The organism is Lelliottia jeotgali, from assembly GCF_016771845.1.
GTDB lineage: Bacteria > Pseudomonadota > Gammaproteobacteria > Enterobacterales > Enterobacteriaceae > Enterobacter > Enterobacter jeotgali.
The window spans coordinates 1-57,671 of record NZ_JAENMQ010000007.1 but is presented as its reverse complement, the minus strand read 5'-3'; the positions used below and the strand labels follow the sequence as shown (position 1 = coordinate 57,671).

General features: G+C 44.7%; 43 protein-coding genes, 5 tRNA genes and 12 pseudogenes (1 of these 60 running past the window's edge). 48 read left to right on the top strand and 12 right to left on the bottom strand.

What is annotated here, in order from left to right; genetic code table 11:
- The 12 genes and pseudogenes from tnpC to JBO43_RS14220 all read left to right on the top strand — a co-directional run.
- Nucleotides 1-928, top strand: a pseudogene (gene tnpC / locus JBO43_RS14270) (IS66 family transposase) (it extends 192 nt beyond the left edge of the window).
- A gap of 807 nt (nt 929-1,735) precedes the next feature.
- Nucleotides 1,736-2,466, top strand: a pseudogene (locus tag JBO43_RS14265) (type VI secretion system contractile sheath domain-containing protein); the annotation flags it as partial.
- A 494-nt stretch (nt 2,467-2,960) separates the two neighbouring features.
- The gene (locus JBO43_RS23100) at nt 2,961-3,083 is read left to right on the top strand and encodes a hypothetical protein (protein ID WP_269154282.1); all 123 of its coding nucleotides are present in this window, start codon (nt 2,961-2,963) and stop codon (nt 3,081-3,083) included.
- A gap of 604 nt (nt 3,084-3,687) precedes the next feature.
- Nucleotides 3,688-4,551: a small-conductance mechanosensitive channel MscS gene (mscS, locus tag JBO43_RS14260; protein ID WP_202668794.1), complete on the top strand. Its 864-nt coding sequence runs from the start codon at nt 3,688-3,690 to the stop codon at nt 4,549-4,551.
- A gap of 94 nt (nt 4,552-4,645) precedes the next feature.
- Nucleotides 4,646-4,972 carry a glycine zipper family protein gene (locus JBO43_RS14255; RefSeq protein ID WP_202668806.1) on the top strand — a complete coding sequence of 109 codons (327 nt, stop codon included), beginning with the start codon at nt 4,646-4,648 and terminating at the stop codon, nt 4,970-4,972.
- A gap of 621 nt (nt 4,973-5,593) precedes the next feature.
- Entirely contained in the window at nt 5,594-5,998 is a 405-nt protein-coding gene (locus JBO43_RS14250) for an ion channel (RefSeq protein ID WP_202668793.1), read from the top strand.
- Nucleotides 5,999-6,259: 261 nt separating this feature from the next.
- Nucleotides 6,260-6,523, top strand: coding sequence for an MgtC/SapB family protein (locus JBO43_RS23205; protein ID WP_337926546.1), 264 nt, complete (start codon nt 6,260-6,262; stop codon nt 6,521-6,523).
- 30 nt (nt 6,524-6,553) lie between these two features.
- Nucleotides 6,554-7,642 carry an acyltransferase family protein gene (locus JBO43_RS14240; protein ID WP_202668791.1) on the top strand — a complete coding sequence of 363 codons (1,089 nt, stop codon included), beginning with the start codon at nt 6,554-6,556 and terminating at the stop codon, nt 7,640-7,642.
- A gap of 71 nt (nt 7,643-7,713) precedes the next feature.
- A complete protein-coding gene (locus JBO43_RS23200; RefSeq protein WP_407929814.1) occupies nt 7,714-8,142 on the top strand; it encodes a helix-turn-helix domain-containing protein in 429 nt (142 codons plus the stop codon).
- Between the two features lie 132 nt (nt 8,143-8,274).
- Nucleotides 8,275-9,072, top strand: a pseudogene (locus JBO43_RS14230) (IS5 family transposase).
- Between the two features lie 391 nt (nt 9,073-9,463).
- Complete coding sequence (locus tag JBO43_RS14225; RefSeq protein WP_202668789.1) at nt 9,464-10,414, top strand: fimbrial protein; 951 nt, start codon at nt 9,464-9,466, stop codon at nt 10,412-10,414.
- Between the two features lie 207 nt (nt 10,415-10,621).
- Nucleotides 10,622-10,759: pseudogene (locus tag JBO43_RS14220) on the top strand (helix-turn-helix domain-containing protein); the annotation flags it as partial.
- A 119-nt stretch (nt 10,760-10,878) separates the two neighbouring features.
- On the opposite strand, the pseudogene JBO43_RS14215 reads toward JBO43_RS14220, so the two are convergent.
- The 3 genes and pseudogenes from JBO43_RS14215 to JBO43_RS23000 all read right to left on the bottom strand — a co-directional run.
- Nucleotides 10,879-11,865: pseudogene (locus JBO43_RS14215) on the bottom strand (IS3 family transposase); the annotation flags it as partial.
- Complete coding sequence (locus JBO43_RS14210) at nt 11,834-12,010, bottom strand: transposase (RefSeq protein WP_237730061.1); 177 nt, start codon at nt 12,008-12,010, stop codon at nt 11,834-11,836. The gene JBO43_RS14210 and the pseudogene JBO43_RS14215, both read right to left, overlap by 32 nt.
- The gene (locus tag JBO43_RS23000; protein ID WP_237730060.1) at nt 11,997-12,203 is read right to left on the bottom strand and encodes a hypothetical protein; all 207 of its coding nucleotides are present in this window, start codon (nt 12,201-12,203) and stop codon (nt 11,997-11,999) included. Before JBO43_RS23000 ends, JBO43_RS14210 begins: the two co-directional genes overlap by 14 nt.
- A gap of 114 nt (nt 12,204-12,317) precedes the next feature.
- On the opposite strand from JBO43_RS23000, the pseudogene JBO43_RS14205 reads away from it, so the two are divergent.
- The 3 genes and pseudogenes from JBO43_RS14205 to JBO43_RS14195 all read left to right on the top strand — a co-directional run.
- A pseudogene (locus JBO43_RS14205) lies at nt 12,318-13,003 on the top strand (IS3 family transposase); the annotation flags it as partial.
- Between the two features lie 672 nt (nt 13,004-13,675).
- Nucleotides 13,676-15,184, top strand: a complete 1,509-nt coding sequence (gene ltrA, locus JBO43_RS14200) for a group II intron reverse transcriptase/maturase (RefSeq protein WP_050863398.1) — start codon at nt 13,676-13,678, stop codon at nt 15,182-15,184.
- Nucleotides 15,185-15,264: 80 nt separating this feature from the next.
- A pseudogene (locus tag JBO43_RS14195) lies at nt 15,265-15,723 on the top strand (IS3 family transposase); the annotation flags it as partial.
- Between the two features lie 2,073 nt (nt 15,724-17,796).
- On the opposite strand, the gene JBO43_RS14190 reads toward JBO43_RS14195, so the two are convergent.
- Together JBO43_RS14190 and JBO43_RS14185 are read right to left on the bottom strand one after the other, a co-directional pair.
- Nucleotides 17,797-17,872: transfer RNA gene (locus JBO43_RS14190), tRNA-Thr, on the bottom strand.
- 2 nt (nt 17,873-17,874) lie between these two features.
- Nucleotides 17,875-17,950 (bottom strand) — tRNA-Ile (locus tag JBO43_RS14185).
- A gap of 1,620 nt (nt 17,951-19,570) precedes the next feature.
- On the opposite strand from JBO43_RS14185, the gene JBO43_RS14180 reads away from it, so the two are divergent.
- The 8 genes from JBO43_RS14180 to JBO43_RS14145 all read left to right on the top strand — a co-directional run bounded on the left by JBO43_RS14180 (nt 19,571) and on the right by JBO43_RS14145 (nt 30,353).
- Nucleotides 19,571-19,942 (top strand): YuaE family lipoprotein, encoded by a 372-nt coding sequence (locus JBO43_RS14180; RefSeq protein ID WP_202668787.1) that lies wholly within the window; start codon nt 19,571-19,573, stop codon nt 19,940-19,942.
- 11 nt (nt 19,943-19,953) lie between these two features.
- Complete coding sequence (locus tag JBO43_RS14175; RefSeq protein WP_202668786.1) at nt 19,954-21,396, top strand: hypothetical protein; 1,443 nt, start codon at nt 19,954-19,956, stop codon at nt 21,394-21,396.
- A gap of 1,846 nt (nt 21,397-23,242) precedes the next feature.
- Nucleotides 23,243-23,383, top strand: coding sequence for a hypothetical protein (locus JBO43_RS14170; protein ID WP_202668785.1), 141 nt, complete (start codon nt 23,243-23,245; stop codon nt 23,381-23,383).
- A gap of 1,496 nt (nt 23,384-24,879) precedes the next feature.
- Nucleotides 24,880-26,067 (top strand): acetyl-CoA C-acetyltransferase, encoded by a 1,188-nt coding sequence (locus JBO43_RS14165; RefSeq protein ID WP_202668784.1) that lies wholly within the window; start codon nt 24,880-24,882, stop codon nt 26,065-26,067.
- 51 nt (nt 26,068-26,118) lie between these two features.
- Nucleotides 26,119-27,039, top strand: coding sequence for a phosphate acyltransferase (locus tag JBO43_RS14160; RefSeq protein ID WP_202668783.1), 921 nt, complete (start codon nt 26,119-26,121; stop codon nt 27,037-27,039).
- Nucleotides 27,036-28,106: a butyrate kinase gene (buk, locus tag JBO43_RS14155; RefSeq protein WP_202668782.1), complete on the top strand. Its 1,071-nt coding sequence runs from the start codon at nt 27,036-27,038 to the stop codon at nt 28,104-28,106. Before JBO43_RS14160 ends, buk begins: the two co-directional genes overlap by 4 nt.
- Before the next feature lie 63 nt (nt 28,107-28,169).
- Entirely contained in the window at nt 28,170-28,904 is a 735-nt protein-coding gene (locus JBO43_RS14150) for an acetoacetate decarboxylase (RefSeq protein WP_202668781.1), read from the top strand.
- A 291-nt stretch (nt 28,905-29,195) separates the two neighbouring features.
- Complete coding sequence (locus tag JBO43_RS14145) at nt 29,196-30,353, top strand: iron-containing alcohol dehydrogenase (RefSeq protein WP_202668780.1); 1,158 nt, start codon at nt 29,196-29,198, stop codon at nt 30,351-30,353.
- A 65-nt stretch (nt 30,354-30,418) separates the two neighbouring features.
- Here the strand turns inward: JBO43_RS14145 and JBO43_RS14140 are convergent, their stop codons facing one another.
- Nucleotides 30,419-32,143: a PglL family O-oligosaccharyltransferase gene (locus tag JBO43_RS14140; RefSeq protein ID WP_202668779.1), complete on the bottom strand. Its 1,725-nt coding sequence runs from the start codon at nt 32,141-32,143 to the stop codon at nt 30,419-30,421.
- 547 nt (nt 32,144-32,690) lie between these two features.
- On the opposite strand from JBO43_RS14140, the gene JBO43_RS14135 reads away from it, so the two are divergent.
- From JBO43_RS14135 to JBO43_RS14090, 10 genes are all read left to right on the top strand, one after another.
- Nucleotides 32,691-33,218 (top strand): fimbrial protein, encoded by a 528-nt coding sequence (locus tag JBO43_RS14135; protein ID WP_202668778.1) that lies wholly within the window; start codon nt 32,691-32,693, stop codon nt 33,216-33,218.
- Between the two features lie 106 nt (nt 33,219-33,324).
- The gene (locus tag JBO43_RS14130; RefSeq protein WP_202668777.1) at nt 33,325-33,813 is read left to right on the top strand and encodes a fimbrial protein; all 489 of its coding nucleotides are present in this window, start codon (nt 33,325-33,327) and stop codon (nt 33,811-33,813) included.
- The gene (locus JBO43_RS14125) at nt 33,814-36,354 is read left to right on the top strand and encodes an outer membrane usher protein (protein WP_202668776.1); all 2,541 of its coding nucleotides are present in this window, start codon (nt 33,814-33,816) and stop codon (nt 36,352-36,354) included.
- Nucleotides 36,355-36,433: 79 nt separating this feature from the next.
- Entirely contained in the window at nt 36,434-37,186 is a 753-nt protein-coding gene (locus JBO43_RS14120; protein WP_202668775.1) for a fimbria/pilus periplasmic chaperone, read from the top strand.
- 55 nt (nt 37,187-37,241) lie between these two features.
- Nucleotides 37,242-37,868 (top strand): fimbrial protein, encoded by a 627-nt coding sequence (locus tag JBO43_RS14115; protein ID WP_202668774.1) that lies wholly within the window; start codon nt 37,242-37,244, stop codon nt 37,866-37,868.
- On the top strand, nt 37,861-38,409 hold the full coding sequence (locus JBO43_RS14110; RefSeq protein ID WP_202668773.1) for a fimbrial protein: 549 nt from the start codon (nt 37,861-37,863) through the stop codon (nt 38,407-38,409). The genes JBO43_RS14115 and JBO43_RS14110 overlap by 8 nt, the downstream gene beginning before the upstream one ends.
- Nucleotides 38,410-38,422: 13 nt before the next feature.
- Nucleotides 38,423-38,971 (top strand): fimbrial protein, encoded by a 549-nt coding sequence (locus JBO43_RS14105; protein WP_202668772.1) that lies wholly within the window; start codon nt 38,423-38,425, stop codon nt 38,969-38,971.
- A gap of 11 nt (nt 38,972-38,982) precedes the next feature.
- The gene (locus tag JBO43_RS14100; protein ID WP_202668771.1) at nt 38,983-39,498 is read left to right on the top strand and encodes a fimbrial protein; all 516 of its coding nucleotides are present in this window, start codon (nt 38,983-38,985) and stop codon (nt 39,496-39,498) included.
- A 4-nt stretch (nt 39,499-39,502) separates the two neighbouring features.
- Nucleotides 39,503-40,051: a fimbrial protein gene (locus JBO43_RS14095; RefSeq protein WP_237730059.1), complete on the top strand. Its 549-nt coding sequence runs from the start codon at nt 39,503-39,505 to the stop codon at nt 40,049-40,051.
- Between the two features lie 284 nt (nt 40,052-40,335).
- Nucleotides 40,336-41,349 (top strand): hypothetical protein, encoded by a 1,014-nt coding sequence (locus JBO43_RS14090; protein WP_202668770.1) that lies wholly within the window; start codon nt 40,336-40,338, stop codon nt 41,347-41,349.
- Nucleotides 41,350-41,755: 406 nt separating this feature from the next.
- Here JBO43_RS14090 and JBO43_RS14085 read toward each other — a convergent pair whose 3' ends face one another.
- Complete coding sequence (locus tag JBO43_RS14085; RefSeq protein WP_202668769.1) at nt 41,756-42,379, bottom strand: helix-turn-helix domain-containing protein; 624 nt, start codon at nt 42,377-42,379, stop codon at nt 41,756-41,758.
- Between the two features lie 699 nt (nt 42,380-43,078).
- Here JBO43_RS14085 and JBO43_RS14080 point away from each other — a divergent pair.
- From JBO43_RS14080 to JBO43_RS23190, 6 genes and pseudogenes are all read left to right on the top strand, one after another.
- Nucleotides 43,079-46,336 (top strand): Ig-like domain-containing protein, encoded by a 3,258-nt coding sequence (locus JBO43_RS14080; RefSeq protein ID WP_202668768.1) that lies wholly within the window; start codon nt 43,079-43,081, stop codon nt 46,334-46,336.
- Between the two features lie 84 nt (nt 46,337-46,420).
- On the top strand, nt 46,421-47,155 hold the full coding sequence (locus tag JBO43_RS14075) for a transposase (protein WP_331251896.1): 735 nt from the start codon (nt 46,421-46,423) through the stop codon (nt 47,153-47,155).
- On the top strand, nt 47,049-47,288 hold the full coding sequence (gene tnpB / locus JBO43_RS23125; protein WP_202668803.1) for an IS66 family insertion sequence element accessory protein TnpB: 240 nt from the start codon (nt 47,049-47,051) through the stop codon (nt 47,286-47,288). The genes JBO43_RS14075 and tnpB overlap by 107 nt, the downstream gene beginning before the upstream one ends.
- Nucleotides 47,289-47,336: 48 nt before the next feature.
- A pseudogene (locus tag JBO43_RS22990) lies at nt 47,337-48,485 on the top strand (IS66 family transposase); the annotation flags it as partial.
- Nucleotides 48,459-48,723, top strand: a pseudogene (locus JBO43_RS23195) (VIT1/CCC1 transporter family protein); the annotation flags it as partial. The pseudogenes JBO43_RS22990 and JBO43_RS23195, both read left to right, overlap by 27 nt.
- A 288-nt stretch (nt 48,724-49,011) precedes the next feature.
- A pseudogene (locus tag JBO43_RS23190) lies at nt 49,012-49,188 on the top strand (transposase); the annotation flags it as partial.
- Nucleotides 49,189-50,174: 986 nt separating this feature from the next.
- On the opposite strand, the gene JBO43_RS14055 reads toward JBO43_RS23190, so the two are convergent.
- Nucleotides 50,175-50,675: a LuxR C-terminal-related transcriptional regulator gene (locus JBO43_RS14055; protein ID WP_202668766.1), complete on the bottom strand. Its 501-nt coding sequence runs from the start codon at nt 50,673-50,675 to the stop codon at nt 50,175-50,177.
- Nucleotides 50,676-51,404: 729 nt separating this feature from the next.
- Between JBO43_RS14055 and JBO43_RS14050 the strand changes: the two genes are divergently transcribed.
- The 5 genes and pseudogenes from JBO43_RS14050 (at nt 51,405) to JBO43_RS14030 (ending at nt 53,568) form a co-directional block, all read left to right on the top strand.
- Nucleotides 51,405-51,632, top strand: coding sequence for a hypothetical protein (locus JBO43_RS14050; protein ID WP_202668765.1), 228 nt, complete (start codon nt 51,405-51,407; stop codon nt 51,630-51,632).
- 326 nt (nt 51,633-51,958) lie between these two features.
- A pseudogene (locus tag JBO43_RS14045) lies at nt 51,959-52,984 on the top strand (IS3 family transposase); the annotation flags it as partial.
- A 352-nt stretch (nt 52,985-53,336) separates the two neighbouring features.
- Nucleotides 53,337-53,412, top strand: a tRNA-Ile gene (locus JBO43_RS14040).
- A 2-nt stretch (nt 53,413-53,414) separates the two neighbouring features.
- Nucleotides 53,415-53,490: transfer RNA gene (locus tag JBO43_RS14035), tRNA-Thr, on the top strand.
- 3 nt (nt 53,491-53,493) lie between these two features.
- Nucleotides 53,494-53,568, top strand: a tRNA-Gly gene (locus tag JBO43_RS14030).
- Nucleotides 53,569-54,156: 588 nt separating this feature from the next.
- Here JBO43_RS14030 and JBO43_RS14025 read toward each other — a convergent pair.
- Nucleotides 54,157-54,450, bottom strand: a complete 294-nt coding sequence (locus JBO43_RS14025) for a hypothetical protein (protein ID WP_202668764.1) — start codon at nt 54,448-54,450, stop codon at nt 54,157-54,159.
- Between the two features lie 202 nt (nt 54,451-54,652).
- Between JBO43_RS14025 and JBO43_RS14020 the strand changes: the two genes are divergently transcribed.
- The 4 genes from JBO43_RS14020 to JBO43_RS14005 all read left to right on the top strand — a co-directional run bounded on the left by JBO43_RS14020 (nt 54,653) and on the right by JBO43_RS14005 (nt 56,029).
- Nucleotides 54,653-54,823 carry a hypothetical protein gene (locus tag JBO43_RS14020; protein WP_202668763.1) on the top strand — a complete coding sequence of 57 codons (171 nt, stop codon included), beginning with the start codon at nt 54,653-54,655 and terminating at the stop codon, nt 54,821-54,823.
- 407 nt (nt 54,824-55,230) lie between these two features.
- Complete coding sequence (locus JBO43_RS14015) at nt 55,231-55,380, top strand: hypothetical protein (protein ID WP_202668762.1); 150 nt, start codon at nt 55,231-55,233, stop codon at nt 55,378-55,380.
- A gap of 150 nt (nt 55,381-55,530) precedes the next feature.
- Complete coding sequence (locus JBO43_RS23095) at nt 55,531-55,665, top strand: hypothetical protein (protein WP_269154285.1); 135 nt, start codon at nt 55,531-55,533, stop codon at nt 55,663-55,665.
- Between the two features lie 148 nt (nt 55,666-55,813).
- Nucleotides 55,814-56,029, top strand: a complete 216-nt coding sequence (locus JBO43_RS14005) for a hypothetical protein (protein WP_202668760.1) — start codon at nt 55,814-55,816, stop codon at nt 56,027-56,029.
- Between the two features lie 347 nt (nt 56,030-56,376).
- Here the strand turns inward: JBO43_RS14005 and JBO43_RS14000 are convergent, their stop codons facing one another.
- From JBO43_RS14000 to JBO43_RS13990, 3 genes and pseudogenes are all read right to left on the bottom strand, one after another.
- The gene (locus tag JBO43_RS14000) at nt 56,377-56,757 is read right to left on the bottom strand and encodes a hypothetical protein (RefSeq protein ID WP_202668759.1); all 381 of its coding nucleotides are present in this window, start codon (nt 56,755-56,757) and stop codon (nt 56,377-56,379) included.
- Nucleotides 56,758-57,102: 345 nt separating this feature from the next.
- A pseudogene (locus JBO43_RS13995) lies at nt 57,103-57,241 on the bottom strand (DinI family protein); the annotation flags it as partial.
- Nucleotides 57,242-57,262: 21 nt separating this feature from the next.
- Entirely contained in the window at nt 57,263-57,517 is a 255-nt protein-coding gene (locus JBO43_RS13990) for a hypothetical protein (RefSeq protein ID WP_202668758.1), read from the bottom strand.
- Between the last annotated feature and the right edge of the window lie 154 nt (nt 57,518-57,671).

The following is a 57,671-nucleotide window of genomic DNA, read 5'->3' as shown; positions in this document are numbered from 1 at the left end:
TTGTTCGGTTCCCGCTCTGAAAAACTGCGCCGGCAGGTTGAAGAAGCCGAAGCTCTGTTGAAACAGCAGGAGCAGCAAAGCGCTCGCAATAACGGACGGGAAGACGATCCTCAGGTCCATCGCCAGCTTCGCCAGTCCCGCCATCGTCGCCCTTCCACGTGAGATACACCGACTGGAGCCTGTGGAAACCAGCTGTCCGGAATGCGGCAACGGTATGGAGTACCTCAGCGAAGTCAGCGCGGAGCAGCTGGAACTGGTCTCCAGCGCCCTGAAAGTGATCCGCACGGTCAGAGTGAAAAAGGCCTGCGTCAGATGAGACTGTATCGTTGAAGCCCCTGCACAATCACGCCCCATCGATCGGGGGATCGCCGTGCCTGCTGGGCTCACGCGCGCAGAAAAATCCACGACGTCTATATAAGTACTCAAACGGCCACAGCGGAGGAGGCCCTGAAACGTATAGGTGAACTGTACGCAATCGAAGAAACCATACGCGGCCTCCCGGCAACAGAGCGGCTGGCAGCCAGGCAGACCCATAGCAAGCCGCTGCTGGCATCGCTGCATGAGTGGCTGACAGAAAAAAGCGCGACGCTGTCGAAAAAATCCCGGCTGGGCGAGGTGTTCGCTTATGCCACTGAACCAGTGGGATGCCCTGTGCTACTACTGCGATGACGGTCTTGCGGAAGCTGATAACAATGCCGCAGAACGCGCGCTACGAGCGGTCTGTCTTGGGAAAAAGAATTTTATCTTCTTCGGCAGCGATCACGGAGGCGAGCGAGGAGCACTCCTGTATGGTCTTATCGGGACATCCAGGCTCAATGGCGTCGATCCGGAAGCCTGCCTCAGATATATCCTGAGCGTGCAGCCGGAGTGGCCTTCGAACAAAGTGGCTGAACTTCTGCCATGGAACGTGGATCTCACCACTAAATAGCCGTCAATACGGCGCTTACTGCTCGCTTACGGCTTTGACCGTTGCACCACATCTCATCTTAGCTGATGTGATTCTCAAGCCGGAGAGCAGGAAGCCGAGACGCTTTGCAATCCCAACAGGCTCGGATCGTGCAGCAGTACTTAACCGCGTTGGGCTTTTCAGCCAGCATCTGTCGCTGACAGCGGGTTCGTTCCTTCTTGTGCTGAGCTCTATTTTAAAGACTGCCCTGAATCGAATAAATCGAAGGAGATATATACAACTTAAAAAATAATACCTTTTCGCAAAAAACAACAGTCACTTTTATAAGAACTCATGCGTAATAAGGGGAGGGGGTAAGAGTAGTGCCCTGAACTGCACGCGGATATACTGTGAAAATATTGCTTGCGAATCTGATATATCACGTTCTCCTGTATCACTTCAGTCTGCATTCGACGGTTACAGATTATTTTTATTGCTGAAAGACAAGAGCGACTCTTTTTCAGAGCGAAAGACCTGTAAACCATATGTAAATCTGAAGTTTAATTTGCAACAGGCGGAACGTCTAAAAATACTGAACTGTGCTTAAAACGTCTCGTTGGAGACAGCAGTGAAGAAAATATTCACTGCTCGCCATCCGCAATATGAAGGTTTTTTGATCAGAGTGGGGAGCCCGTCAAATTTCTCAACTGAAAGCACTGACTGCTATGCACAACTTGAAGATTGGTTTGGTGGACAACGCCGTGTGCCGCCTCTTGCGTGGTTACCACTACCTCGTGGCACTGAAACAGTCATCAAGCCTGCAACACATAACAGACTAAAAAAGGGAGCATGCTTATGTCTGTACTGAATGAAACAATTCCCGGTGGCGAATTCGTTGTCTGGCAAACCATTCCGGTGACGGGACGTGCTTCCTTGTTTGAAAAAGTCAGCCTTAGCCCGCTGGATATCAGGCAGGATAACCAGAGGATGTCGGATGTGACCACCGCAGAATGTTTAACTGCCGGGGAGCAGCTCTCTCTGGAACGCCTGACCAAATCAGGCTCAAAAGTTGAGAAACTGGACCGTAACCTTATCAACCATCATAGCGTGGCGCTGGACTTCCTGACGGTGGAAGGTCTGTGGCGTGCCCTGCAATCACGGGTCGACAAAACCTATGCTCGCCAGAACGTCAAGGTTGAATTGCAGGACATATCCAAACACGGTCTACACCTGGAGAATGCGCTGGATATTATTCGAAGCGGATTATACCAGCACGCATCTACAACAGAATACCCTTCTCCAGGCGGAGAACCGATTGCAGCGCTGATTTTTCCACTTGCGAGTTTGATGCATCCGCGCAGGATGTCTCGCTGCTGCACAGCATATCTAAAGTCTCTGCAGTAGCTCATATGATGTTTATTGTTTCCGCAGGCATGAAGCGTTACCTCAAGGATTCGATGAAAGATGAGACTGCTATTAAAGATACAGGAGGCTGCATTGACGACGCCGATAATATCAAGTGCGAACCTTTCCGGGAGACGGACAATTCACGCTGTATCGGTCTGGTGATGACGCGTGTATGGAACGGTTACAAGGACGGCCACACCCCTCACTCTGATTTCTGGAACAAACCCACCACAGCGTAAGTTACAAGTGGGCAGGATTTTTCCGCCCGCTATTCTTTTTTGCTGAACGTCTGCGATGGCAGGCGTTCAGCAAAAAACACACAAACGCTCAGCCTGACCGTGTGCGCTCTGGTCTCCTTAAGGAAAAACAGCGAGGGGCGGTAGCGTGCCCAAAAGTCATAAAGAAAATGCAAATTGCAGCCCCGTTAAGTCGTTTTAATCCTTGCTGTACCATGCTCTTATTAGCCCTGGCAGCTGAATCGACTGGATTTGGGGGCGTTGCATACAGATTACTACAGGATGACTGCAGCACTTCCATAAAGGACGCCGGGAGAAATAGTCGGACTTACCCAAACACTCTGCCTGGTGCAGCTCATCAGCCTGATTAAGAGGGTACATACTGGGGGCTGAACCGGATAAAGCTCAGTCTGTGTATGGCGTGTTTTGTCATGATAAAGATGTTTGAGCACGAGCAAGATGAGGAAGAGGGAATGACAGCGACCTTTGCCCTGGTGCCTGACGTCGTTCACCTGTATCGCACGGCACTACATTCTGCAGATAACAGCCGCTGACACTGGGGCATTTTCAGCTTTTCTCTCCCGGCTTAATCGCAGGCCGACAGTCTCTGCAGTTTCACCACCAACATGGTACTGGAGGAAATAAAAAATACTACCCGGCGGTCACTAAATTTTGAAGCGTGCAACTCAGCGCTAAAAATTAGTCTGGCGAGTCGCTAGTTTCATTACCTATATCTCCTAAATATAGTGATGTATTTTCCTGTACTCGACCGCTTGTTTAAAGCAGCTTGTAATCATCGTGGTGCCAAATTAAATCAGAAATGTAAATTTAATAAGTCGCAGCCAATTATTATCGCTTTTTAATATGGAGCTTTTGATGTATCCAGAGAACATCAGGTCGTGCACGCATTGCGGAGGAATTATTGCACCTGATGGGATGCGGTGTTCGCGTTGTCATGTCAAAAAATCATTTCCCGGATGGAGGAAAAGAGATGTGTTTGCGTGGGTATTGAGTGCCTTACTGCTTCCTTGCTTTGTTTTTTTTACCTTTTTTTATGGGTGACGGGTGTCGTTTTAAGTTTCGGAGAGCACGAAGATAATTATCTTAGATTGTTTGCAACTCATTCATAAGATGGGTGAACTTTAAATGGAGAAATAAATGAAAAAACTGAATGTTACGGATGAAGTGAGTAAAACAGGTGACTGGCTGATGAATAATCAGGGGTTACTGACAGAGTACGTGGTTAATATTATTGCAGTTGCAGTACTGTTAATTACCGGAATGATGCTGGCGCGTATTATCAGTTCTGCGCTGGAGAGGGTCCTCTCCGTGCGCGGGATTGACGTGACTGTGTCGGGTTTTCTGGCTGTAATTGTCCGCTATGCTATCGTGGCTTTTACGATCATTGCAGTACTCAGTCGTCTGGGCGTGCAGACAACATCAGTGATTGCCGTTATGGGGGCTGCCGGTCTGGCGGTTGGACTCGCCCTGCAGGGTTCGCTGTCAAACTTCGCGGCTGGGGTGCTTCTGGTGACGCTGCGTCCGTTGCGTGCAGGTGAGTTTGTGGATGTAGGCGGCGTGGCCGGAACCGTTGACCGGGTGAGTATTTTTTCAACCACTCTGCGCGCACCTGACAACAAAATTATTATCGTGCCAAACGGCAAAATCATTGCCGGTGACATCATCAACTTTTCACGCGAACCGCAGCGCAGGGTGGATATCACGGTATCTGTTGCCTGGTCTGCCGATATTGAAAAGGTGAAGCGCGTGGTGAGTGATGTGGTTACCGCCGATACACGGATTATCCAGGAAAACGGCGTGACTGTGCGGCTCAATGAGATGGCTCCGCCGGCCCTGAACTTCGTGGTGCGATGCTGGACGGATACCACACTTTACTGGGATGTCTATTTTGACCTGATGGAAACAATCAAATGCCGACTCGACGAAAACGGTATTTCAGCGCCACGTCCGCAGATGATCGATGTCAGCATCAATAACGGCGAACGGATAAATGAACACTGATCCATGCCTATCACTTGTAACCAGATGGTTATCAGGTCATTAAAAAGTCCACCAGACTCGATTAATTAAAGGAAATGAAGCAGTGAACCAAAAAATACTGAGCACGTTTGTGTTATTGAGTGCGCTGTTGCCTGCAGTATCTGCAGTGGCAATGGATAAAACAGCGACAGGCGCAGTTGTCGGTGCAACCGTCGGTGCGGTTGCCGGGAAGGATGTGAAATCAGCCGTAGGGGGCGCGGTTGCCGGTGCAGGCGTCGGAGCAATGACCAAAGGTGGTGACTCAGGCAAGGCAGCCCGACAGGGCGGTGCTGCTGGCGCAGCCACAGGGGCAGTCGTGGCAGCCGCGACGGGTAAAAGCGTTGTGAAAGGTGCTGTCACGGGTGCTGGCGCAGGCGGACTTGCCGGTGAGGCCCTGCACTGATAAACCTGACAGGGCAGCAATTATACTGCCCTGTATGCAGAACGCGTGGACTGGCAGCTTAAGGCTGTAAGGATAGCGCTCAGGACTTATGCGCCATCATATCCACTCGCACAGGGAAATTTATGCTCCCTTAATTAATCCTGGTGCTCTGAGCGGAAATAACGCCGGTGCCGTGATTCAGGGCGCCAATAAACACAAGAGACCAGACACCGCTTTCCGCCTCACTCGCGGAGGTTATCAATGTCATTCGCAGTGGCTGCGACGGTGCCCCGGGTTTAATTACGAAAGAAACCCGGATTGTATCAGGGATGTTATTCTGCAGTAATGATATTGAGGTGCTGCTTCACAAAGCGGAATGGTGTTTTGGCGTCAGACTTCCTGCTGATGAAAATGCTTTACGGTATCTCTTTTCCCTCCCGCCAAATGATTATCTTTTGATTCCGCAGTTGAGCCTGCCGCTCTTACTAGCATGGTTCGGGTGTGCTTTTGCGAACGCAGACGTGGGGGATTTTGACCCTAGACTTACAGCACTGTGTCTGAATGGCGGCAAATCGCTAACAGAGATGGATTCCAGACAGTGATCGCCCTGGACGCCATACGTAGTCGTTTTATGGGGAATATATGTTTTTACAGCTCTTATGGCTGGCTGCGCTGATGTCACTCATGGTGGTCACTCACACTCTCTGGAGCCTGCATATTCTCAGGCTTATACCCGGGAGGATAACCGATACTGTCAGGCTTGTTATGATGCTGGTACGCATCTGTGTTTCCATGCTGATGATTCATTTTATTGAGGCAACGTTTTTTGCTCTCTTCTATTACTGGCGTTCTGGCTTCAGTGATGTGACAACAGCCGTATATTTTTCGCTGGCAAGCTATGCCACTGTGGGCTATGGCGATGTAGTGCTGCCAACGCATCTGCGCATAATCGGTGCTGCAGAAGGTCTTGTCGGTTCATTGCTGGCTGGCTGGACGGTGGCACTCCTGTCCCGTGTACTGGGTACGCTCCGTCCCGGATCAAAATAGCATTTTCATGCCCCCTTACTGAATGAGTAACGTATGCGTCTGACTTTTACGACAGCAGAGAACCTGCGGTTTCCTTTTACGTTTGAAAAGTTAATAACCTGCCTGCTGTGTGGATTTGCCGTGGGGCTTGAGCAGCCTGCGCGGAAAACTGATGGGCATCAGAACCTCCAGGTGAGTTGTGCTCGGGAGATACTGCTTTCTCGCAATGCAGGGGACCGTAACAGTGGATGCCGCAGACAGGGCCCGCGTGTTTAGCCGTTAATTACCGGCCTGTGCTTTTTAGGGGTAGTAGTCATGATGACGCGAAATGGTGTCGTGACTGGCGCTACATCTTCCGCAACGGTCTGGATGATTGCGGCTACGGGGGAAATAACTGGTCTGGGCCTTTCTCACCAGGCCATCATTATGACCGTAATGGTTGTCGTTATTCTGGCTGGTGTCGACTACATGGAGCGTAAAGTCCTGAGTCTCCAGAAGGAGCGAAGGCAACATGAGAAAACATCGCGGCCCCGTCAGTACAGTTAAATTATCCTCTACCCAGTAAATAGCCTGAATATGCACTCAACACGAAATACCTTTTTTGACTTCCTGCGTCTGACCGCTGTTTTGCTTGTGATTACCTCGCACTACGCCTACATGTTTGATACCAGTCCCCTGATTACCTTCCCGCGCGAATATCTAACGGGCGGAATAGGCCGGCTTGGCGTCTCACTTTTTTTTATGATATCTGGCGCACTTGCATATGTTTCTCTTACACGTTACACAGCGAGAGAATATTACGTTAAGCGTGCCTGTTCTGTCCTGATACCTTACAACATCGTGTATTTTACCGCAGGCCTCACGCTCCTGGCCCTGGGGCTTTACTTCGGGTACCCGAAGAACCCGCTGGAGCAGCTGATTAAGGGAGAGAGAAGCGTTATCTCGTTCCTTCCCTCGGTCACAGGTGTTGACCATTACCTGCATGGCGTGTGGGGTGTGGAGACTGCATATCTTACCGGCGAATGGTTTATCGGGTGTATTATTTTGCTCTATATAATCGCACCACTGATTTTCCGGATACTGCAGGGGGCACCGGTAATGACCATGGCAGCAACGGTTGTTATCAGCGTACTTTGCTACAATGATACCCAGGTTAATCCATACTGGTCAGCTCATGTACGGATGAGTGATTTCACGTTTGGTATGTTTTTCATGCACTTTCTGCACTGGTTCCGTAAATGGCGAATTTTGCTTGCTGCTGCAGGCTGTGCAGTTATTCTGGCCGGAGGCATAACGGCCGCTGTGTCGCAGAAAACCATCAGGGAGATTCTCTTTCCACTTGCACCACAAAGCCTGATTTTTCTGGTGGCGTTTGTTTTTGTTTTCCATGCAGGTTATCCAGTCATTAACCAGGTTTTTGGCCGGCTCAGGCTGCAGAACGCAATATACAGGCTGGCCTCCAGAGCGTATATTATTATGCTCCTTCAGCATGTCGTGATTATTTTTATCAGCGCCAATATTAATATGGAAAAGTTGAATGTGGGGCAGGCTATATTGTTCTATGGACTGATACTGATAACAACTGAAAGAGTTTCGGTAGCACTGAAGATAGCTGTCATGCCAGCAGAAAGAATTATCGTGAGATACATGCTAAATAAATTTTAATATGACACTCGCGCGGAGCTCAAATTATTGTATGGATTGTACAGGGGGATATGTAAAATGAATGAGAAATTATGGTAGCCGAAAATCCAGGACTACATTCCTGTCGAACTTGCAATATTAGCAGAACCATTCATGACCTGCTTAACTGGATTGAGGCGAACATTCATCAGGTGCTGTCAGTGAATGATATTGTCATGAGGTCTGGCTACTCAAGATTCTATCTGCAGCATACATTCACATCTGTAATCGGTGAGCCGATAGCACGTTATATTCGTAGACGAAAAATGGCCGCTGCAGTGTGCTTACTTCGTAAAAGTGATGCCAGGATAGCAGACATCGCTTTCGGGCTTGGTTTCGATGATGTCTCAACCTTTTATCGCTCTTTCAGAAGGGAGTACGGTATTTCGCCAGGAGAGTGCCGCAAGCGTGCCATAGATCCTTCGGCACTTACTCTTTCCCATAATGCTGGCACCATAGTGGAGTCTGGTTACATAGTATAAATATGAACTCATCATTTTTGAAATTGATAAAGATCATCCCGGTGCGCATGAAACAAGGGATGAGTGAGACTAAGAGCCTATCCCAAAGGGAATTGTCGTATAATGGGTTACGATAATTTCTGAGAGCGAAGTATGGCTGACAACAAGTGGCAGATTAGCGATGACAACTGGGAAAAGATGGCTCCACTGCTCCCTGTGTACACAACCCGGCATCCGCTGGGGACGCATCGCAAGCGTGTGGATAATCGTGCCGCAATGAACGCCATTTTCTTCGTGCTCAGAACAGGTTGTCAGTGGAATACGCTGAATGCTACTGGCATTTGCTCACCAAGCTCAGCCCATCGTCGCCTTCAGGAATGGTGCGATACTGGAGTCTTCGAGCGCCTCTGGCAGAACGGTTTGCTGGCCTGTGAAAACCTGGACGGCATTGACTGGTCCTGACTGTCAATGGACGGCTGTATGACCAAATCGCCGCTGTCAGGAAAAAAACAGGCCGCAACCCCACGGACAGAGGGAAACAAGGCTTAAAGCGCAGCCTGCTGACGGACGCCAACGGGCTTCCTCTGTATCTGGTTGTCGCAGTAGCGAACGTGCACGACATCAAACTGGTTGCGGATACGCTCGATGCCCTTCAGACGGGACGTTCGGGGCAAAAATCAGACTCTGCCTGGACAAAGGTTACGATGCTGGCTGACAAAAAATTTTACAGATAAGCCGCTACGAGCCGCATATCCAGTCCCGTAAAGAAGAGTCAGATGCAATTAAAAACAAGGACTTCAAAGCCCATCGCTGGGTTGTAGAGAGAACTCATAGCTGCATGAATCGCTTACGCACTCTCCTGACCCGATGGGAAAGAAGACAGAAAATTACGAGGCCATGTTGCATTTTGCCTGTGGTCTTATCGTCTGGAATAAAGTCCTATTGATATAGGTTCTAAATAAATGAATCCTCATCTCTGTCTCCATCTGTTGAAGTTGTACCTTTGAGGAATACATCGTCCCTCCATATGTTCAAGGGGGAGAGATGATGATTTTATATGTATTTCGGTGTGTTGAGGTGCCTTTTTTTACCCTCCAGCAACTGATGTATAATGTTGCGCCTTTTGATAGACTATTTTTTGATTTACGCTCGATGCTTTTAATAACTCGATATAAGGTTCTGTTTATCCTAACAAAACAGAATTTTTATTGCGGTTAATGTATAGCAGGTGTTGTAGCGTGCGTTTAAAATGGCAAGCTCGTGTAAAACGTACTACGTTGCCAGTGAACGCACGCAATACCCAGTCATCGGTTATAGCCATTTCTGATGTGAGAACATTCTTATGAAAAACACAACATGTAAATATAAAAATACCCTTTTAATTTTTTTTGCATTTTTTTTCTTTACTTTCTTTCATTCATCCTATTCTGAAGCGGGGGCGATCAAATTAACACCCTCGACTAACTGCACACCTAAAGCGGGTTATACATGTTATGGGTATCAAACAGACCAGGTAGTTGATCCCTGGAATGATTCTTTCTGCAGAGGAACAAATTGCACAGTAATATTTATTTTAGCGATGGTACCATATCCTTCTTATTATATGAGTAATACTGCGGGCTTATATGGTTGCAACTACAACTACGGGAATATCAAAAATCTTGACACACTAAAAAATTGCACTTCAAATGTAAACTCATACATTCCCAATACGTTAACTAAAACATCTGGAAACATTTTGATAAAAGATACGGATGTGGGAAGTTATCCATACATATGTATAATGATATACACAAAAACTTGGGGTGGTTCTAGTTCTGTGAATGCCCTGGACAGAGGGCAATGTTCTTCTACATCTGTAACTCCTGCTCCAGCACCTGTCAGTTGCGTTGTAAATGCAGGCCAGACCTTGGACGTCCATCTCGGGGACAGTATTGACCGGATGCAGCTTGGGACCGTAGCGGGCGTTTATGGTGTCACCTCTAAAGACTTCAGCATTGTCTGCGCCAGTACCGCTACTTCGCAGGTTGCTGCAGACGCGGTTCTCAAGTTTACGTCGCTAACCGGGTCCGGGGGTGCCGCTATAGCCACATCAAATACAGGTCTGGGTGTCATGGCGACACTTGACCAGAAGCCCATTCTTAATAATACCGCCACAACAATGAACCTGACTATGGGTTCAAACCCTGTGCATATGGAGTTCACCCCTGTGCACCTGAGTAGCACCCCTGTCGAATCCATCGCCACGGGACCGTTTACTGCCTCAGCCACACTGGTGCTCACCTGGCAATAACTGATGGTCCAGCCCGGCATAAGCTAACTGACGTTTATGTCAGTCAGGCATTATTTTATGTCACGCGACTGACCAGGATTAGCACGTACATATAAATATACCAGCGCGCGAATTCAGATAATAAGTGTAACGCTCGGTCATGAGGGTGAGGAGGTGGTTAGCTGCTGATAAGCTATCCCTCTTTCTACCAAAGATGAGCGAGTAACCATGAACTACCAGCAGCTAACTGAGGGGCAACGATACCAGATTGCCCTGCTTTATAAAGAACATTGTAGTTATCGTGAGATTGGTCAGCGGGTAGATGTCAGCAAGCCTACTGTCTCCCGTGACCTCAGGCGTAATGGGATGCGTATTACCATGAAGGAGATCGATGAGTAACCGGCGTTTTTCAAGGTAGTTGTCGCTTTTTGTAATAAAGTTACGTTATGCCGCTACATTTTCGGGGTTAAGGTATACCTCATACCCCAGCGTTCCGGATGTTGTTGGCGGGCTAGTTGGTAGACCACTTTCCTTGCCGAAAGTATTCCGGTATCGGCACCTCGGTGACGTTCATCCGGTGTGACATATTTAATTCCGCTGTGCTTGTGTTCCTGGTTATACCAACCTACAAAGCGGGTGACCCATGCACGGGCATCATCGATATCCTGAAAGCCATTTTCAGGCCACCATGGGCAATATTTCAGCGTGCGGAATAGCGATTCAGAGTAAGGGTTATCATTGCTGACCCGGGGGCGAGAATATGAACTGATTACACCGAGTGCATACATTTTTGCGAGCATCATATAACTTCTCATCGGACCTCCGTTATCGGAATGAAGCACGAGATTTTGGGATGAACATTTTTCACGCCATATCGCTCTTTGCAGCAATTCTGCCGCATGCTTGCCGGATTCGCTGGCAACGACTTCCGCAGCGATAATTTTACGGCTGTAAATATCGACGATTATATAGAGATAAAAATGTTGTCCCCTGACCCTGGAGGCCAGATAACTAATGTCCCAACTCCAGACCTGATTGGGTCCTGTTGCTTTCAGTGCGTCAGGCCACGTATACCGGCTTTCGCGTGATCTTCTGGTCAACCGGTTAGCGTCTCTTAACACACGATAGAAGGTTGATTCAGAAGCAATATAAATACCTTTATCAGCCAGCGTCAGAACAATGACATTTGGCGGCAAAGATGAAAATTCTGGGGAATTGCATAATTCAAGAATTTGTTGTCTCTCTGCTTCCGACAGCTTATTCCGAGGGATCCCGTTACTTTTATCAGGCCTTCTGTCGGCCTTAATATGCTCACTGTCACCCCAGCGCTTAAGTGTCCGAATAGAAATGCCAATGCACTGGCAGGCGCGCGTTTTGGATGCTCCCTGACTGACCGCATCACCTAAAGGGATATGATTTTCTGCCGCTCCGAAAGAGGCATCAGTCTTCCTCGCTGTTGTCCCAGAGGGCATTGAACTTTTCCCTTAGCATCAGAAGTGCAGCTGCTTCTGCCAGAGCTTTATCTTTACGCTGAAGCTCTTTCTCTAACTCTCGTAACTTATTTCTTGCGTCACGCAATGCCCTGTCTGTTCGAATATTTCCGTCAGTTTTTTTCATGTGCCTGAATTGAGATAGCCCGCCATTCTTTAACCTGTTCAACAAACAATCCCATACGACGGCAATAATCAGCAAGCTCCATTTCTGACAGCGTAGCCGTGTCAAGAACAACAGAGAATCGACGTTCCGGTGTCCAGACCTCACCGTCAACGGAGGTAATCTTTTCATTTTTAGGTAAAAGTCCTTGCCCCACTAACTCACATCTCCATTTTGATACAACTGAGGCGCTGATCTTCAGCTTACGGGCTTGGACTGGCCCCGCCACGGTAGACGATCCAGCCCTATAGTTTGAGCATAGGAGGAGCGTATGGGCACACCACGATTTACACCTGAATTTAAGGAAGAAGCCGTCCGTCAGATAACGGAACGCGGTTATTCCGTCGCCGAAGTTTCTGACCGGCTGGGCGTTTCAGCACACAGTCTCTATAAGTGGTTGCGGGCTATTAAACCCGATAACAGCGAGCAACATGCACGTGATTTACTTGAAGCGAAAAGCGAGATCCTGAAGCTCAGGGCCCAACTGAAGCTCACTGAGGAAGAACGGGACATTCTGAAAAAGGCCGCGCGGTAATTTGCAAGGGAGCCCGGCTGAAGTACCGCTTTATCAATGAGCACCGCACTGTATGGGGTGTCATGACGATGTGTCGGGTGTTGTGCATTGCCCGGGCCAGGTTTTATGCGTGGCTGCATAACCCGGTCTCCACGCGGGATAAAGATAACCAGCGTCTGCTGACGCTCATCCGTGACTCCTATTCACTGAGCGGAGGCGTATACGGTTACCGCCGGGTTCATGGCGACCTGAACGAAATCGGGGATACCTGCGGTAAAAACCGGGTGGGCCGTATTATGCAACTGAACCGGATTAAAGCCGTGCGCGGCTATAAAGCTCAGCGTCGTATCGCTGGCAGACCTTCAGTGGTTGCGCCTAATCGTGTGCAGCGGCAGTTTACCGTTGTCCGGGCCAATCAGGTCTGGGTCACCGATATTACTTATAGTGTGCCCGGAGTTCAGGGCGAGCATGGACGCTCAAATGAACCACGAGTCTGTCTGGAATATTGAACCGGTAACTCACGATGAGAAACCCAACAATCCCACCGGGTGTGACGGTGGAGAACCTGAGCGGCAGTGACCTGCGGCATGCCCGCAGGGTGATGTAACCCGCTGACAACGGGGATTGAGGCGAGATCACTAAGCCGAGATGATCCTCAAGGTTAAGTACTGAAAGGCTGAAGAACATGAACCCGTTAATCCGCCTCTGTGGGTTGAAAACGTCACCACGGCCTACGTGATTTGACAGGCCGTGCAGGAGGAACTGGCAGTGCTACGTAAGCACTGCCGGTCGAAGGTGTTTTGACATGTATGCGAAACTCCGGGGCAGCAGCGTCTATCACGCCCGCGTTGCTGACTTCTGCCAACTTGCGGCAAGCAAGGATAAAGAGTGCGACGGGCAGCCTCCTCAGTATGTCTGAGTCCAGGCAGGTAAACCGGGGAAGGTCAGCGACGGATGTTAAGGGGGCATGGCTCCGATGACGCGCTGGCTGGCGGAGCTTCCGTAGTAGTCCGCGATGGGGAAAGCCCATTACATGGCGAAGGGAAGCAGTTTGAATGTGTTTGCGACGTGAATTAACTGACCTAACGAGGTGAAGACCTTTGATAATCAGCGAAATGCAACGCAAGCTTGCCACATGGGCAGCCACCGATCCGTCCCGACGGATTCAACGGCTGCTGCGTCTGATAACACAACCAGAATGGCTGGCTGAAGCGGCGCGGATCACGCTTTCATCAAAGGGGGCGCATACCCCCGGTATTGATGGCGTGAACAAAACAATGCTACAGGCCAGACTGGCTGTTGAGCTACAAATCCTCAGGGATGAATTACTCTCAGGCCACTACCAGCCCTTGCCCGCCAGACGGGTTTACATCCCTAAAAGCAACGGCAAACTGCGACCACTGGGTATCCCCGCGCTGCGGGATCGTATTGTTCAGCGGGCCATGCTGATGGCGATGGAGCCGATATGGGAGAGTGATTTTCATACGCTCTCATATGGCTTCCGGCCTGAGCGCAGTGTCCACCACGCGATCCGCACGGTGAAATTACAGCTCACAGACTGCGGTGAAACCCGGGGACGCTGGGTGATTGAAGGCGACCTGTCCAGTTACTTCGACACCGTACATCATCGACTGCTGATGAAGGCTGTACGCCGCAGGATCAGTGACGCACGTTTCATGACTCTGCTGTGGAAAACCATCAAGGCGGGACATATCGATGTCGGTCTCTTTCGGGCGGCCAGTGAAGGTGTGCCACAGGGCGGTGTTATATCGCCGCTATTGTCGAACATCATGCTGAATGAGTTCGATCAATACCTGCATGAGCGCTACCTGAGCGGGAAAGCCAGAAAAGATCGGTGGTACTGGAATAACAGTATCCAGCGGGGCCGAAGTACGGCGGTCAGAGAAAACTGGCAGTGGAAACCCGCGGTGGCGTACTGCCGCTATGCCGATGATTTTGTCCTCATCGTCAAAGGCACCAAAGCACAGGCGGAAGCCATCAGGGAGGAGTGTCGGGGTGTGCTCGAAGGCAGTCTGAAACTCAGGCTGAACATGGATAAGACTAAAATCACCCATGTTAATGACGGCTTTATCTTTCTGGGGCACAGGATCATTCGCAAACGAAGTCGTTATGGCGAGATGCGAGTGGTCTCAACGATCCCGCTGGAGAAAGCCAGAAACTTCGCCGCATCGCTGACAGCACTGTTATCAGGCAACTACAGTGAAAGCAAAGTCGATATGGCTGAACAACTCAACCGAAAACTGAAAGGCTGGGCCATGTTCTATCAGTTCGTTGATTTTAAGGCCAAAGTCTTCAGTTATATCGACCGTGTCGTGTTCTGGAAGCTGGCTCACTGGCTGGCCCGCAAATACCGTACAGGTATCGCTTCCCTGATGAGGTGGTGGTGTAAATCACCGAAACCGGGTCAGGGCAAAACGTGGGTTTTATTTGGTAAAACCAATCACGGCAAGCTCAGCGGCGAAATACTGTACCGGTTGGTGGGGCAAGGCAAGAAGCTGTTCCGCTGGAGGCTACCCGAAGGTAATCCCTATCTGAGGACGGAAACCAGAAACACGTATACATCGCGCTTTACAGAAGTGGCAATGGCGTTCGCCAGCATTTAAATGGAGAGCCGGATGCGCTGAAAGGTGCACGTCCGGTTCGGGGAGGAGAGGCAGGGAAATAGTCCGACTACGCCCTGCCTCTTACTCTACTCCGCACCTGGCAGGGCTGGCTGTATCTGGCGGTGGTTATCGATCTCTTCGCCCGTAACGTGGTTGGCTGGTCGATGAAGCCCACTCTCTCTCGCGAACTCGCGCTGGACGCGCTGATGATGGCCGTGTGGCGTCGAAAACCGGACGGCGAGGTTATCGTACATAGCGATCAGGGCAGCCAGTACGGCAGTGATGACTGGCAGCGCTTCTGCCGGGCCAATAACCTGGCGCCGAGCATGAGCAGGCGTTGCAACTGCTGGGATAATGCGGTGGCCGGATCGTTCTTCAGTTCACTGAAAAAAGAACGCATCAGGAAGAGAATAAACAAAACCAGGGATCTAGCCCAGGCGGATATCTTCGATTACATTGAAATGATCTACAACCGGGGCCGGCGCCACAGTCATCTCGGCGGCGTCAGTCCGGAGGCCTTCGAACAGGCCCCGTCGTGAGGACAGAATTAGTCTACGGGCGTGGGGTCAGTCCAGACATCTGACAGAAGCAATGAAGGACTGTGCTCATCGCGTGATGATTTTAGGGTAATGAGGCAGTTCACGAACACCAGTCCAATGACTCATAAACTTCTGATTTTTCATCGTTTATCAGGTTTTTTCTCGAAATTTCCATTGTTCTGCCTTACCGCGTCTCAGATGCTCAAAAAGCTGCGAAATAGGTTAACAAAAAGCCCCGGCGCCTGCCTGGTGAGGATGTGTAGTGACCGGTACTGGTAATACAGGCAAAAAGGATTTAGTCTGGGCCGCGATACCAGAACCTCCGCTCCTTAAACAACAGCGCGTTCAGCCTGCAAATTCTGGCTCCTGTGATGTATTTTTGGGCGAAATTAAAAAACTTACTTAGATACACGAAATTATTTTTTTACGCTTAAAAATACACAGAAAAAGACGTTAAATAACAAGGGCCGTGTGGAATAATAAAAAAAGCATATCCCTCCACAGGATGCGCATTACAACAATCTTTAAACAAACCATCGTTTGCCGCACTCCGTGCGGCTTTTTTTATGGTGTGCCGGGCATGTTCAGCAGCTCGGGGGAAAGTATCCTGTCCAGCCTGATAGTGGCGAAGGACTAGCGAAGCGCGAGGACGTCGTCGTGAGGCGGGGTCTGAAGGAAGCATAGAGCATAACCATGACCTGACACACAGGAATACCCGGCTAATGGCACAAGCCATTGACTGAGAGCGCCATAACCAACAAGGGTCGTTCGAGTAAGGCAGGTGTGTGGTGAAGGTGGTACGGATTACCCCGGGAAGGTTTGCATAGCGTTCTGCATTCAGGACTGAGTGCATCGTGAGGTGTGTTGATCATTATGCATAAGTCAGCAGAGGGCATAGTCAGGGAAACCCGAAGGCACGAACAGTAATGAGCGGTGAATACTACCATAGGTTCTGAGCGGTCATGCAGGAGAAAAAGCAATGCACCAGAGGTGAGCAGAAGAAGTGAGGCAGCAAAACTTGCGCAGTCAGGGGGCAGAAACCGTCCAGCGACTGTTAAAGTTACTCAGGGTCTTCCTCAATGCGGAGGGGGGCTGGTCAGTTCGCAGACAGAAGGGACACCGCAGGGGGCCCCGCTGTCGAATGTGTTGCTGGATGAACTGGATCGCTAGCTTGAAAAGCGAGGTCTGAATCATGTCCGCTACGCAGACGACAGCAATATCTACGCCAGAAGTGAAATAGCCGGTAAACGGGAGAAGGAAACAGTCACTCACTGGATCTGGATGGAGAAAAAGCTGAAACTGAAGGTTAACGAGCGGAAGAGCGCGGTGTCCCCACTGGGCTGACATAAGTCCTTGGTTAAAGCATCAGCGCAGGCAAAGGGAGAACGTGGGTTTTCATCGCTCCGGAAATAAAGCCGGGGGCGTAGTCTGGAACAGGTCACAGGCGAACTCAGGTTGTATCTGACGGGATGGAGGAACTTACTCTAGCCTGAATGAACTGCCGTCGCTGATGCACAACCTTATGAGTTTGGTAAGAAAGAGACTGCGCAGTCTGCTGTGAGAATAATGGAAGGAAAGACGAATGTGCTACAACGAGCTCAGAATAAGGGGTTTCAGTAAGGATCTCATCGCGCAGACCGTAGGTAGCAGCAACAATCAATGGCAGGTCAGTCAGTCAGTCGCCAGAGCTGTACAGAGCCCTGTCAAATAAGCTATTCAGATAAGTGGGCCGGCCAGATATATAATACAGGCGACAATAAACATATCTAAACCGACGTATACTGATCCGTACTGTGGTGTGTAAGGAGCCTGCTCGTGAGATCAGCTTCTATCACTATTTCGATTAAAAACTCCGCTCACGACGGATTTGAAAGTAAACTTTTAGCAAGGTTTCTTTTAATAAAGAATAAATCGCAAATTCAAAGAATTCCAGATTGACGAAAAAATTTGGGGTCTGCGGTGCCGGGTTCCTCCCTGTGGCAAGGCCAGTCCGACCTCTTCGCGCGAGCATAAAAAATGAGAACTATTTGACTGTGCGGCCCACAGCTTAGGAGAATTCACCACATATTGAATTGGTGCCGACTACCGGAATTGAACTGGTGACCTACTGATTACAAGTCAGTTGCTCTACCTACTGAGCTAAGTCGGCTCTGGTGGCCCTTGCTGGATTTGAACCAGCGACCTTGCGATTATGAGTCGCTCGCTCTTACCACTGAGCTAAAGGGCCGTAATAAATTGCAGTGCCGGGTGCCTCCCGGTGCACCAATCTTAGCCAGAATTGGCACGCATTCACGGATGCAAACGTTTAAAGCCAGCTAATAAGCCCCGCCGCATAGGGGGATTCACCGCAATTGAGATGGTGCTGCAGCACCATCTCAATTGCGAATAAAGAATATATACTCTTATTGTAAAAATAAAAGCAGAAAAATACCCACATTAATATGCAAAAATATATCAACATATAGTATCTATGGATCTTCCAATTTGCGTTGCGTACGAAGTGAAAAGCTATTGCTTCTGATAACTTGTAACAAATGTCAGGAGAACCATCAATGCTTTGAATCCTCACAATATGGGGGGAATAAGACCGCCTGGCGATAAAACAAACGAGGTAATATCGAATTGAGCGAAAAAGTAACGACTGGGAAGTAATCACTTCACGACCAAAATTTGTTGTCAGCATGGAAAAGGAACTCATCAGTTTGAGGAGATAATTAGTTACTGTTTATCTAAGGAAGAAAACATTGTGGTTTAACCGAGTGCAAAAAATCACATACAAATTTTCTTTCATTGCCAAAACTGCAAGCGGCACAGAAACCAATATCGGCAACGAATGCGGAAAAAAACGAATTTGTGGTTGAGTTTGATGAAGGTTTTTTAATTCCCATAAATTCATGCGACCAGGAACGAATAGATAGCTTATTATTACAATAAGCGATAAATATTATACATGGAAAAAATATTGAGGTGCTATGAAGCGTTAAACCTATTATTTATAACCTGTCTTTTGCTATCTAAAAAATAAAACATAAAATTCTCCTGACTGGCCAGTAGTTGCAGTAATCCGCCAGTTAGAAAAAAATCAGACTGCTTGTTGTCTTGTCGTCGAGTACCTCACCTTTACCACATCAACGACAACGACAACGACAACGAATGATGATAAAACTCGAAAAGAGAACCATCTGTTGATTGCGAAGAGTTGACAGCGGGCGTCGATTTTTTGTTGTTCTTGAAGCGGCAACACTGTCAGTAATGGAACTTATCGATTATTTCAGTCATATAAACGTATTTATCGAGCAGGTCAAAAAAATGGAATGTATTCTTTATTAAACACTATGAAATAAAAAATCCTGAACGCTGGGTTAAAATTTAAGTAATGTATAGTCACTTTATCTTGCGTCCGATAAAAACAGAGTGACGTTATTTTTTACAAAAAAACAACGACAACATTAATAAACGCTACTCAATGTTCCTCTTTATGGTAATACTTACAGGCATTGGTAACCCAACAAACAATATATATAATAATTAATAGTATAATATAGGCACCCATAAATATTATTACAGGCTGATGAGTGCTTTAGTATCAATGATTATTTATGCGTCTTTTAGCATCAAAGAGTAAATTAAGGAAATCTATCTGTGAATTATTTGTTGTGATCGCGTGTATATTATTGACTTGTAGTTTGTTTTTTTTTGTGCGTTTCCGGAGGGGGCTAGTGCGATAACATGCGCACCATATATAAAAGCACATCTAAAATTCAAAGCGCATATTAACATATTGAACGATTTGGTTTACGATGACTTTTTTCTGTAAAAAACAGTTGAATATTATCAGGAATAAAAAATGCCTAAGAAACCATTTATATTGTTTATGCTTATGTTTTGCGTCACGGGGTGTAGTCCTGTAACTGAAAAATCTAGAATTCGTGCAACCATTTACGGCGACAGAACATCATTTATTGACGTTCAGGCATGTATTAATGAAGCTGACGCACTATCAAAAATCAATAGCAAATATAACGAAGATATTAGTCACCTTCATAAATTGATAAAAGATATAAAATACTACGCATCAATTTCGAATACAATATCTTCTCACACTGAGGAAAGTGTGACTCGTTTTTATGAGCTCAATGTTTATAATGCATGTGATGCTATATCACAATCACTAATGTCTGAGCTAAAAGCTAAAACCATTTCAACTTCAAATAAATAAGCATAACTAAAATGAAATTGAAATTATCACTCATGTTTTTTATATTTTCCATACTAAGTGCAAAACCGGTATTTTCTAAAACTTCTGAAGATTTTTTAAAGAATATTGAGAAGGTGTCTATTCCTTCTGATAGTGAAGCTCGAGTGATGCAAAACACATCGGGAAATTCTTCTGAACCGCAAAATGTACAAAAAGTGCTACAGCCAACTCAATCTGCCCCATCTAAACCCAAAAAGCGCCTTCTTGGGCACAAATCTGCACGCACGAAATCAGGGGGAACTAAAAATAAGAACGTCAGTCATCTGACAGAAAAAATGCCGAAATCGCAAGATGGCATGAATGGAGCAGCTAGCAGTCAGAAAGAGTTTAAAGCACAGGTTAATAATGGTTCAGCCAAGAAGAACGCAACTGCCGTAGTCCCGGATAAGAACAGTTTTGAGGAAAAAAATGTTCTCTCAAAAAAGTTATACGCAATTGAAGAGCAGAAACTGAGGGCGGAGAGTACGATTCAAGACCTTAACATTCAGGTCGATATACTAACGAAGAATAACGCAACACTTACAGCCGATTTTAAAGAGAACGCTCTTCAGCTGGCAGAGGAGAGGAAAATTCTGCAGAAGAAACTGTCCATCCAAGAGAAGCAGAAACTTGAAGCAGAGAGTACACTGAAAGATCTTAGAGCCAAAGTTAACATTTTGACAGAGAAAAATGCAGCGCTTTCGGCAGGATCGAATAAAAACATCGTTCAATTAACGGCTCAGAATAAAGTCCTTGCGGCTAAGATAGCTGTTCTGGAAAACCAAAAAAACGAAATTAAACTTAATAGTCTAAATGAGGAAGGTTCATATTTTGAAAATGAACATCCACGGGCGACTAAACTTGTCACAGCTAGTGACAAATATTCATACTCGTTGGGTGTTGCTTTTTTTAAAAAAATAGAGAGCGAAGTATCACGCTTCTCCAGTGGAAATATTATCATTGGCGTAGATACTTTACTTCGTGGAATAAATGATGCTAATGAGGGTAAGCTATTACTAAGTGACACCATTGTCAAAAATACCATTCTCGATTATAACGATAAAATTAAAAAAGAAATCAGGATGTCAGTTTCTAAAATTAAAAAGGAAATAAAAGGTAAAAAATTTGTACAACTGAGTGAATCATCCTATTTAGTTGTCGTGAGGGAAGGTAAAAATAAATATATAAAAGATGAACTTATAGCTTTTGACGTCGAGGAAAGTTTTTTAACCGGGGGAGTAATAGTAAATAGTATGAATAATCATTCAAAGAATGATAAACAGGCTCCTCAATTTCTTAGTGAAGCTATCAGAAAAGGAGGTAAAGGCGGAATAGTGATGGTTTACGCTCTTGCTGCAGATTTTTATTCTCCTGAAGAGATCCCAAAAGGAGTTAATGCAACTAGTCCGATTAGGTTCACGCTGACACTTCGCTGAAAACTATTATTTTTTCAGAAATTTAAAAACCAGGGTTTATTTTAAATTACTAAACTGTAAGTCCCCTTCAGGGGACGATTTTCTGAATGTTTAGTAGTAGTTAATATTGTACGATTTGAAAGCGGTATAATGCAGTATTCGACCTTAATCCTTTACGCAGTAAAATCTCCTATGCTATTATATTGAGTCATTGGTACAACAAACGTCACACAAGCAGTCAGCGTTATTTCTGTAAAGTACTGTCTATTTTTCTGAATCGTGACGTCGACAGTTGTGATCTATATCGCGTCTGGCAAAGGCACTGGCATTGAGGTAGTTTCAATATAGTTGATTGTCTGCATTCTTTTCTTTCAACATTAAAAGTCACTATTAAATAGTTTTGATCGATACTATCCGGATTGATTGCCATATCCATTATCAACATCTTCGAGGCATTTTCGATATCGCTCATACCAGTTGACTAGTCAGGAACATGATTATCCAGAGCATCGGCGTTGATTGTTGTAAGGCAGTTTGCATTAATGATGCAATATGTTGATTTAAGCTTGACAGGCATCACTGACTTTTTTGTTCAGCGCGCTAAGCAGTTCTCTATATTTGACTCCTGTGTCCTATACTTGCAGACAGAGCTGTTATGCTGCAAGTCTGTAATTGTGTTGCTCTGAATTTCAGGCGTGATATAGGCGCTCATCACTCAATCAGTAGACTGTGTGTACTGTTTCCGAGATTCTCCTCACTGTCATTGCGGGCGCGTGTATGGTTGCTTATCCACTCATGATATTCACATTCTTCATCTATATATTTGGCAGTCACGTCTCTTACCGCTTTAAGCGACATATTGAGACGACTGACTGCCAGCGCACATTAAGGGGGAACATTGTGTGGCTGACGTGATGGTTCGCATGAGCCCAAAGTTATGTACATATCAAGTAATAATTCCCCATTACAACAGCATTTATCCCGAAAAAAAGAGCAACTGCTGGCGGTCTGATTTTGTAGGTCCCTATAAAATATATTATTGTATCTCTACACTGCAGTGATATTTTACAGCTGACAGAGATTGTCAGATGGTATTCCGGCGTGGATGAGTATTTTTGTTGAGCATGTCTTGATATGAAAACTCAGTAGTATACTTCTGTCGGAGAGGGCAGCTGTACTCATGCACACGAACAGATAACATCATCAACTGCTCAGGGGTCTGCTCCTGCTGACTATCAACGGTGTCACAGAGCGCAACGTCGTGTTTGAAGTCTTAACCAAATATGACAATCCGGACATCATACCCGTTCACCTGGCTTCAAGCGCAGGGCAACTGTAATGCAACTTATCAGGTTGAGATAAGTTCCTGTGAGCCATTAGCTGTCATGAAGACCGAAAGGCATCTAAAAATATGGGGGTGCCCATATTTTGTCCAGTTATTTTGGGACTTTTAAGTGACTCAGTTAACCGTGATGATTGTTCTTTTTTAAATGAAGGAAAGTCCATAATAACCCTTTTGACTTGCATGTTATAAGATATACTTCGAGAACAGTATGATTTGTGTAAAGTCTAAACCTGTATATCCTGTTGGTTTTCAAGCAAGGGTTTCGCCGCACTAATGTGCGGCATTTTTTTAAAAAATATCATGGTATGCTAACTGTATGTATGCTCTGAATGTCTTATTCTTTAACTGACATCCTGTTAACGTCGATGTGTCGAGCAGACCCGATCCTGACTAATTAAAATGAAGGACATTGCTTTACTTAAAACATTTCCTCAAAGAAAGGAATGCTATTCCTTTTCCCAACTAAGGCAATAAATTGTACCATGATTTAACTCGGGATTTTGACGATAAATGAATCTACTCATGTCAGTTTTACTTTTTTTCTGCGTTCTTGCAACTTTCGGTGGTGCCAGTAGTGAGATTAAGATGGAATTAAAAAACCGCCCTTTAAGAAAAAAAGAATGTAAAATAAAAAATTCAGCAGAAGTTAATTTAAGAAACTGAATGTAAGATAAACAATGCATTTATTCTCACCTAACAAACAAAAATTAGAATTTTTCTTATAACTTATGACTCACTCTTAATTCTAGCATGCGGCGAAAAAAATACAGAGATATGGATGTGCTTAACAAGCCCGAGCAATATAAAATTAGCACACCGATTACCACATGTATGGTTATATTAATAACAATCTAAGCATACATGATAAATTCATTTTCCAGTTCTAACGTATGATGACGGTTTTTTTATGCATCGAGCATGAGCAGAGAATTTTTTCGTATCCTAATGTGTTCGTACCAGACGAGCATCACAACGCTTTTCATACATGTGATGGAATTAAAACACATTGAAAATGTGTGATTATGATTTCTAATTTCAGTACGCCTCATTTTTTCTTACGGCCTTTTATAACGCGTCTGTCTCAAAATAATTATATTCAATAACACAGAACTCACCAATAATTAACAATGGTTTTATTAATTTTTCTTTTTAAGTCATGTCCGAAGCCAGCGAAAGCATTTCATGCTGCGATGTGTCCCTTTGACTCGCAAGCTACAGGATTTGAGTTCAGTACTTTCTCAGGTATCTTACTCCACTTTACGTGATTTGATATACAACTCCTGACAGGAATGAGCAGTGTTTTCAGCTAGTCACTACTGGTTAAGAACACCGAGGTTTTAGCATGCAAACATCCTGTTATTATGAAAAGATATGTGCCACAGCTCAGATTGAAGTGGCGGTGCACAGACCTTGATAAGCCAATCGCGGAATCAGAATCCGTTTTACTGGAATCTGATTCCGGACACAAAAAGGTTGTTCATAATCGCAAGGCTATCGATGCGTTATGGCGAGAGCCGGGAGTGTCGCTTACTTTGCGCTATGGCATAATTTGTTGCCCCCCCAGAGTTCATTCCTGATACACCGTTTACAGTATGTCATGTGTTACATTATGAAAAAATATGTTATTTTAGTTGAGTAATTTCATTTCTATTAAAATTAGAGTTTTTACGCTGAATGCCGTGCATTAAAGTTCAGTTTAATGATTGGATTAATAGTGCAGGATACAGCCCTCTGTAACAAAATAATTTTTATTGTATCGGAAGTATTCGGTTACCCATCTAAACAATAATGTTTTTTACAAGTCGCTCATCGAAATATAACCCTCCAAAAATGCATTATAATCTCATTGTGCCTGCGCATTAATAAATCATGGCAAATTCAAAATAAAGCATCGCCACTAATTCACTGCATTTCATTCCGGATTTGAGTCAGTTCATTCCATTTTGGTTGCGTTCTGGATTAAAAAAAGAATAATAAAACACGAAACCCACAAAGTATTATAAAAGTTAATAATTTGTTTTTTTCAACTTAGTCTTGTGAAGTGTGCATGGTGTGTGAGCTGTATCGCAATTATTAAATTAATATCCAGCGAGCATTGATTTTTAAAATACCACCTCACTCAAAATTATCCAGTGGCCATATATTTAGAGGGAATTTCTGTGAAAGACAATGACATTGTTGTCCTTGAACTGGGAAGAACTGCAACAGGTATTGCAGGCGGTGCTTTGTCAAATATCCCAGCGTCTCAACTTGGAGCAACAGTAATAAAAGAGATACTCAGGAGGCTTTCTCTTCCTGCCTCAAGTGTCGATGAGGTCATTATTGGGCAGGTGCTTACAGCAGGTTGTGGTCAGAACCCGGCCAGACAAACGGCGATATATGCAGGGCTTGAAGAAAGTGTAACAGCTGTCACGGTCAATCAGGTTTGCGGCTCTGGATTAAAGGCGATCCAGCTCGCAATGCAGTCAATACGTAATGGCGATGCGGCGCTCATTATAGCAGGCGGTCAGGAAAATATGAGCCTTTCTCCACACCTCATCCCACATTCCCGTAAGGGGGTCAAGATGGGGGAATGGAAATTACTCGACTCCATGATTAAGGACGGTCTCTGGGATGCCTTTAATGACTATCATATGGGTCATACAGCTGAAAACATTGCAGAGCGATGGGAAATAACAAGAGCAGAGCAAGATGAGTTCGCTCTTATGTCCCAGCAAAAAGCGCGATGTGCACTTGCCGGACATGCTTTTGCCGACGAAATCATTCCGATCACTGTTTCGCATCATAAGCATGAAGACTTTGTTTTTTGCCGGGATGAGGGACCAAGACCAGATACGACGTTATCAGCACTCGCAAAGCTTAAACCTGTTTTTAAAAAGGAAGGAACAGTAACAGCTGGTAATGCATCAGGAATCAATGATGGTGCGGCTATGGTTGTTCTTGCATCAGGGAAAAAAGCGAAAGAACTTGGCATTAAACCGATTGCGATTATACGCAGCGTTGCAACGGCTGGCGTGGAACCTGCTTATATGGGCACGGGTCCGGTTCCGGCATCCAGGATAGCGTTATCACGCGCCGGCTGGAGCGTACACGAACTGGAACTCATCGAATCAAATGAAGCGTTTGCGGCCCAGGCTATTTTGGTGAACCGTGAGATGGGGTGGAACAACGGGATCGTAAATGTGAATGGCGGTGCCATTGCGCTAGGTCATCCAATAGGCGCCTCTGGTACACGGATTTTTGTTTCACTTGTTTATGAAATGAAGCGGAGAAATGCCAGGAAAGGTCTGGCAACTCTCTGCATCGGCGGGGGGATGGGTATAGCAACGACAGTTGAGTTGATTTAACCCAATCCTGTTTGAATATATTTTCCTCCCATTTTAAATGAGAATATCCACATGCTGAAATCACTAGATTCATTTATAGATATAACCAAAAACATATCAAATGTAAAAATTGCCGTCGCCGCTGCTGAAGATTTGACAACACTCACTGCGCTCAGGGAGATTACCAAAAAAAACATTGCCGAACCTATTCTCGTCGGTGACAAAGACATGATTGAATCAATTTGTGCTATAATTGACTATGATGTCAGTAAATTTCAAATAATCAATATCAAAAACAAGATTGATGCATGCCGCACAGCGGTAGAACTGGTTAAATCAGGTTATGCACATGTATTGACCCGCGGAGCGATTGAAACACCAGATTATCTTCGCCCTATATTAAACAAAGAGCACGGACTGAAAATATCTCCTCTTGTTTCGCAAGCAGCATTTGTAGAAATACCTTCATACTCAAAAGTGTTTGCTTTCACTGATTCCGGAATCAATATATCACCTGATGTAAATGACAAAGCTCAGATGATCCGTCAATGTGTATCAGTATTTCATCGGCTGGGTGTTATGAATCCTAAAGTTGCCGTTATTGCTGCTACAGAAGGTGTTAAAACAGTTATGCCATCGACTGTCGATGCTGCATTATTGACACAAATGAATCGCAGGGGAAGTATTCCAGGTTGCATCGTCGATGGCCCTCTATCTATTGACCTGGCCTTCAGTAAGGAATCCGCGATACATAAAGGCATTATTTCTGAAGTAGCCGGAGATGTGGATTTAATTGTGCTCCCTGATATTAATGCAGCTAATATATTCTATAAAACCGCAACATTTCTTGGAAGGGCTCGTGCAGCCAGTTTTATAATAGGAACAAGTGCACCAGTCGATTTTCCGTCTCGCTCAGATTCTGTTGAAACTAAATTTTACGCAATGGTATGCGCTGTTGCACAATGTTCAAAGATTCAGGGGTTAGATAAATGAAGATCATTGTGATCAATCCAGGAGGTATGTCGACGAAGGTAGCGGTATACGAAAATAAAACGGCTGTTTTTACTCAAACGATTGAGCATACACAGCCAGAACTGGCTGCATATTCAGGCATTGCTGCTCAGAAAAGTTACAGGAAATCGCTTGTGAAGCAGGTGCTTAATGAAAATAATTTCAAATTAGAAGATATCGATGAATTTGTGGGCCGGGGGGGAATGGTACGAAATCTCGCCGGTGGAGTGTATCGTATTAATGAAGCTTATCTCAGAGATGCCAGCAAGGGTCTGAATGGACAACATGCATCGAATCTGGGTGGCATTCTGGCTCATGAACTCGCGCAAGAAACTTGTCCAGGTAAATGCGCATATACAGTTGATCCGGTAATGGTTGATGAATATGACGACATAGCCCGACTTTCAGGGTTATCCGACATATCCAGAGTCAGGAGCTTTCATGCACTAAATCATAAAGCAGTTGCTGCACGGTACGCACAGGAAAAGGATTCAAGTATCGATAAGCTAAGGTTGATAGTGGCACATCTCGGAAGCGGTATTAGTGTTGGTGCACATCGTTACGGTCGTATTGTCGATGTTAATTCTGCGCTTGGTGGTGATGGTCCCATGAGCCCAGAGCGGAGTGGAGGAATCCCTCCACTTGCATTGATAGATATGTGTTTTTCACAAAAATATAGCAGAAATGAAATCTATAAAAAGTTGATTGGACAGGGAGGGATGTATAGTTATCTGGGGACGAGTGATGCAAGAGATATCGAAAAGCGAGTCATAAGTGGAGACAAAAAAGCTGCACTTGTTTTTGAAAGTATGGCTTATCAGGTTTCCAAGGAAATTGGTGCATGCGCCACTGTTTTGGAAGGTCATGTAGACGCTATCATTTTGACCGGTAGCATTGCAAAAAGTGACATGTTTAATCAGTGGGTAATCAGACGGACCCAATTTATTTGCCAGGAATATGTTATTTATCCCGGTGAAAATGAAATGGATGCACTTGCATCCGGTGTTGTTGATGGCATCCATGGAATGCGCCCTGTCTATGATTATTAAAAATCAACGTTGTTGCTTTAGCAAAAAAACGGTAGATTTTAACATTAATATGTTGAGAACATTATGTCTATAAAGTCATTTGGAATGCCTGTTATACAAGGAAATCGTGCTTATACTGAACCCCCGCATCGTTTTTCGGCGAGGGAGTATTTTGTTATTGAATATGAAACGGATCCCGATGCCATCAAAAAAATATTACCACCTGGACTGACATTCACCGTTCCCGTCGTTAAATATGAGTTTATGAGCATGCCTGATGCCAGTGGATTCGGACGATTTAAAGAGTCGGGACAAATTATTTCCGTTGATTATAATGGTATTAAAGGCAGTTATATCCATTCAATGTATCTTGATCTGCACTCTCCTGTGGCTGGAGGACGTGAAATATGGGGGTTTCCTAAAACAATGGGAAATCCTACTCTTGATATTGATGGTGATTATCTTCTCGGAACCCTTGACTATGGAAGGGTTCGCGTTGCAACAGGGACAATGGAATACAAACGACATTCCGCCAACATTCAGCATACGGAAGCAGGCCTGAAATCCCCATCATTCCTTGTAAAGTCGATCCCACATGCCGACGGCAGGCCCGCCATTTGTCAACTAGTCAGGTATGTTCTGGATGATGTGCGAGTCCACTGGGCCTGGGCAGGGGAAGCCACCCTGGAGCTTCATCCTCATGTAATGGCCAGGGTTAATGACTTGCCAGTGATACAGGTTCTTTCCGGTCAGCATTTTTGCGCCGATGTCACATTACCGTTTGGAGAAATCATGATCGACTATCTGACATCGTTGTGAACGCTAAAATAGCAGCTCGTTCAAGTAGTCATTGACTGTTATACAAGGCGTCACTCTCTCGTTTTATCTGACACTATAATGGAGTAATATTTATGAGTTATTATATACTCGCACTGGATGTTCTTATTCATCACGTCCAAATGTCTTTGGATGATGCTATTGCTTTAATGAATTTGCCGAAAAACATGTCGGATGAGTTAAAGTCGCTGTATCTTCAAATGAAGAGCAGTACGACAGACTTCTAATAAAGTAGAGTAATTAGTAACTTTTCACAAAGGCATTAAAACAATTATGAGTGATAAATTTATTTCACCTCAAAAAATATATCATGGGGAAGGTTCTTTTTCCCGTATTGAAACGATAGTTGGAAAACGAGCGTATATTGTGACTGGTAAGGGATCAATGCAACGTTCGGGATATCTTGAGCGCGCAGTTAAAATGCTAAAAAATAGAGATTATGACGTGCGCGTTTTTGAAGGGGTTGAGGAAGACCCTTCTATTACAACTGTCTTGAGAGGTGCTGATGATATGCTGAAATTCCAACCAGACTGGGTCATTGGTCTCGGGGGATGTTCTGCAATTGATGCAGCAAAAGCTATGTGGGTCTTTTATGAATATCCCGATATGGATTTTGAGGATGTAATATCACCATTTTCCATCAAAACTCTTCGCAATAAAGCTCGTTTTCTTGCTATACCTTCTACGTCAGGCACGGGTACCGAATGTACATGTGTTGCAGTAATTACAGATCGGGAAAAAGGAACCAAATACCCTATTGTGTCTTACGAATTATGTCCTGATGTTGCAATTATTGATGCTGAGCTGTGTAAATCAATGCCTCCCCATGTTACGGCAAATACCGGGATGGATGCTCTGACACATGCCATTGAAGCTGCCGTAACACCTTTAGCTGATGCTTATACTGATTGCCTTGCAGAACGAGCCATTGTAGATATCTTTCACAATCTCCCTGTTGCTGTGAGAGATGGTAATGATATGCAAGCGCGACAGGCTATGCACAATGCATCAGCCCTTGCAGGGATGTCTTTCAGCAATGCATTACTCGGTATTGCTCATTCTCTTGCTCACCAGATTGGTGGTATGTTCAGCATCCCACACGGAAGAGCAAATGCAATTCTATTACCTGATGTTATTCGTTTTAATCAATCCTCTGCATCAGAACGTTATATAAGGCTTTCGATGTTAGTTGGTACAGATACTCCAGAAGGATTGGCACAATGTGTCGAAAAACTTCGTGCTAATGTTAATATTGAAAGTAATTTCAAGGATACAGGAATTAGCGAAAAAGCATGGCTGGATAACATACCAGTCATGGCGGAACGCGCCCTCAATGATGCATGTACGTTCAGCAATCCTCGTAAGCCATCTATGAGCCAGCTACAGATGTTATTGCACAATGCGTATTATGGATATCACTACAAGGAGTAATGCACTACTGACTGATGATGGAATGAGCAGCTCTGTTCTTTCTGGAACTGAGCTGCGCGAACTCCTTATTGATTACAGTTAAAGCGGAGATCTGACGGCCATCTTCCATGTGCTTCTAAGCATAGTCTGTATTTTTCTGGATTGTTTTTGGCACGCGCGATGCGTAAAAGAGAATCATAAACACTGGGATCGTTATGTGTCTTCAGATAATCTGTTCCCCATGCTGTAAAGCGGGTGAGTAGTTCAGCATCCTGCGTCATATTGTAGCGGAGCAGTAATGCAACATGGCGGTCAAAATCCATGCGTGTTTGCTGGCTCAAAGGATTAGGGAGCGTTTCTAATACCTTTTCTTCGTTAAAAGCGAAGGGTGTAAGGCCTTGGCGCTCAATTTTTGTAAGATTATGCTGAGTGATAACGCCTGTAATCATGAAGCCAAGAACAAACAGACCGGAAAGAAGTGCAGCAATTTTGCTACACGATCTGATTATTTTTGTGCTGAGTCCTTCATGATCGATTTTCAATGGTTTAAAGTTCTTGCTTAACGGCCCCGCAATACAGAGTAACGTGATCATAAGTAATCCATGAGAGGCGGACTGGTAAAGAGGGTACTCAAGGTTACTGTGTATCGCTACTGGCATCAAAAGAGCCACTCCGCTCAAAGCCATGCCTGTCGGGAGCCATATATAACGGATCGCACCTGCGATCATAATCAGCAGACCACAAACGCCAACGATTCCACCTTCTGCCCATGCGAGAAGTAGCTCATTATGTGGATGTGTCACTGTGTCCGCTTCCAGTCCTGGAGCAATATCGCGGGCAAGTTGCCCGAAGATCGCCTCAAAGCTACCGTAACCGTTTCCCACAACAGGATGCATGACAATCATCTTCCATGTAACCATCAGCATATAGATTCTGGACGTTGTAGATCCTGATTTAGGTATTACAGGAAATGTGATTTCAGGGAGTAGTAAATATCCAAAGTTAAGCCATAAAATACCTGTCGATATGCCTGCACTGACTAAAAGACCTGCACCTAAAACCTGCCGCGAATGACCATGATATCCCTGAACAATGAAGATGAGTATGAGTGAAAAGAGTGCTCCCAGATAACCACCTCGTGATTGAATAAGAACAATCATTGCTGATAAGATAAAAAGTGAAATTCCAGAAAGCTTACGAGCCAAACTAAACGTCGAAACATTTCTACAGTGTGATCGAAAAGTTGTCCGGGAATATACGAGCGCAGCACAACAGATACCTGTTGATAGCCAGGATGCAAGGACATTAACCTGCTGGAAACTACCATAAGGCCTTGCTCCGGGGAGTTCCTGAATCGTCGCTAGTTGATAAATAGCATAGGCAGACTGAAGAAGCGCAGAAGTAATGATGACGCATAATAGCTGAAGCCTAGATTTTTCACTGTTTAAAAAAAACCTCAACTTATTAAATAATATTAAAAGGGCGATGATAGTTAACACGCGCGGTATGGCATTAAAAAACCAATCTAATTCCCTTGTCCATAGCAGCGGTAATGCCCAGAGACACCATCCGGCAAGGATAGTAAGTAATACTGATATAGTGTTTATGTTATAATTGCAGTTGTTTTTTTTATATATTGACAAAATTATGAACAATAAAGACATGTATGACCATGCCAGAAGATTTTGAGGTAAAGAAAGGCCTGACCCGCCATTGTTAGGCAGAATCACCAACATCCCTGCACAAAACCAAAGCATTAATATCTTAGCGATAAAACTATCATTTTTCTCAAATAAAAACCGAAATTGCATATTTATTCCACTTATTGAATAAAGACTGGATATCAAAAAACATTTATAACGATTGTGTATTTATACACCGTTTTTGGAGGTGCATACCATAGCTGATGGAGCCTGAACACATTTTTCATTTACCATGCTCACACTAACGCCTTCCCATAAGATAAAACAGAGATATCATTAGTGTATTTATGGTCAATCGCATGTTTATTTAAGCTTTTTCATTAGATGTTTTTTAAATATGGCCTACAAAAATGCCTTTGTTTAGTCACGTAACGCATGGCATTTCTTTATATTATTTGTCTGGTTATTTGTCTGGCACTAACAGGTGAAATCGAAACGATAAATTTTCTTATGACGGTAAAAATGAAAAGCAGCTGTCAATTTGCAATAATCATCATAAATGTCACTGCGAATGTATTATTTTGAACTTTTTGAATTAAGCCTTGATTGCTACTCTTGAGGGGATGAAATTTCGCGAGTTACATTAAAAATCGCAAAGTTTCTACTGTTTTGATTCATTCGATAACATCAACATGTTAAATTTTAGGAAATTATAATGAACGTAAAAAAAATCGCGCTTGCAGTGGCTGTAATTTCTGGTTTTGCTATGGGTGCAGCTAATGCAGCAGACCAGGGACATGGTACCGTTACCTTCACTGGTTCTATTATTGATTCCCCATGCTCAATTGCGCCAGAATCTGTTGACCAGGTTGTTGACCTGGGCCAGGTATCTAACGTTGCCCTGAAAGATGGCGGTACATCCACTCCAGTTCCATTCAACATCAAACTGGAACAGTGCGATACCACTACGCTGAAAACCGTACAGGCAACCTTCACCGGCGCTGCATCTGCTGGCAACCCTGACCTGCTTGGTATCACTGGTACTGCGAAAGGCGCATCAATCGCAGTCACCAACGGTGCTGGCGAAGTAATTGTTCTGGGTCAGCCTTCTCCTGCTCAGACTCTGCAGGATGGTAACAACACACTGGCATTCTCTGCATATCTGCAGGGTGATGGCGCTTCTGCGACCATCGTCCCAGGTAGCTTCCAGTCTGTAACTGACTTTACTCTGAGCTATCAGTAAGTCCTGATGCAGGTGGCTTCGGCCGCCTGCGTTATACATAACAGCATTAAGCACAAAAATGAAATTAATAAATAATATAGTGCTCCGCTGCATGATAATTCTCTGCATGACTGAGAGTGCTTCTTTTGCAAGTACTCAGGAGATGTTTGGTTTATTTGAAGGCCGAGTCAGCATGCAAGGTAGCATTATTAGCTCCTCGTGTTCCATAGCAACAGAAGATCGTGACCAAACCATTGATATGGGCGTTGCGACCATGGGCGAAGTCATCAGAACTCGCACTGCGCTGTCAAAATCATTTTCTTTGCATCTCGTAAATTGTGTATTTGAAGACAATAGTTCAAATCAACATTTTCAGACCACATTTGAAGGCCCAGCCAAAGACGACCTGTTTAACGTCAATGGAGCATCTGGCGTGAGCTTACAGATTTCTGACATCAAAGGGAATATCGCTCGTCCAGGCCTGCCATTTACCTCATCTTTGGAAAGTACGAATAGTCATGTGCTGCTTTATGTGCTTTCTCTCGTCGGAAATGGCCGGCATTTAAAAGCGGGTGAGTATCGTGCGGTGCTGCGTTTTAAAGTGGATTATTACTAAATGATTTCAGAGAGCATAATTAAAAAAAAAACAAAGCATGACTGCATACCTGATTTCTATTTCAGGCTTGCGCCTATTGCTTTAGTGATGTGTAGCGTACTGTTCCCTTGTCGTCTTGTTTTTGCAGACGATGCAGTGCAATTTAACACTGATGTGCTTGATGTAAAAGATCGCTCAAAAATCGATCTGGGTCAATTTTCTCGTTCTGGCTACCTCATGCCAGGCTCCTATCAGCTTGCTATTCGTGTCAATAGCTCTGAACTTCCGGAGCAAAAAATTGATTTTATTCCCCCAGAAAATGACCCGAAAGGAAGCCAGGCCTGTCTGACACCGGAAATTGTTAAAGATTTCGGTCTCAAAGACAGCGCATACAGAAACCTTTCATGGACGCATAATGGACAATGCCTTTCCCTTGATGCACTCGAAGGTATGACAATTCGCCCGGATTTGGGCCAGAATGCATTATATATAAGCTTGCCTCAGGCTTTTGTTGAATACACTTCAGATAATTGGGAGCCACCTTCTCGCTGGGATAACGGCATTGCGGGCATGTTGTTTGATTACAATATGAATGCAATGACTACTCACCAGGAAAGTGGTGGCAGAAACGACTCTGTCAGCGGTAACGGTACGTCTGGCGTTAACATGGGTGCATGGCGACTTCGCGGCGACTGGCAGTCTCAGTACAATAAAAACAGTACTGGTGGCTCTCAAAGTAACTTTGACTGGGTGCGCTATTACGCCTATAGAGCCATTACCTCTTTACGTGCGAAGCTTACGCTGGGTGAAAACTACCTTGACTCATCTATGTTTGATAGTTTCCGGTATACCGGTGGCTCGCTCTCAACAGATGATAACCAGCTTCCGCTTAACCTCAGAGGCTACGCTCCTGAAGTGTCCGGTGTTGCAAAAACGAATGCCAAAGTGACAGTCAGTCAGCAAGGGCGAGTGCTCTATGAGACAACCGTCGCTTCAGGCCCGTTCCGTATTCAGGACCTTAATTCCGCTGTCTCGGGTAAGCTCAATGTAAAAGTAGAAGAACAGGATGGCACTGTTCAGACATTTGATGTTGATACTGCAAATATCCCCTATCTTACACGTCCGGGACTTGTGCGTTATAAGCTTGCCATGGGCAAACCTTCCGACTACGAGCACCATTCTCAGGGGCAAAATTTTGCAACAGGAGAAATTTCCTGGGGTGTAAACAATGGTTGGTCACTGTATGGCGGCGGGATATTCTCGGCGGCATACAATGCGCTTGCAATAGGTATTGGTCGAGACCTGCTCGCCTTTGGTGCATTGTCATTTGACGTAACAGAGTCAAGTGCAGAAATGCAGGATGGCGAGATGAAACGCGGGGGCTCCTATCGCCTCAGTTATTCAAAGCGTTTTGATGAGTATGACAGTCAGGTCACTTTTGCCGGCTATCGTTTTGCTGAACGAGAATTTATGAGCATGTCTCAATTCCTGCAAGCGCGATATGAAGGGAATGTCAGTGCCGGCAATGATAAAGAAATGTACACAGTAACGCTTAACAAACAGTTCAGTGATATCAACCTTAGCCTCTACCTCAACTACAGCCACCAGACATACTGGGACAGGGATGCGACAGATACATGGAACCTCTCCGCCTCCCAGTATTTTGATATGGGCCCTGTAAAAAATGCCAGTTTGAGCGTGTCGGCTTACCAGACACAATATGATAACTCTAAAGACGATGGTGTTTATGTGAGCCTCAGCCTCCCTACGGGAGACAGTGGTACTGTCAGTTATAACGGTCAGTTCAGTAACGGTGAGAATTCAAATACAGTTGGATATTATGACCGTATTGACGCCAACAATACTTACAGAGTAAATGCAGGTACTACGTCTGATGGCAGAGGCACCGGTGATGGCTATTTCAGTCATGAAGGTGAACTGGCTAGTCTGACAACCAATGCCAGCTTTACGGGCAGTGAATATAACGCCTTCGGTATGTCACTTCAGGGCGGCCTGACAGCAACAGCAAATGGCGCGGCCCTGCATCGCACTTCTTCAGCAGGAGGAACACGCATGCTTGTCGATACCGGAGGGGTGAGTGATGTTCCTGTAAATGGCAATGGTGGAATAGTTACCAGTAATTACTTCGGTAAGGCAGTTGTCGGAGATGTGAGCAGTTATTATCGTAACTCCGTCAGCGTCGCACTTGATAAACTGCCAGATGATATTGAAGCCACGCGCTCAGTTGTTCAGGGAACACTTACAGAAGGTGCCATTGGCTACAGAAAATTCGGCATACTTTCAGGCGAGAAAGCCATGGTAACCATTCGACTTCAGGACGGTTCTTCGCCTCCATTTGGTGCCGAACTGTCGAATCAGGATGGCGCACAGACAGGTATCGTTAATGATGGGGGCAGTGTATGGCTTTCCGGTATGCGGCCTGGCGAAATCATGGATGTGAAATGGGGGGGGGCTGTTAAGTGCCGCGTCACACTGCCTTCAAACGTTATAAAACGAGACAGTATGATGCTGCTTCCATGCAGTCTGGTTTCAGCAAACTGAATGATAATTCCTCTTCGCTGAACAGAAACTCAGTATGATCTGTCAGATTAAGTTGTTATTGATTAATAAGCGAGTATTCATGAAAACTGCATACAAAAATGTAACACGGGTAATGGGGATAGCAACATTCCTCATGTTTACTCAAAATGCCGACGCAGCGATTGCACTGGATCGGACTCGGGTGATTTTTGAGGGCGGGAAGACATCCACTACCGTGTCAATTTCGAATCAAAATAAGTCCTTACCATACCTTGCTCAGGCATGGGTAGAGGATGCTGCCGGTAACAAAATTGAATCACCACTGACTGCCGTTCCACCACTTCAGCGTGTTGAAAGTGGTGAAAAGGGACAAGTTAAAATCCAGGGCACAAGCAATCTTGCCTCTTTGCCGCAAGATCGTGAGTCTCTTTATTATTTTAATGTTCGCGAGATACCGCCAAAAAGCTCAAAGCCGAACACGCTTCAGCTTGCACTTCAGACACGTGTGAAAATGTTCTATCGCCCAACATCAATAGCTATAAAGCAAGGTGATCTAAACGAAGCCCAGAAAAAACTCACTTTAATACGTTCAGGTGATGGGTATAAGGTCAATAATCCGACGCCATATTACGTCACTATTGTCGCGGCATCTTCATCTGAAAAATCTGATACCGTTACCGGTTTTCATCCATTCATGGTCGCCCCGAAAAGTGAAAGTAATCTAGGTGTAAGCGCATCGTCTGTAGGCTCACATCCAGTTCTGACCTTTATTAACGACTTCGGTGGGCGTCCGCAACTTCTCTTTAACTGCAATGGAAATAACTGCGCGGTTGATAGCGTAAAAGCCGGGTGATCTGCTGCCCGGGGCAGCATGATAGTTCTGCCATAAAATAAATACAGGTAAGGCAATGACTATAAAAATGTGCGCACTCAGTTTATCCAGGATATTACTGATCCATTCCAGATTTCACCTGCTGCTACTACTGTCAGCCACTTTGTTCGGCAGGACTGCATTTTCTGCGCCATCGACAGAGATGAATGACAATCATGGACAGTTAATGGTTCATGGTCTACTGGTTGAGGGTGCATGTCAGCTGGATATGAGATCTGAATATCAGGAGATTGACCTTGGCGCAATACCACGAGGTCGTCTTATGAAAACAGGTGATATTGCATTGCCGGTACCCTTTGTGTTGCGATTTAACGACTGTATGCGAAGCGGCGGTTTACAGAAATTCCCTTATGCAGACTCTTACGTATGGGATGACTTACAACCGGTGGTGACACTCAGTTTTGTTGCACCTGCTGATCCTCATATGCCTGAGTTGATCTCGGTTCGTGGCGTTACGGGACTTGCACTGAAGCTGCAGGATCCTTCCGGACATCTTGTGATGCCTGGTGAAAAAGGGATTCCACAGTTTCTAACACCGTCAGACAACCAGTTGGTTTATACAGTGACTGCCGTGCGAACGCCTGCGCCACTGACAACTGGCGTATTTCGTGCTGTCGCTGATTTTAGGGTGAACTATGACTGAGTTTTTAATTGAGCGTCTTCGGCTGACCATGTTTTTAACAATCATTCCAGTCATGCTCTTCCAGGCAGTGTCAGTCCAGGCTAACACAGCAACAATGGATATCAATATATACGGAACCGTTGTCTCTAATGGATCATGTACTTTTAACAACAATGGACCGTTGACGATTGATTTTGGGACAGTTCTGGTCAGCGACAGTAGCAGTTCCGCAGTCATTAATGGTGATTATGTGCAGGACATTGCCAGCAATTTTACATGTAACGGAGATACATCAGGGTTATTACAGCTGAAATTTTCCTCTAACACAGGTACATATGTGACCACGGATGCAGCAAACGATACCATGACAACCAGTAAATCAGGTGTTGGCATCCAGTTATTATGGAATGGGGTGCCACAAAGTATGGACGTTTGGGTTTCTATTTCCACTACGTCACAACCTGTAATTCAGGCTCGCCTTCGTCAGACGGGAAGCGTCAGCAATACAACAAGTGGCGACACTTTTACTGCAGCAGGAACTCTGCTGATGGCGTTTAACTAATATGAGGTACAATATGATGCAAAAGAAATTAGTTGCTTATGTTGCTCTTCTCATCGTCCTGACATTCAGTGTCCTGAATATCTCACAAGCGGCACAAACGGGTGATTCACTGGATGTAAATTTTAAAGGCACGTTCATGGTTGACAAGGATGGGTCATGCACCTTTGTCGATAACGGCCCAGTTGCTATTGACTTTGGAACAGTTGTGATGACAAGTGTATCTGGTGGTGCACTACAGATTAGTGGTGATTATATACAGGATTTTAACGCACCAGTTCAGTGTGACGGTGATTTTTCTGGTGTACAGATGCGATTCAGATCCACAACAGGCTCCTACGAAACTTTCGGTGGCATAAATGTACTTGAGACGAGTACAGGTGTTGTTGCTATTCAGTTACTGAATAATGGCGTACCTCAGTCTATGGGGGAGTACTTTAATTTCCCGCAACCACCGCAAAACCCGACTCTCCAGTTCAGGCTGGTTCAGGTAAGCACTACTGGTAATATCATTAGCGGGGATAAGTTTAATGCTGCTGGTACACTCGAACTTGCATTTAACTAAAGGGGCAAAGAGTGAGAAACGTAATGGCCTTTTTGAGATTATCTTCTGTCTTTCTGGCGATGACGGTATCCGAATCATGCTATGCCGCCCAGGTCGGTGACCAGATTGAAACAACATTTCAGGGACAGTTTTTGCTTTACAGCCCCTGTACACTGAATGGCGACAGGGTTACCGATATTGATTTTGGCGATGTTGGTGTAGATAAGGTTGATGGTATCCGTTACATGCAAAATATTCCGTACTCTGTGGATTGCCACGGAGCACCTGACAATATGCCGCTGAATCTTTCAATCAGTGGTACCGTGCAGCCATGGAACCCAGCGGCGCTAGTGACGGATGCAGATGGGCTGGGAATTGAAATTCAGTCCAGCGGACAGCCGTTTTCACTTAATGTACCGATCAGTACTACTGTACTGGGAGTATCTTCTTTTTCTTTTACCGCTGTACCAGTAAAAGAAAGCCTTCAGAAAGATCTTTCACCGCAACCGTTTAGTGCCGTTGCGACAATGACCGTTGAGTATCAGTGAGGACATGATGAAAATCATTTATAATACGCTACTGATGAACGCTTTCCGACGAGGTATGCTCTACATAATATTATGTCTCACGATACAGCCAGCATTTGCAATACAGGATAACCTTAACTTTAACGGTAATCTTGTCCGTAATCCATGCACCCTTGAAACCACAGCAATTGATGTTGATTTTGGGACCATCGTCGAAAAAGTATTTTACTTGCATGGTAGAACTACAGGGACACCATTTTATATCAAGCTGACGGATTGTGACGCTTCACAATCATCACTGATTACTTTTACGTTCAGTGGTGTTGAAAATAATGCACTTCCCGGTCTCATCGAAACGACAGGGACAGCAGGCGGAATTGCAGTAGGTATTGAGACATACCTTGGTATTCCTTTACCTGTTAACCTACCAGGAATACCCTATACATTCAGTAGTGGAGCGAACACGTTCGAGTTCAAGGCTTATGTTCAGGGGGAACCTGATGCAATTCAAAATGAGAGCATAATACGTGGGCCGTTTTCCGCTACTGCCACATTTGAAGTTGCTTATCAGTAATCCTGATGGAATGCCCATAATTTTGCTGTCAAGTAGAAATTATAAATTATATCTTCTATGATTTATGTTTCAAATACACCGTGATTAAATGATTTCTTAATTAACACATATTCATTTCTTCACAAAATAATTCAGTATCTGTCCACAACACTAGTTACAGCACTTTGTAAAAATAAATAATTTTCGGATTTAATAACATGCATCTTATAAACCATTAATTTTGTGCGTGTAAGCGCTATTTAAGAGAAGTTATTCACCGAGCCTTAGTGGTTATGGTTATGGTTATGGTTATGGTAATCATGCTCATACCATCTACAATTTCGCACACTATTGCTGGTACAACCGTGATTCAATACATAAGCTATACAACCAGTCTTAACGGAGGTTATATCCCTAGTAATCCAAAACCGTTAACTCCAAATGGAGGTTCCTGGTATGGCGACTCAAACACAAGCATAAATTATTATGGTTGGCGTTGGCAATCAGGTGCAATTAGTACTCTGTACAATGCAGTAAACGTTACAAACAATTATCAATCATCTATGAGTGTAAGGTACGCAGCAAGTGGAACAACGTTCGAAGTAGTGTCGGATGGCTATGCTCCTGAGGCTGGAGCTTATAGATGGATTGTACTCGGTTGCAACCAAAATATTTGTAACAAGCAAAACATGATAAAATACACTCCTGCTCCTTATATCGCGAATCTGGTTACAACCACACCAATATCGAAACAATATACACCACATGGGGACCCATTCGGTATACAATTAGCAACACCAAGAGGTGCTGCTGCTTTGAATTCCATTTGTTATGCACTTGAGCATATTAGTACAGGAAAACTATATGGTACAGGAAAGCCGTGGTCATGCTCAGATGGACAGCCATTGGGGAGTGCAGTTTCATGTACTATCAACGGCGGCCAACCCCTGGATGTATTTTTGGGTGACAGTATTGACAGGACTCAGATTGGAACCCAACCAGGAGGTTACGGTGTGACGACAACAAACGTGAATGTAAATTGCACTGGGCCTGCAGGTTCTAGACTTACGGCTTCCGCAGCATTAAACTTTACACCAGTTGCGGGTTCCGGAGATGCTCACATCAGCACATCAAATCCTGGGTTAGGGGTTGTGACAAAATTAGGGGGCAATGTGATGACAAATACCACGGGTGCTCCTGTAAATCTCATTCCTGGCTCTAACCAGTTGCAAATGGATTTCACTCCGGTCCGCCTTGACACAACGCCTATAGAATCAATAGCAACAGGCCCTTTAGCGCATCCGCATCACTCATTCTGACCTGGCAATAAATTCAGCATACTGATATGAGGCGAAAAAAATGCTTCAAAAGACGTTATATTTTTTGTTCTTAGTTGTCTTTTGTTGGGTGGCCATTTTATTGAATGCAAACAAAGTAGTTCTGGTGATATTTAACACAATTGACTCAATTAATTAACATTGAGTTTTGAGTGGCGAATCCTGTGAATCACTCTACGTTCCAGCCAAAAGAAGCTGTTTTTATTATAATAATTAATCACTTTCCATCTATACAGCACTACCCTTTAAGACACACTAAAGGGTAGTGCCACTCATAGTCAAATTGAATATCTGAATCAGTATCGTGCAAGCAATAAAGACAATATACAGAATGAGCTAAGAATATATATGCTCATAACAGGTGACTTTTTCCGCTAACTAGTGAGATTCAGTATGATTTTGGCAACTTCCTTAAATCAAGAAGTTTACCTCTTTGTAATATGAGATACCCCCCAAGTGACAGGTCTTTTAGCACTTTGTTGAGGGAGCTACGTGATATATTACTACGGCCCATGATAAAATCGAAAACAGATATTTTTTCTCGCTCTCCTTGCGGATATCGCCAAAGTATCTCAAGATGATTTCTTATTACATCATAAACGGTATTCCCGGATACAACCTCATCGCGCTGATAGTAAAACTGAGAAGCTTGACACAAGACTTTTGCGGCTTCCTGCCATAAACTCTCACTGGTTAAATATTCCATTGCTGCAAGTCTGTTAATAGCAATTATTTGTGCCTCAGTTACCGTAGATAAATAATGGTAATAAACATCCGAAAATAGACTGGTCAAACCCAGCACTGATGGCGATTTTGTCGTTAGCACTATAATGTCATCTTTTTTTCTTCTGACATCAACAATGCCATGCTGAATGATATAGATATAGGATTGTGATTTATCCTGAAACGTTATTTTTTGATGAGGAGCGGCATATATTGTGTGTCGCGTACCACACTCAGACAGTTGCTCTATAAGGTTCCGATTAGGTTCGAAATCAACGTAATTATCCATAATGTATTTTAAACACCCCAAACCCAACAATATTGATCTTATAGTAGCACCACTTCAATCATAGTTAAGTGCATTTGTCCACTAGGCAATGCTTTATTTTACACCATTAATCCCCCTCAGCTATTTCATAGAAAATCAACACCCTGCGATTTTCGCTGGTCCGGAATATTATTTATTTTACACCTGAAGTATATAGTGGTGGCAGATGCACCATATTAAATCACAATAAGTCAACCCTGGTGATTGTGTTAATTAAAACTTCCTCTCAAGTTAGCATTCATTTAAATTGTGTTTTTTTGATTATCCGTTAGATCGTGGGGGATGCTATTTTTTGACGAATGAATTTTTTTGAAATGTAGTTGGGTATATTCTCTAAAAGGATAAATGGATTGTTTTATTTACAAATTATTAAAAGCAATTTCAATTTTTTCTTAGTTGTGAAATAACCAATGAATTAATGAGTTAAGGAGCAACTGAATCAACTGGAGTAATGAGTTTTGTATATAACCCTGGCCTCAGAAACGACAGTGCTTTCATTTTTAAAAAATAATATGGAGGCATGATCAATCTGATGATTTTCTTTCAACTAGAATTTTTTACATCTTATTTGCCGGGCAATTTATTGCTTTTGGGGATTTTCATAATCCACATAAACCGCTCTCGAATAACGGAAGATGTGATTGACTAATGGAGGTTTATATGTCAACCAGAATGAAACTGGTCTTGGCTTTGCTTTTGGCTTTTCAAATTCTTTTCATAATGATGCCTTCACATGCAGGAGATGATCCCGCGAAAAATGGAGTATTATCCTCTTCTTCTGCTAATGATCTACCAGTGGCTGTCACAACACTGGCCGGAGCTGCCCAGGAGGGCTCTTTACCTGACACAGCCATACGCATGAGTTCAAACGAGGCTGCATCGCTCATTCAGTCATGGCTAAGTTATAGTGGTACGGCGCGGGTTAATTTGGAACTGGACAACGATTTCAGTCTTGATAATTCCTCAGTGGATGTACTGTATCCTTTTCTGAAAAGCGAGCATCGTACCTTTTTCACTCAGTTAGGCCTCAGAGATAATGATGGATATATCACTACAAATCTGGGAGGAGGGCAGCGCTTCTTTGGTAAAGAATGGGGGCTGGGGTATAACCTGTTCTGGGATGCAACATGGAATAGCCCAAATCACCGATTGGGGGTGGGGGGCGAGGCCTTGCATGATTATATGAAGTTATCAGTCAATGCTTATCAGGGTATATCAGGATGGCACTCCTCCAGTGAGTATACTGATTATGATGAACGTCCCGCTGATGGCTGGGATATCCGTGCGGAAGGATGGTTACCTCATTATCCGCAGCTAGGTGGGCGTCTCATGCTTGAGCAATATTATGGTGATGAGGTTGCTCTCATAGGGCATGATGACAGAACGAAAAATCCATTCGCAACAACAGTAGGAATTAACTATACCCCAGTTCCGATGGTCACACTCGGGACGGAGATGAAAAACGTAAAATCGGGTCATAACGAAGCGATGTTCACGCTTGCTTTCACCTTCAACCCGGGGATGTCATTGCAAAAACAAATGACGCCAGACTCTGTTTCCTCATTAAGAAGTCTGACAGGGCAACAACTTGATCTCGTTAGCCGTAATAACAATGTGCTCCTTGATTATCGTAAGCAAAATGTCCTGTCACTGATTTTTCCTGCCAGAATTATGGGAGAGGAACTCTCAACGTTTGACTTCACGCCAGTCATCAAATCAAAGTATCATGTAGACAACATCAAACTTAACGATACCCAACTCGTTAAGGCAGGCGGTCGTGTTATTAGTGCAACTCCACAAAAAATCTCTCTCCAGCTCCCTCCTTTTTCATCTCAACCGGTCATACTGTCTGGATATGTAATAGATAACCATGGCAATAAATCAGAACTGGCTGAATCAGAAATAAGTGTTACTGTATCACAGCGCATACTGAACATTACTGCCGACAAAAATAATGTCATCGCGGACGGTTATGATTTTGCTACACTGAAAGTGAATGTCAGTAACGTTCAGGGTTCAGGGGTGGCTAATGAATATGTTTCGTTCAGCACTGATGATGGAGTTTTGTCATCCAATGCCGGTACCACAGATCAAAATGGAAATGTTACCGTTTTTCTTCGTGGCACTGATTCTGGCATCTATCATGTGACAGCAACAAGTTCTGGTCAGAAAGTCATGCATGATGGTGTCAATTTTATTTCATCGCTTTCTGGAAATCTTACAGTAGACAAACTGATGGCACTTGCTGACGGCACAGACCGAGTCAAGTTCACATTAATTCTGAAAAATTCACTTGGCGAAGAGATTCCAGACAGACAAGTTAACTGGCGCACCACAGGAGGCGAGTTAACTGCAAATTCAACCAGAACTGATCCTCATGGGCAGACAACTGTTTATCTTTCCAGCAAGTTATCTGGGGAATCACTCGTCACAGCAAGCGTTGGAAATCAGCAATTTTTGGCGCCCAATGTTAAATTTACAGACAATCAGCCACACTTGAGTATATTTACCAGTAAATCCGTGGCCAGTGCTGATGGTGCCGATTTTGTTACTGTTACACTTACATCTCGTGATATGCAAGGCGCTCCACTCCCAGGGGCTGCAGTACAATGGTCAACAGACCTGGGGACATTAAGTGCAACAGAAACGATAACTTCAGAAGATGGAATATCACGGGTTAATTTGTCAAGTCTGCAAGAGGGGGAAACAACCGTTACAGCTGATGTCCGGGGCGAGAAAATTCGTACTTCCTCCATCATCTTTAATAAAGTACTGCAGATTAAAGTGGAGGCTGATAAACCTCAAATTGCAGCAAATGGGGAAGAAACAGCGGAATTGACAGCTTTCGTAAGCGATATGGCAGGTCAACCATTATCAGGAATCAAAGTGGACTGGTCGTCGACTGCCGGAGCCCTTTCTGAACTCTATTCGATTACCGACAAAAATGGTCGCGCTCGCAATGAAATACGGGCCAGTCAAGCAGGTAATGCAATGATTACCGCAAAAGCAGGAAGACAGGAAGCCAATACAGACATTGTGTTTCTTGCTTCTGAACTGAACATGATGCTCGGTTTATCATCTGATGCTGAAACGATTATTGCGGATGGTAAGGATGTGGCCAACATCACAGCAACAGTAACCGACACAAATGGAAAGGGCTTAGAGGGACTGGAAGTAACCATCACTGCACCTAATGCAAAACCTGTCAGCTCGACGTCAGTGACTGATTCAAATGGTATTGTTAAAGTAACGCTCACTGCAGAAGAGGCTGGTGATATATTGATTACAGCGAATACAGGTACTGTTAGCGAAAAATTAACAATAACTGCAATATCTCCGTCACCGGAAGTGATACTGGCAACTGCTACTGCAGTAGATAATTCCGGGACGAATGTCAACAATGTTTCTTTTGGAACAAAAAGTCCTTTATATGCATGGCCTGGGGCAAAAATCAGATTATCTATGCCCGGTGCAAAAGGCCCTGTTAAGTGGTCTTCTGACTTAAGCGGCGTAACCATTGAAGATGATGTTTTGACTTTTAATACAGCACCGGGTGAAATGACAATTAATGGTAAAGACAGCGAAGGAAAGAAAGCCGTTTATCAAATATCCTTACTACACTGGATCTCTTATATATCTGACTTTGCGGCCTTTTATGGCGAGCCAGGATATGTTGGTCTATCAGCATATGGAACTTGCACTGATAAAGGAGCAAAAGTCCTGACACTCGGTGTGTATCATGCCATTTATAAGGAGTGGGGAAATCTTTACAATTATAATGGCTGGAAAACAGCATATTACCATACATCAACTCCATATGGTGGTTCCGATCCACATGTATCTAATTACTATTTCTGGGGGGAAGATGGTAGCGCAGGAAAAAACAGATGGGGAATGCTTAACTTTGCATGTGAGTAAACAATTAGTGCAATAAATCATAAGAGTCACATATACTGCATGAGATTTAAATATGATTTATTAAATGGCATGAATATTTAATCAATGAAAGGCCGGAATCCCGGCCTTTCATTATGTAGGCATCCCAGTGTTGTGGTGCCTGAAGGCATAATAAGGGTGCATTTAATCGCCAGAACTTACTACCCGGTAAGAAAAGTAAGCGTACAGCGAGAAATGTCTGGTCATAATCTGATGAACTCGACAACGTGGTGTCCAGGATCTGGGGCGCAGAAAAATAGTGGTGGGAACCATAGTGGCGATACGCATAAAAATGTAACTGCCAGCAGGTGTAACGACTGCCCTGACTACTCCCGCGAATTTAAGCAGCAGTTTGTAGCGACTTCCACTGAACCTGGTGTGTCGATATCAAAACTGGCGCTTGAAAATAGCATGAACTCCAGTCTGTTGCTCAAATGGTGTCAGCAACCGCGTGAAGGAAAGCTACCGCTGCCTTCACCAGAAAGCCCTCAGCAACTCCCTGTAACACTTGATGCCCCTGCTGCATTACTGGCGGAGCAGCCTGAACTGCCTGCAGAGGTCCAGCAAGCTCTCAATATCAGTTGTGAAGTCACGTTCCGGCACGGAATGCCCAACCTGAACTTGACGGGCAGTGAAAGTCTCCTGACCAGGAACTCAAACGGCGCTCCCGCTTTCATCAGGTACAAAGGTCTGACTGGTTTCTGGCATCCCCTATGTCCGGCCACGTCTTCATCTTCCGGGAAAGCTGTGGCAGTCATGGTCTGCCTGCGACGGTCTGTGCCTGCTGTCTATACGCCTTGAGTGCGGCCGCTTCGCCTTGCTGTCGGCATGTGATGGCAAAGTGTTCCTGACGCAGGTACAGCTGGCGAAGCTGATCGAAGGCATCGACTTGCGACAGCCAAAGCGGTTGCTGACCTCCCTGACCATTCTATAGACCTCTTTATCCAGGTTGTTGCAGAACCGACCTGCTAAAATCATGGAAATGGACAATGGATCTTCTGACGACATTCTTCTGCTGAAACATCAGCATTGCAGGAAAATCTGAGCAACCGGGAGCGTGAAGCAGACTATCTGCCGTCGCAACTGGATCAACTCCGCCGGATGAACTTCGCAGTCCTTCCGAAAAGGTCTCCCTCCGTATCGCACAGATGGAAGCTAACCTGAACTGGCTACACAAAGAAAGCGATATGCTTACTGGCCGGGTGGATGACCCGACAGTGCAGCGCCCGCTACACCCCCCCAAATCCGTAAACCGTTTTCCTAATCACTCCCCCGCGATGAAAAACGCATACAGCCAGTCGAGTTCTGCTGCCCGGCGGGTGGTAGCTCGAATAGCTACCTGGGCGAAGACTGAAGCGCAGCGCCTTCGCTCCCCATCGGGCAGGGTATTTGCAGGACCCGGAAAGTATGCAGAGCACACCCCGCTGTACCGCCAGTCAGAAATATACAACCGCCTCAGAGTAGAAGTGAGCCGCTCACTCCTGTCGGGTTGGGTGGATACGTGTTGCCGGCTGCTGCCACACCACCGGAAGAAGCGCTTCAGGGCTATGTACTGACCGACGGTAAACTCAATGCCGCTGACACACCTGTTCCGGTGTTGCTGACGGGTAACAAAAAAACGAAGACAGTGCTGTTGTGGACGCACGTTCTTGAAGATCGCTACGCCGGGTCAGCGCTGGCATCGGTAGTGTGGTTCGCCTACAGAAAAGGCAGCGCCCCACGGCCCCATCTTGACGCTGCAGGCCAATGCAGATGCCCCGGATTCAACAAGCTATACCGAAATAGCCTGATAACGGACGCAGCCAACTGGGCTAACGCCAGCGGCAAGACCATGATGTGCACGTTCATACCCCGTCAGTACTGACAGAAGAATCCCTGAAACGGATCGGCGAACGGTAAGCCACAGAGGCAGATGCAAGGGGAGTGCCGGAGGAGCAGCCCCTTGCCGAACGTCAGTTGAAAACGAAATTTCGGCTGAAATTCCTCGAAGCTGGCTACGTGAAAAGGTGACCCCCTGTCGCGACAATCAGAGCTGGCGAAAGTGTTCGCGTACGCACTAAACCAGTTGCCGACACTGACGTACTATGCAGATGATTGTACTGAGGCAAATGACGGAATTATATCGACAGCACGCTTTGTTCTTTGAGTTTCGTCGGCGAAAAGCAGCCCTTCAAGCGTTTTACTCGCAAGTGTTGCCGTGCTGCTTTCTTGAACTATGTCTATGACAACAGGTGAATATGTTTCAGTATCATCTCTTTCAAAGACCGAAGATGCTTCACTTTCTCAGGAAAAAGATGAAAAACGTTTCTCAGGGAGAAATGTTTAAGCTGACTTCACTGTATATACAAAGGAGGATGAGCTATAGCCTTTGCCTCCTGGACAGTCTGTAAGATTCCTGAATGCGATAAAAGCGTCTATTCGTAGACGCATATCCGTTTATGCATTTACCATACTGTGCGCAACAGCCTGAAATGTAATTGTGAAACACAGGGGTGCTGTAAGCCGTTGAGCCACAGCAACGGAAGATACAACTCTGCAAGCAAATGATAAGTTCGAGGAGGACTGGGACGACCGATACACGCAAATCACCAAAAGCTGGCGTGGCAATCACGAAAATCTCAATACGTTCGTAAACTACCCACCGATATAAAAAGAACGTCTACACAACGAATGCCATAGAGTCGCTGAACAGTGTGGTCAGGACAAACATCAGGATGAGAACAGTTTTCTCTAATGACGACCCGGTGCAAAAAGTAATTTATTTGCCAGTCGTGGATGAGCCAAAAAAATTTGTATGCCAATTCAGAACGCTGAGCTGTTTTGTATCGAGTTAAGTCACCTGCAGTGCGTCATTTGGTTATAAAAAATTACTTACAGTCTCATACGATTGCTCGCAGAATCATCCTTCATAATGCTCATTTAATTACCTTCGCCTCTGGTTTACCGTGTATCAGATCAGTGATAACGTCGGTTTAAGGAGGCTGACCTTGCGATTTCTCTTTAAATGCTACGAAAATTTGTCAGGGACAATTAGTGATTCAATAATAATAGTGCAACACAAGTCTTTGAATTTCGTTAAGTCAATATTTTTGACTGTTTGTGGTTCTGCACACGAAACACAAGGTAGTCAGTTGTGACTGTACTTAATTACTATTTTCTGAATTTCTCCAGTCGACAAATGTCTATTCCAAATAGCAAATCAGGCAATAAAATTAATAACATTTATTTCGATTGATGGCTTTCTTTATGTCCAGGCACACTAGAATTGACAAATCAGCAAACGTTTAGTCTCATTGTGTCATGAGCATCAAAATATAGGATTGTTATCTGGATAAGTTGAAAATATCAAAACGATAAATTTGTAATGATAGAACTCTCGCTCAGGCGACAATTTTTTCCATAAATAATGTCGCTGGCAATACAATATATTAACAGCTTGATGTTTTTGAACAATCGATTGGTACTCTGCACTACGGTCTGAGAGGGCCAGACCTCTCTGTTTGAGCTGAAGTATATTACCTTCATCATCATATATCTGTTTAGACTGGATAGCATCAAAAATGCAAGATGTTGTACGATGCTTCAAATAAACCACCATTAGTAGTGCATGCAGTTTCTATGGGCTTTGCAAAGCAAATGATTTGATAACGAGTAAATTTAGTATATGCAAGATGTTATCCGCGCAAAACCTAATATCTAGACAGGAAGATATCTACATTTATGTAATGGAAAGAATTGAAAAGAGCAGTGTTAGAAAAGATTTAATGAAAGTGTTAAGAAATAATCGTTCATTAATAGCCAGTCAAAAATAAGTGTGCATTCAAAGCGCTTGACAGAATAGATAAAGTTGCTTTTTGTTTTTTAATTTTAATTTAGATATGATGTTTCTTCTGTGGCAGCTTAACGTTTTTTTTGAAATTCTCAGGTCAGCAGCAATTTTATCATCCGTTTCGCAATTCTTAAAAAGTTTACATACGGTCAATTCTCTGGGTGAGAGTTTTTTGTTAACATATGACTGGTTAGCATCACCGTCGAATGAAAGGTTACGATACAATTCATTAACTGACTTTGAGGCATCAATTATTTTATAGTTGGGTACGCAAGAGGAGTTTTTTAAAATGCTATAAACATCTTTCTCACACAAAATAATATTTTTGAAGTAACTTTTAATTCCATCATCTAAATCAATCATGTGATGTTTGTAATTTTCGAAATTGGTTCGGCTGATTATTACAAAATCATCATTAAATACATCATGGATGCACTTTATTAATCCAATAGCAAAATAGTGATTATCTGTGATGATGACAATATTAATCATAAAGAGTATCTCGTTCTAAAAAATTAAGATAATAAAAGCATAAGATGATGGATAAGTCTCAGGCGCTTAATGCTTAATTTAATAGCAGCCTGATTGAACTAACATTTAATATTCAATAGAAGGCACTAAGAAGCAGTGAACAAGCACTTTGAAAATAGTTTGCAAAAGACACTTTGGAGTGTTCTATAAATTATAATGATTTGCATCATGTTATATACCCAGGACATCATAAGTATCAGGTTGAAATTTCAATGAAGGTTTTTAGTCACACACATAAAAAAACTTAATTCGATAATATTTCATATAATAATTATACCACATAACCCTATGGGTTTATGTGCATAAAAACACCATGCGATGTGTAATTAAATAACATGTAACCAGGTAAAGCAATGGGATTATGCAAAACGTTGATCGTATCGGTTTGAGTGATTATCATTTATGAGAAATACAAAAGGAAAACAAATTGATAGTATTCACATGCTTCGCAATTAGTTACAAAGGATATAAAAAATTGGCGAGATTATTGTTTGTAAAACTGTAAGTTTTATAGATAAAAAAGATGATACTCTTCATTTTTTGTCTTAATCTTGAAAAAAAAGAACCAATACACAAAAAAAACGCACGAAATATCTTAAAGTGGTCATTCAACAAAGGGCTGGTATGCTTAAATGTAGTGAGAGGATGTGAAAAACAATTGAGATAAGGTAGCCAAAAGAGGATTTTATAATGAACAAAGAACTATATGGTACAGAGACAGAATCGTGGCGTCGCTTATGGAATGGTGTGACTAATTACAGTTATGGAATTTATCATCAAATTGATAACGTAAACATGCTCATTCTAAATAGTGAAAATAATTGCAAGACTGACCAGAAGAAATTGTTGATACTTTTGGAATTGAAAAAATACCTCGAATCTATAGCAAAAGCAGGAAATATTCCCCATTATAAATAATGGCGTGTCAACAGCGATAGTAGTTGGGTTCAAAAACCATCATTAAAATTATCGAATGAATTATCACACAACTTTTTAAATCAAGCATTGCTTAGTGCAGATAGTGCTTGTGCAAATGCATTTGAAATACCAAATTGCTGAGTTGTATTTATAGATATTTTTATGTTTTGATGATAATCTTCTCGTACTTTTTGATTTCAATGCCTTCCTCCATTACCAGCAAGTTAAACGCATCTTAATTCAGAGTTTATCAGAGATCTCATCAGGCCCATTGACCTGCTCCCCGATGTTAGTAATGTCTTCATAAGCCACATGAGGACATCCCCATGAAGAAGCGTTTTTCCGACGAACAAATCATCAGTATTCTCCGCGAGGCCGAAGCAGGAGTTTCTGCCCTCGAGCTCTGCCGCAAACACGCTATTTCCGATGCCACATTTTACACCTGGCGTAAAAAGTATGGCTGCATGGAGGTGCACGAGGTTAAGCGCCTGAAGTCGCTTGAGGAAGAGAACGCACGACTCAAGAAGCTGCTGGCCGAAGCCATGCCAGATATGGAGGCGCTTCAGGTGGCCCTGAGCAGACAGTACTGACGACAGACCAGAAGCGGGAAGGCGTGCTGTTGATGTGTGATGAGACCGGTCTGTCGCAACGTCGTGCATGCTGGCTTGCAGGTTTGTCCCTGTCGACCTGCAGTTATGATGCTCAGCGTCCGGCTGCTGATGCACATTTATCAGGGCGTATTACTGAGCTGGCGCTTGAACGCAGACGTTTTGGTTATCGGCGCATCTGGCAGTTGCTGCGTAGGAAGGCCTTCACGTCAATCACAAGCGGGTATACCGTATTTACCACCTTAATGGACTGAGCGTAAACGCAGACGACGCCGTAAAGGGCTGGCGACCGAACGATTTACGCTTCTGCGCCCGGATGCGCCGAACCTTAAATGGTCGATGGATTTCGTTATGGACGCTCTGGCCAACGGTCGCAGGATAAAGTGCCTGACCTGTGTGGATGATTTCACGAAGGAGCGTCTGACGATCACCGCTGCTTTCGGTATTTCAGGCCTTCAGGTCACGCGTATTCTGGACAGCATCGCGCTGTTTCGGTGCTATCCTACGACAATAAGAACCGATCAGGGCCCGGAATTTACCTGCCGCGCACTCGATCAATGGGCCTTTGAGCATGGTGTGGAACTACGGCTTATCCAGTAAGGTAAGCCAATGCAGAACGCATTTATTGAGAGTTTTAACGGACGCTTTCGCGATGAGTGTCTGAATGAAAACTGGTTCAGCGATATTCTTAATGCCCGGAAAACGATTAATGGCTGGCGTCTTGATGAGAAGTCGGCAGCCCCCATGATTGAAACATTTTCCATTTGAAAATCGACCAGAATCTAAAACTGCTCTATACAGAGAGCAAAGTTAATATAAAAATCAAACTTCTAAAGGTTGTAGTTTTGTTCCGTTCTTTGCATTTTTTTGTGCTTTTTTGTTTTGATTAAGCCTATATATTCTCCGCTCGCAACTGAGATGGCGTTGCAGCTTCTGGCGAAAATGAATCCTTCAGCTGTAGCGCCATCTCAGTTGCGGTGAATCCCCCTATGCGGCGGGGCTATTAGCCTGATTTAAAAGTCTTGCATCCCAGAACGCGCACCAGTTGTGGCTAAGAATTGTTGCACCGGGAGGCACCCGGCACCTCAATATCTCAGGCCCTTTAGCTCAGTGGTAAGAGCGAGCGACTCATAATCGCCAGGTCGCTGGTTCAAGTCCAGCAAGGGCCACCAACGCCGACTTAGCTCAGTAGGTAGAGCAACTGACTTGTAATCAGTAGGTCACCAGTTCGATTCCGGTAGTCGGCACCAAATGCGGTCATCGTATAATGGCTATTATCTCAGCCTTCCAAGCTGATGATGCGGGTTCGATTCCCGCTGACCGCTCCAGATTTTGCTTTTCTGTCTGCGATGATGGTTTAAGCCGAGTCGTGAGAAAGCGTTTCCATTGAAACCTCGCTTCTGCGGGTTTTTATTGTTTCTGCTCGACAGGTAAGAGTATTTGCAGGTGATCGAGTCTCCGGGTTCGCAAGAATCCTCGCTGAATGCTCTTTCCTGTGGTGAATCCGTAGGTCGATACGGCTGAATAAATATCAGTCCGGGACAAGGTTTAAACGTACCGAACGAGGTGAGATCATTAGACAGGTTGTGCTGCTAACCGCATGGCCCTATCGACGCCAGCCACCACAGCGCTTTTAATCCCAGTCCTGGCATCCTCAGGGGATTTTGCGTTTGATTTACTGTAAATTCCGCTCAGATGGTGAGGCGGCTTCAATTTTTGCTGATTTCCCGCTCCACGCGTGCGGGAAGAATAAATGAAACCTCAAGGAAAAGTCGGAGAAAAGATACGAATTCCCTTGCCTCATGATCGCTTGCCTCTAGCTCGTGAACGGCTTCATTTCTGTCGGGGCGTATTTTATGCGCCCAGCACTTCATTGATTCAGTCAGGATGCCATCGCACCGGGCCTTTTCAATTCGCTATAAAAGATTACCACTTTCATAACCCAGGGCTCTTAGCGCCACTTCCATCACGCTCCGGCATCCAGTGATGATTCTGGCTGGCGTCCGGTTTGCAAGCACGTCTTCCTGAAGCTCAACAAAGACGGGCCTGAGTTTTTCAGGGTAGAAGGGGGAGTCATCGGGCTCAATGAGTTTCGGATAAGTTCCCAGAAGCTGGGGTTCGCCAGTAAATCGCCATTCTGAATTTTTTTCAGCCGATTTTATTTGCTTCAGCTGGCTGTACTGACATGAAAACCAGACCAGAACGGGCATGTGGCACTCACTGCATGCGCTGACACCGTAAGCTTTTACGGGGGGGGTATCAGTGCGGGAGTACGCTGTGGCATGGAACGAGTTGACAGGGGTATTCAGCTGTAACACCTCTTCCCGATGGAGATACTCGGTAATCCCGCGAAGTATTAACTGTGTCCGCTGATAGCAGTGTGGGCATTTAATTTTAACGGAGAACATATCTGTGACACCTGTTATCAAAGTGATGAATGAATTTGAGGTAAGCATTTCGGCGTCCACCCTGGATTCAGTTGCCGCCATAGAGCGCAAATTTGCTCTGGCGACTGCGTACCTGATTTCAGAGCAACGTCGCCTGTTTCTTGAGGCTGAAGCCTTGAGGAACAATACCATATAACGATTAATGGACTGAGCGACGGACATCCACTGCAGCACTTTTAATATCAGCCCAGATGCCAGGGCTTTTTTATTCCCGCACCACGCTCGGCGCACATTCAGGGTGAGTCTTAGCAGTGGTCATTGTGATGTGGCCGCTGCACAGCACTATTTTGTTTCCTGAATACCCTGCCGATATCTGGCTGCTGGCACAGCCGGCGGTGGCCCGCCGTTAAACTATGCTGAGGTTAATATGTGGAAAGACACGGGTATAGGGATTGAGGCGTCAGGTGAGTTGATTTGGGCTCGCATAGAGACTGACGGATCATCGTTGAGGCTAGCCGAAATTTAAGCACTCATAGGCAAGATGATTTTTTTTAATCTCATATAAATTCCCGGTGCTGAGGAGTCGGCATTAAAGGGTAATTTATGAATAAGTTTACAATTCCACCGCTGCCAGTCCTGTCTGGTAATGCTCGTTATGGTCAGGAAACCGCATTTCGTTTTAATGGTGATGTCAAGGGGCCGGATGGTTACGTCATTAAAAGAATCGATGTCGATTCCAATATGGTAATTTGAGTCCCCATTCAACAGCTGGATGCGGTAACTGGACAATGGCACACTATCGGAACCTGCTGCTAAGTTTTTCAGTAACCCGGGTCGCTTTGGCGACCTTTTTTACTTCAGCCTCCCAGCCTCCGGAGTGCCGGTCAGGCACTACGGAACCCTATGGACGAAACACAAGAACAGGCTGTCCGCGCGCTGGCGGTCATTCGCTACGTCAACACCTGGAAGAAGCTGATTATTTTCATGGTGCTGGTAACGTTCTGCGCATCCGGGTATTCGTTAAAACCGCGCTTTTAGCTGGGCTTAAAAAGCGCGATGCAGAAAGCGTTGCCGGTGAACCCTTCTGGGTGGTGAAAGTAGGCCCTGATGATACCGGCACGTGCACTGTCACGCTCGCGCGTGGTCAGCCCGGTAAGCACGCCCCCTTGCGTGAGGGACGCATGCGATGACCTCAGGAAATAAGCCTTTAATTGACCTCGGGAATATATCCAATCTTGCTGTTTATCTGAAAGCCACTGAAAAGCAGATGCTGCAGGCGTATGGGCGCGCGCTTGGCCGCATGGCGACTTGGCTTAAAACCCACTCCGCCAGAATGGGCAGTGACGGTAACGGGATCATCGCTTCAGTTCCTGTATCAGCAGAGTTAGAAGCTTTTCGCTGACAGTGCCGTTGAGGCGGAGCGTCTCGTGCCGGAAAGTTATCTCACAGCTTATACTGAGGGCTTGCGGGTTCTCTGCGGGCGGTCCTGGCTGTACGCTTACCATGAAACCCGGTTCGGCGTTTTTTTTTACAAATACCGGCCAAAGGCCGGTTGGGTCACTCTCTTCAACGAATGTATTAACGTTTCAGTTCGTTAGTTGCGCAGGAATTATGGTTGCGAAAAGGGATAGGTGCTATTCAGATGGTTCTTGATATCTAGGATAGGATCCACAACCCGTTGTATACAAAAACGGGTGCGGCTGGTTAGTCAGTGTTCATGCAAGATTTTGGAAAGCGTGTTGCTTTAATTTATAAGATAGCCGGGTCTTTGGTATCTATTTGTAAATATTTCATGAGTCCCACTTGTGCCGCTTCTTCAGAGTTTACGTCCTTTGCTTTTAAATAAAATGAACGTGCAACTGTGTAGGGGGCTTGTTCGGCAGGCATAACAGCAAATGTAAAGGATTTGCCTTTGCCTGAAACAATACAGGTTACTTGCCATTGCTTGTCTTGAATAATCTTACTTAAGCATTCGGTAGGGCCATAATAGCTCCCGAGATATGAGTTAAGTCGAGAAATAGCATCCTGTACATAATCAGGTTTACCCTTATGTTCATAACGGACCCATGCACCACCAAGTGTAATGGCTAGTGTTGCTGCAACTATCACTGTGATTTTTTTCCCTCTCATGTAACTCATTCCTGTCAATGGTCAATATGTTGAAGCCCTGTGGAGGCTATTCGTTAACAATAGATGCATTTATTTTGTATGCTATTGATGTATAAATGACTAATAATAAACTTTGTCGCGATTATAGACAACTTAATCAGCACGGATAATCTAGACATTTTCGAGGCTTTGATAATACTGGTTTTCATATTCATCCGGTGGCATGTGATTACTTGAACTGAATCGCCACGGTTTTAACAGACACCTCAGAGTCATTTAAGATGGCTTAAAGAGAGGTGCACATGAGTGGTAAGCGCTATCCCGAAGAGTTTAAAACTGAAGCAGTCAAACAGGTTATTGATCGCGGTTAGCCTGCATCGGCTTTACGCGCACTGAGGCGGCTGGTAAAACGGTATGAACACGCTTGGTCAACTCAGAAGGTATGACATCCTGAGCCCGCTGGCCCCTCAATATTGCGCTTGTCATAAATGAGTTCTACAAACATTTTTGTACCTTACATAATGAGCTAATGATCCTGTGTATTCTTAATACCGGCTTCGATGTAATCGATACGTTTCTGAAGTTCCAGTACTAATAATTTCGCCATACTTAGGCGAATCATCAGATCCTGGTCAGGGTAGACAGGAACATTCTCAAGCCCAATAGCCTCTGGGGTATCAACAAACGAAGTCCGTAGGATGATGAGGTTTCCCATGCAACTGTGATCCACCTTGAAGGATGTCAGTTCACGCATACCGCCTAATTCATCTTTGCTATTCATCTATACACCCTAAAGACCTGTTCGGATATGGGTCTTCCCTTGTTGTGGTGGCTGAAGGCATGATGATGGTGTATTTAATCGCCAGAGGTCACCGCTATGGACGAAAAGTCCCTCTACGCTCATATTCTTAACCTGTCCGCTCCGTGGCAGGTGA

Excerpts from the sequence above, each read along its gene's own strand:
- JBO43_RS23100 (WP_269154282.1), top strand. The coding sequence starts at position 2,961 with ATGATAAAGATGTTTGAGCACGAGCAAGATGAGGAAGAGGGAATGACA.
- mscS (WP_202668794.1), top strand. The coding sequence starts at position 3,688 with ATGAAAAAACTGAATGTTACGGATGAAGTGAGTAAAACAGGTGACTGG.
- JBO43_RS14250 (WP_202668793.1), top strand. The coding sequence starts at position 5,594 with ATGTTTTTACAGCTCTTATGGCTGGCTGCGCTGATGTCACTCATGGTG.
- JBO43_RS14240 (WP_202668791.1), top strand. The coding sequence starts at position 6,554 with ATGCACTCAACACGAAATACCTTTTTTGACTTCCTGCGTCTGACCGCT.
- JBO43_RS23200 (WP_407929814.1), top strand. The coding sequence starts at position 7,714 with ATGGTAGCCGAAAATCCAGGACTACATTCCTGTCGAACTTGCAATATT.
- JBO43_RS14225 (WP_202668789.1), top strand. The coding sequence starts at position 9,464 with ATGAAAAACACAACATGTAAATATAAAAATACCCTTTTAATTTTTTTT.
- JBO43_RS14210 (WP_237730061.1), bottom strand. The coding sequence starts at position 12,010 with ATGAAAAAAACTGACGGAAATATTCGAACAGACAGGGCATTGCGTGAC.
- ltrA (WP_050863398.1), top strand. The coding sequence starts at position 13,676 with ATGCAACGCAAGCTTGCCACATGGGCAGCCACCGATCCGTCCCGACGG.
- JBO43_RS14180 (WP_202668787.1), top strand. The coding sequence starts at position 19,571 with ATGCCTAAGAAACCATTTATATTGTTTATGCTTATGTTTTGCGTCACG.
- JBO43_RS14175 (WP_202668786.1), top strand. The coding sequence starts at position 19,954 with ATGAAATTGAAATTATCACTCATGTTTTTTATATTTTCCATACTAAGT.
- JBO43_RS14170 (WP_202668785.1), top strand. The coding sequence starts at position 23,243 with ATGTCAGTTTTACTTTTTTTCTGCGTTCTTGCAACTTTCGGTGGTGCC.
- JBO43_RS14160 (WP_202668783.1), top strand. The coding sequence starts at position 26,119 with ATGCTGAAATCACTAGATTCATTTATAGATATAACCAAAAACATATCA.
- buk (WP_202668782.1), top strand. The coding sequence starts at position 27,036 with ATGAAGATCATTGTGATCAATCCAGGAGGTATGTCGACGAAGGTAGCG.
- JBO43_RS14150 (WP_202668781.1), top strand. The coding sequence starts at position 28,170 with ATGTCTATAAAGTCATTTGGAATGCCTGTTATACAAGGAAATCGTGCT.
- JBO43_RS14145 (WP_202668780.1), top strand. The coding sequence starts at position 29,196 with ATGAGTGATAAATTTATTTCACCTCAAAAAATATATCATGGGGAAGGT.
- JBO43_RS14140 (WP_202668779.1), bottom strand. The coding sequence starts at position 32,143 with ATGCAATTTCGGTTTTTATTTGAGAAAAATGATAGTTTTATCGCTAAG.
- JBO43_RS14135 (WP_202668778.1), top strand. The coding sequence starts at position 32,691 with ATGAACGTAAAAAAAATCGCGCTTGCAGTGGCTGTAATTTCTGGTTTT.
- JBO43_RS14130 (WP_202668777.1), top strand. The coding sequence starts at position 33,325 with ATGACTGAGAGTGCTTCTTTTGCAAGTACTCAGGAGATGTTTGGTTTA.
- JBO43_RS14125 (WP_202668776.1), top strand. The coding sequence starts at position 33,814 with ATGATTTCAGAGAGCATAATTAAAAAAAAAACAAAGCATGACTGCATA.
- JBO43_RS14120 (WP_202668775.1), top strand. The coding sequence starts at position 36,434 with ATGAAAACTGCATACAAAAATGTAACACGGGTAATGGGGATAGCAACA.
- JBO43_RS14115 (WP_202668774.1), top strand. The coding sequence starts at position 37,242 with ATGACTATAAAAATGTGCGCACTCAGTTTATCCAGGATATTACTGATC.
- JBO43_RS14110 (WP_202668773.1), top strand. The coding sequence starts at position 37,861 with ATGACTGAGTTTTTAATTGAGCGTCTTCGGCTGACCATGTTTTTAACA.
- JBO43_RS14105 (WP_202668772.1), top strand. The coding sequence starts at position 38,423 with ATGATGCAAAAGAAATTAGTTGCTTATGTTGCTCTTCTCATCGTCCTG.
- JBO43_RS14095 (WP_237730059.1), top strand. The coding sequence starts at position 39,503 with ATGATGAAAATCATTTATAATACGCTACTGATGAACGCTTTCCGACGA.
- JBO43_RS14090 (WP_202668770.1), top strand. The coding sequence starts at position 40,336 with ATGGTTATGGTAATCATGCTCATACCATCTACAATTTCGCACACTATT.
- JBO43_RS14085 (WP_202668769.1), bottom strand. The coding sequence starts at position 42,379 with ATGGATAATTACGTTGATTTCGAACCTAATCGGAACCTTATAGAGCAA.
- JBO43_RS14080 (WP_202668768.1), top strand. The coding sequence starts at position 43,079 with ATGTCAACCAGAATGAAACTGGTCTTGGCTTTGCTTTTGGCTTTTCAA.
- JBO43_RS14075 (WP_331251896.1), top strand. The coding sequence starts at position 46,421 with ATGAAAGGCCGGAATCCCGGCCTTTCATTATGTAGGCATCCCAGTGTT.
- JBO43_RS14055 (WP_202668766.1), bottom strand. The coding sequence starts at position 50,675 with ATGATTAATATTGTCATCATCACAGATAATCACTATTTTGCTATTGGA.
- JBO43_RS14050 (WP_202668765.1), top strand. The coding sequence starts at position 51,405 with ATGAACAAAGAACTATATGGTACAGAGACAGAATCGTGGCGTCGCTTA.
- JBO43_RS14025 (WP_202668764.1), bottom strand. The coding sequence starts at position 54,450 with ATGCCCGTTCTGGTCTGGTTTTCATGTCAGTACAGCCAGCTGAAGCAA.
- JBO43_RS14015 (WP_202668762.1), top strand. The coding sequence starts at position 55,231 with ATGAATAAGTTTACAATTCCACCGCTGCCAGTCCTGTCTGGTAATGCT.
- JBO43_RS23095 (WP_269154285.1), top strand. The coding sequence starts at position 55,531 with ATGGACGAAACACAAGAACAGGCTGTCCGCGCGCTGGCGGTCATTCGC.
- JBO43_RS14005 (WP_202668760.1), top strand. The coding sequence starts at position 55,814 with ATGACCTCAGGAAATAAGCCTTTAATTGACCTCGGGAATATATCCAAT.
- JBO43_RS14000 (WP_202668759.1), bottom strand. The coding sequence starts at position 56,757 with ATGAGAGGGAAAAAAATCACAGTGATAGTTGCAGCAACACTAGCCATT.
- JBO43_RS13990 (WP_202668758.1), bottom strand. The coding sequence starts at position 57,517 with ATGAATAGCAAAGATGAATTAGGCGGTATGCGTGAACTGACATCCTTC.